Origin of the sequence: Streptomyces sp. NPDC051740 (assembly GCF_044453165.1) — a bacterium.
GTDB classification, from domain to species: Bacteria; Actinomycetota; Actinomycetes; order Streptomycetales; family Streptomycetaceae; genus Streptomyces; species Streptomyces atrovirens.
Window position 1 is genome coordinate 32,382 of sequence record NZ_JBITCL010000017.1, and the last position, 56,953, is coordinate 89,334.

A 56,953-nucleotide genomic window follows, 5' to 3' on the forward strand; every position below is an offset into this window, starting at 1 on the left:
GCCCCTGGATGGACTGCCCCACCCCGCGTGAAAAAGCGCCCCCGTGCGGAGGGAGCGCCCACGCGGCGGAGCCGCACATGTCACAGCCCCGCGCCCCTGGATGGACTGCCCCACCCCGCGTGAAAAAGCGCCCCCGTGCGGAGGGAGCGCCCACGCGGCGGAGCCGCACATGTCACAGCCCCGCGCCCTGAAGTGGGACCGGTCCCCCGGCGCTGAGAGGTGAGCGAGTTCCCCGGCGCCGAAGGGGCGCCCCCTGTGCGGAGGGGGCGCCCCTTTTGCTTACGTGCGTTTCAGCCCGCTGCCGCGATGCGGCCCGGGCGGGTGTTCTTCTTCAGTTCCATCTCGCGGCGCCTGCGGCGGGCCAGGACCACTCGGCGTTCGGCGGCGGTGAGGCCGCCCCAGACGCCGTAGGGCTCGGGCTGGAGCAGGGCGTGCTCGCGGCACTCGACCATCACCGGGCAGCGGGCGCAGACGCGCTTGGCCGCCTCCTCGCGGGAGAGCCGGGCGGCGGTGGGTTCCTTCGAGGGTGCGAAGAACAGCCCCGCCTCGTCGCGCCGGCACACCGCCTCGGTGTGCCAGGGGGCGTCCTGGTCCCTGTCCCGCGCTGCCGCTCGCTGGGCCGGGACAGCGGCTATCTGCAGGGACGAATGCGGCGGTTGCAGCACGGTCTACTCCTGACGACGGCTTCGCAAGCGAGACACGATGCAGCAAGGCTTACCCGATGTGCGCGCGCCTATGCACTGAGTTCCGAACCGCGCGACAGCCCGTCAGTGGCCCAGGTGCCTGCGCATGCTCCTGTCGACCTTGCGCTGCACCCGGTCGAGGATGTCCGCCACGAGCTTGCCGCGCTTGGGGCGCGCCTCGACGCTGCCCAGCACCGCCCAGCCGTCGATGTAGACCACCGGGGCCTCGTCGTCGGTCGCGTCGAGCGTGTCCACCTCGAAGGCGCCGAGCACGCCGCCGCCCATGCCGCGCAGCGACACGTTCTCCGGGACGTAGATCTCGACGCTGCCGAAGACGGAGAAGGCCTTGATCATGACCTGCTGGTGGTCGAACAGCGCCTCGCTGAGGTCGATCTCCACGCTCCCGAAGATCGCGTACGCGTGGATACGACGGCCGGTGCGCCAGCGGCCCTTGCGGGCGGCGGCGCTGAACACCGCGACCACGTTGTCATCGGGGTCCATCGGGATCGCGCCGGTGGTGGGGCGACTGGGGGCGGAGGCGTGCACCGCGTGCCGCTGGTGGGCTATCGGCAGGTCCTGGACGAACACCTCCAGCTCCCCGACCGTCTTGGCGGCCAGCACGCCCTCGACGCGCTCCGCGTGCTCGTCGGCGGTGAGGCGGCCCTCGGCGAGGGCCTCGCGCAGGAGGTCGACGGTACGGTCCCGGTCGGCGTCGGAGGCGCGCAGCTCGGCCGTCCGCGGTGCCGTGTCCGGCTGCTGGGCGTGCTTCTGAAGGTCCACGGCGCCAGCGTACCGAAACGCGATAGATCGCGACTACCCCCTGACGGGGACAACTGAGGACAACCTCACAGACTCGCCACGAAGGGCAGGTCCTACGCTGGTGAGCGCCCGCCGACGTCGGCGGGCGGCCGGCGGGCGAGCCGAAGGCGAGCCGCCCCGGAAGACTTCCTGTCGAGTGAGGAATGGGCGAGATGCCTGAGTTCGAGTACGCCGATCTGCTCCCCATGGGAGAGGACACCACCCCCTACCGGCTGGTGACCTCCGAAGGTGTCTCCACCTTCGAGGCCGACGGACGGACGTTCCTCAAGGTGGAGCCGGAGGCGCTGCGCAAGCTCGCCGAGGAGGCCGTCCACGACATCCAGCACTACCTGCGCCCCGCCCACCTGGCGCAGCTGCGCCGCATCATCGACGACCCCGAGGCGTCGGGCAACGACAAGTTCGTCGCGCTGGACCTGCTGAAGAACGCGAACATCGCGGCGGCGGGCGTGCTGCCGATGTGCCAGGACACCGGTACGGCGATCGTCATGGGCAAGCGCGGGCAGAACGTGCTGACGTCGGGGCGTGACGAGGAGGCCCTGAGCAAGGGCATCTACGACGCCTACAAGAACCTGAACCTGCGCTACTCGCAGATGGCCCCGCTCACCATGTGGGAGGAGAGGAACACCGGTTCCAACCTCCCGGCGCAGATCGAGCTGTACGCGACGGACGGCGGCGCGTACAAGTTCCTGTTCATGGCCAAGGGTGGCGGGTCGGCCAACAAGAGCTTCCTGTACCAGGAGACCAAGGCCGTCCTGAACGAGGCCTCCATGATGAAGTTCCTGGAGGAGAAGATCCGTTCGCTGGGTACGGCCGCCTGTCCGCCGTACCACCTGGCGATCGTCGTCGGCGGTACGTCGGCCGAGTACGCGCTGAAGACCGCGAAGTACGCCTCCGCGCACTACCTGGACGAGATCCCCTCCGAGGGGTCGGCGCTCGGGCACGGCTTCCGGGACAAGGAGCTGGAGGAGAAGGTCTTCGAGCTGACGCAGAGGATCGGGATCGGGGCGCAGTTCGGGGGCAAGTACTTCTGCCACGACGTGCGGGTGGTGCGGCTGCCGCGGCACGGGGCGTCGTGTCCGGTCGCGATCGCGGTGTCCTGCTCGGCGGACCGGCAGGCCGTCGCGAAGATCACCGCCGAGGGTGTGTTCCTGGAGCAGCTGGAGACGGATCCGGCGCGGTTCCTGCCGGAGACGACGGACGAGCAGCTGGAGCAGGACGGCGACGTCGTCAGGATCGACCTCAACCAGCCGATGGACGACATCCTCGCCGAGCTGACCAAGTACCCGGTCAAGACCCGGCTCTCCCTGACCGGTCCGCTGGTCGTGGCGCGCGACATCGCGCACGCCAAGATCAAGGAGCGGCTGGACGCGGGTGAGGAGATGCCGCAGTACCTGAAGGACCACCCGGTGTACTACGCGGGGCCCGCGAAGACGCCGGAGGGGTATGCGTCGGGGTCGTTCGGGCCCACGACGGCCGGGCGCATGGACTCGTACGTGGAGCAGTTCCAGGCGGCGGGCGGGTCGAAGGTGATGCTGGCGAAGGGGAACCGGTCGAAGCAGGTCACCGACGCGTGTGACGCGCACGGCGGGTTCTATCTCGGGTCCATCGGCGGGCCGGCGGCGCGGCTGGCGCAGGACTGCATCAAGAAGGTCGAGGTCGTCGAGTACGAGGAGCTCGGGATGGAGGCGGTGTGGAGGATCGAGGTGGAGGACTTCCCGGCGTTCATCGTCGTCGACGACAAGGGGAATGACTTCTTCCAGGATCCTTCGCCGCAGCAGCCGACGTTCACGTCGATTCCGGTGCGGGGGCCTGGGCCGGCGTAGCGCGTAACGCGTAACGCGTAACGCTTTCGCGGCGGGGGCGGCCGGGGCGGCTTTTTCGCCCCCGCCGCCCCTTCCCGTCCCGAACCGGGGGCTCCGCCCCCGGACCCCCGCTCCTCAAACGCCGGAGGGGCTGTCTCCAGCCCGTCCGGCGTTTGAGGACGAGGCCCGAAGGGCCGAAAGGGGGTCCGGGAGCGCAGCCCCCCAGGGGACGGGGACGGGGACGGGAAGGGGTGGCGGGGGCGAACACACCCTCTCCGCATAGCGGACCCCGTGTGCTGCTTTCGGACAATCGGCGTCCAGACCCGCCCCTTCCGTTGACTCGCTCAACCAACACTGTGAGTCTTCTCGGCGCTCCGACATGCACATGCCATGTCACTCTCCGGAGGAGACCAGGTGAAACGAAGACTCGCCATCGCGGGCATCACCCTCGCCGTCACGCTCGGCCTCGGCACACTCCCCGCCGCGGCCGCCCCCACCGCGGACACCCTCGCCGCACCCGACGTCGACGTGAACAAGGTCAAGGCGCATCTCGACGAGTTCAGCGCCATCGCGAGCCGGAACGGCGGCAACCGCCGCTCCACCGGCCAGGGTTACCGCGACTCCGTCGCCTATGTGAAGGGCAGGCTGCAGGCCGCCGGATACACCGTCACCGAGCAGCCGTGCACCTCCGGCTGCACCAGCGGGGCCGGGCCCAACCTGATCGCCGAGTGGCCACAGGGCGACGCCGGCAACGTGTACATGTTCGGCGCCCACCTCGACGGCGTCTCGGCCGGCCCCGGCATGAACGACAACGGCTCCGGCTCCGCGGCCCTCCTCGAGAACGCCCTGACGCTGGCCCAGCAGAACCCCACCATGCGCAACCGGGTCCGCTTCGCCTGGTGGACCGACGAGGAACAGGGCCTCAACGGGTCCGACTTCTACGTGCGTTCGCTGTCCTCGACCGAGCGCGCGAAGATCAAGGCGTACTACAACTTCGACATGGTCGCCTCCGTCAACGGCGGCTACTTCATCAACCACATCACCTCCTCGGCCGCCGCCCCGATGAAGGCGTACTGGGACTCGCTGGGCCTCCAGCCCGAGGAGAACACCGAGGGCGCGGGGCGCAGCGACGACTACTCCTTCGAGCAGTACTCCATCCCCACCTCCGGCTACGCGATGGGCGCCAGCGCGCGGAAGACCTCCGCGCAGGCCGCCAAGTGGGGCGGCACGGCGAGCAGGGCGTACGACCCCTGCTACCACTCCTCCTGCGACACCCTCACCAACATCAACACCACCGGCCTGGACCGCGCGTCCGACGGCATCGCGTACACGATCTGGCAGCGGGCGGTGGACACCGGCACCGGCGGCACATGCGACACCACCGGCGTCGTCGGCAACGGCGGGTTCGAGAGCGGCACCTCGCCGTGGACCGGGAGCACCGGGGCCATCGGCGCCCACTCGGGCCAGTCCGCCCACACCGGCACCCGGTTCGCCTGGCTGTCGGGGTACGGCTCCACCCGTACCGAGTCGATCAGCCAGTCGGTGACCGTGCCGGCCGGGTGCACCCGGGCCACGCTGAGCTACTGGCTGCACATCGACACCGACGAGTCCGGCTCGACGCCGTACGACCGGTTCACGGTGAAGGCCGGCGGCACCACGCTCGCCACGCTGTCCAACGCCGACGCCGGCAGCGGCTACGCGCAGCGCTCGGTCGACCTGTCGGCGTACGCGGGGCAGACGGTGACCCTGACGTTCACCGGAAGTGAGGACTCCTCGCTGCAGACGGGCTTCCTCGTGGACGACGTGACCCTGCTGAACGACTGAGACCACCCCCCACGGGTACCCCGCCCCGCCGCACTCCTCCTGCGGCGGGGCGGAGGCCGTCACGGGAATACGCTCGTCGGACACCGCTGCTGTGCATCTTCGGAGGTACGACGATGACGACCACGGACGACGACCGGCGCTACCGCATCGAGCACGACTCCATGGGGGAGGTGAAGGTACCGGCCGACGCGAAGTGGCGCGCCCAGACCCAGCGCGCCGTGGAGAACTTCCCGGTCTCCGGGCAGCGGCTGGAGCGCGCCCACATCGAGGCCCTCGCCCGGATCAAGGGCGCCGCGGCCAAGGTGAACGCCCGGCTCGGGGTGCTGGACGAGGACATCGCCGAGGCGATCCAGGAGGCGGCCGGCGAGGTCGCCGAGGGACGGTGGGACGAGCACTTCCCCGTCGACGTGTTCCAGACCGGGTCCGGGACCTCCTCCAACATGAACACCAACGAGGTCGTCGCCACGCTCGCCGGCGAGCGGCTGGGGCGGGACGTGCACCCCAACGACCACGTCAACGCCTCGCAGTCGTCCAACGACGTCTTCCCGTCGTCGATCCACATCGCCGCCACGGCCGCCGTCACCCGCGATCTGGTCCCGGCGCTCGACCACCTCGCCACCGCCCTGGAGCGCAAGGCCGAGGAGTTCGCCGACGTGGTGAAGTCCGGGCGGACCCATCTGATGGACGCCACGCCGGTGACGCTGGGCCAGGAGTTCGGCGGGTACGCGGCCCAGGTGCGGTACGGGATCGAGCGGCTGAACGCCTCCCTGCCGCGCCTGGCCGAACTGCCGCTGGGCGGGACCGCCGTCGGCACCGGCATCAACACCCCGCCCGGCTTCTCCGCCGCCGTCATCGAGGAGGTCGCCCGCGCGACCGGGCTGCCGCTGACCGAGGCGCGCGACCACTTCGAGGCGCAGGGCGCCCGCGACGGCATCGTGGAGACCAGCGGGCAGCTGCGGACCGTCGCCGTCGGACTGACGAAGATCGCGAACGATCTGCGGTGGATGGCGTCGGGCCCCCGTACCGGTCTCGCGGAGATCAGCCTGCCCGACCTCCAGCCCGGCTCCTCGATCATGCCCGGCAAGGTCAACCCGGTGATCCCGGAGGCCGTGCTCATGGTGTGCGCGCAGGTCACCGGCAACGACGCGACCGTCGCCGCCGCCGGCGCCTCGGGCAACTTCGAGCTCAACGTCATGCTGCCGGTCATCGCGAAGAACGTCCTGGAGTCGGTGCGGCTGCTCGCGAACGTCTCCCGGCTGCTCGCCGACCGCACGGTCGACGGCATCGTCGCGAACCGCGAACGGGCCCGCGAGTACGCCGAGTCCTCGCCGTCCGTGGTCACCCCGCTCAACAGGTACATCGGCTACGAGGAGGCCGCCAAGGTCGCCAAGAAGTCGCTGGCCGAGCGGAAGACCATCCGGGAGGTCGTGCTGGAGGGCGGTTACGTCGAGCGCGGCGACCTCACCGTCGAGCAGCTCGACGCGGCGCTGGACGTCCTGCGGATGACGAAGCCGTGAGAACGCCGCGCCGGGGAGCGCGAACCATGACGGGGGCCGCGGCGTCGTATGCCCATGGCACCTCATATCCGGCCATGGCGGAGGGCGGAGCGACGATGCGCGAGGAAGCGGGCGGGACGGCCGGACACTGGGCGCCCGGGACACAGGTCCTGTGGCGGTACCGGGAGAACGGCGGCGCGCGCATCCACATCGCGCGCCCCGTCACGGTCGTACACGACGACCCGGAGCTGCTCGCGGTGTGGATGGCGCCCGGTACCGAGTGCGTGAAGCCGGTGCTCGCCGACGGCACGCCCGTGCACCGGGAGCCCCTCGGCACCCGGTACACCAAGCCGCGCACGGTGGGGCGGGGCCGCTGGCTCGGCACCGGGGTGCTGAAGCTGGCCCGGCCCGGCGAGCCCTGGTCGGTGTGGCTGTTCTGGGAACCGGGCTGGCGGTTCAAGAACTGGTACGTGAACCTGGAGGAACCGCTGGCCCGCTGGGCGGGCGGGGTGGACTCCGAGGATCACTTCCTGGACATCTCCGTGCACCCGGACCGCACCTGGCGCTGGCTGGACGAGGACGAGTTCGCGCAGGCCCGGCGGGACGGTCTGGTGGACTCCGCGCTGGCCGGGAGGGTGCGGGAAGCCGGGCGGGCCGCCGTGGCGGCGATCGATGCCTGGGGACCGCCGTTCGCGGACGGGTGGGAGAACTGGCGCCCCGATCCGTCGTGGACGGTACCGTCACTGCCACAGGACTGGGACCGCACTCCCGCGCATCTGTCCTCGTGAGACCCTTGCTGCGCCCCCGGGCGGGAAACGTAGGATCGTCCTCCGCAAGGGCGCGGGGCAGCAAACACCGGAACGCGCACCAGGCTTGACCGATCGTCACCGAGGGGCGGCAGGACGTGAGCGAGGGGTACGGAAACACCGGTGCCGGCCGGGAACGGCCGGCCAACGGCACAGGCACAACCTCTGACCACGCGGGAATTCCGTTCCGGGGGCACGTATTCCGGGTATCGGAGTTTCGGCGGGACGAACCGCGCGCACGGCGTGCGCCGGACGGATGGACTCGACACGCGTGACGGAGCAGCCGACCTCCTTCGAACGCCCGCAGCCGGGCGCCGACCCCGCGGATCCCCGCGGGGCGCTCCTGCGTACCCCGCAACCGGCGCGTGTGCCGGACACGGGGGCCGCCTTACCCGTACAGAGCCGCTCCGGCGGTGAGCCTCCCGCGTCCGGGGCCGCGTCCCCGGACACGGTGACGCCGGACGGCACCGGCCAGGACCCGGCTGCCGGGTCCGGCTCCGAGCACTCCCAGCCGGGTGCCGGGCAGGGCGCCGAGCCGGACACGCACCGGCCGCGCCCCGCACCCGAGGGCATCCCGGTACAGCCGGCCGCGGACCACGGCCGGCCGGTCCGGGGTCCCGACGGCACGGAGCGCCGTACCGGGCAGCAGACGCAGCCCGGACGGCCCACGCCGATGCGCAGGGACGGGGACCGGCTGCGGTTCGTCGGTGCCGCGACCCGGCGGATCGCGCGCGGCATCGACCTGGACGAGATCGTGATGGGGCTGTGCCGGGCCACCGTGCCCACCTTCTCCGACGCGATCCTGGTCTATCTGCGCGATCCCCTGCCGGTCGGCGACGAGCGGCCCACCGGCCCGCTGGTGCTGCGGCTGCGCCGCACCGACCGGATCCCGGCCGAGCGGGACACCGAGGGCGGGTTCACCCCGATCGCCCCACCGGAGCCGTCCGAGCTGGACTCGGTCGGCGCGGAGCTGTGCACCGTACGGCCCGGCAGCGCGCTCGCCGAGGTGCTGCGCGGCGTACGGCCGGTCTTCACGGACGCGCTCGCGGCCCGCGCCGCGCTGCCCGAACTCCTCGGCGAGGAGGGCGCGTCGGCCGTACCGGACGGGCAGCGGGCGATCCTCGCGCCGCTGCGCGGCCGGCGGCGGGTGATCGGCGCGGCGCTGTTCCTGCGCCGCCCGGAGCGCATCCCGTTCGAGGCCGACGACCTGCTGGTCGCCGCGCAGCTCGCCACGCACAGCGCCCTCGGCATCGACAAGGCGGTGCTGTACGGGCGGGAGGCGTACATCGCCGACGAGCTGCAGCGCACGATGCTGCCGGAGAACCTGCCGCGCTGCACCGGCGTACGGCTCGCCTCGCGGTATCTGCCGGCCGCGGAGACGGCGCGGGTCGGCGGCGACTGGTACGACGCCATCCCGCTGCCCGGCAGCCGGGTCGCGCTGGTCGTCGGTGACGTCATGGGCCACTCCATGACCTCGGCGGCGATCATGGGCCAGCTCCGCACCACCGCGCAGACCCTCGCCGGGCTCGACCTGCCCCCGCAGGAGGTGCTGCACCACCTCGACGAGCAGGCGCAGCGGCTCGGCGTGGACCGCATGGCGACCTGCCTGTACGCGGTGTACGACCCGGTGGCGCACCGCATCACCATCGCCAACGCCGGCCATCCGCCGCCCGTCCTGCTGGAGCTGGGCGGACGCGCCGAGGTGCTGCGGGTGCCCGCGGGCGCCCCGATCGGTGTGGGCGGGGTGGACTTCGAGGCGGTCGAACTGGACGCGCCCGCCGGGGCGACCCTGCTGCTGTACACCGACGGTCTGGTGGAGTCCCGGCTGCGGGACGTGTGGACCGGTATCGAGCAGCTGCGGGAGAAGCTCGCCGCGACCGCGCAGCTCACCGGGCCCGATCATCCGCCGCCCCTTGAGGCGCTCTGCGACGAGGTGCTCGACATGCTCGGTCCGGGCGACCGGGACGACGACATCGCGCTGCTCGCCGCCCGTTTCGACGGGATCGCGCCGAGCGACGTGGCGTACTGGTTCCTGGAGCCGGAGGACGCGGCCCCCGGCCGGGCCCGCCGCCTCGCCCGGCGGGCGCTGTCCCGCTGGGGCATGGAGGAGCTGAGCGACTCGGTGGAGCTGCTGGTCAGCGAGGTGGTGACCAACGCCGTGCGCTATGCCACGCGGCCGGTCACCCTGCGGCTGCTGCGCACCGACGTGCTGCGCTGCGAGGTCGGTGACGACGTGCCCCAGCTGCCGCGGCTGCGGCAGGCACGGGCCACCGACGAGGGCGGGCGCGGGCTGTACCTGGTGAACCGGCTGGCCCGGCGCTGGGGCGCGACCCGGCTGAGCACGGGCAAGGTGGTGTGGTTCGAACTGAACCACGGCTGAGGCGTCGTACGACGTGACGAGGGGCGCCCGGTGTGGTCACCGGGCGCCCCTCGTGTCTTCCGTCTACTGCTCCTCGTCGTCCCCCGGGTCCTCCGGGCCCCCCGGGAGCTCGAACGTCGGCGATGTGGAGGTGGTCGGGTCCGTCGGCGGCTCCGACGTCGGCGGCTGGCTGCTCGGCGGCGCGGAGCTCGGCGGCGCGGAGGTCTCCGGCGGCGCCTCGGTGGTCGGTTCCTCGCTCGTCGGCTCGTCGCTCGGCGTCTCGGACGGCGACTGCGAGACCGACGGCGAACTGCTCGGCTTCTTCACCGCGTTGCCCTGCTTGGTGTCCAGGTCGAACTCGGTGACCTCGTCCATGACGCCGAAGGTGTACGCGGCCCAGATCTCCGCCGGGGGGCCACCGCCGTTGACGCGGTAGTCGACACCGGCCGCCTCGTACATCGGCACCTGCGCGCCGCTCTTCGCGTCCTCGCCGAACAGGCCGACGGAGGTGACCAGTTCGGGGGTGAAGCCGGTGAACCAGGCCGACTTGTTGTTGTCGGACGTACCCGTCTTGCCGGCGACCACCTGGCCGTCGCGCAGCGGGTTCTCCTTCACGGACACCCGGGCCGTACCGTCGTCGACCACTCCGGTGAGCACGGAGGTCACCGTGTCGGCGGCCTCGCGGCTGATGACCTGCTCACCGATCGGGTCGGGGAACTCGACCGCGCGGTCCTTGTGCTCGACCGACTTCACGATCACCGGGGTGACCTTCTTGCCGTGGTTGGCGAGGGTGGCGTAGACGCCGGCCATCTCCAGCGGGCTCGCGCCCATACTGCCCAGGGTCTGCGCGGGCACGGGGGGCATGCCCTCGGTCTCCATGCCGAGTTCACCCGCGGTCTCGACCACCTCGGTCATGCCGACGTCGATGCCCATCTGCGCGAAGACCGAGTTGACGGACTTGTTCATCGCCTCCTGGACGGTGATGTCGTCGTAGTTCTGGTCGTCCTCGTTGGGCGGCGCGAAGCCGACCTTCTTGCCACCGTCCATCACGGGGCGCTCGCTCGTGCCGTCGTAGATCGTGTTCGCCGTGATCGGCACGCCGTCCTGGGTCTCGGCGTCCTGGTCCACGGCCGCGGCGAGGATCACCGGCTTGAAGGTGGAGGCGGCCTGGTAGTCGTCGCGGGTGGCGTTGTTCCGGTAGTGCTTCACGTAGTCCACGCCGCCGTACATCGCCAGGACCGCGCCGGTCTTCGGGTCGACGGAGGCGGCGCCGGCCTGGACGTCGGCGTCGACGTCGCGCTTGTCGGGGTCGAGCTTGCTGGTGAGCTCGGTCTTGACCGCCTCCTCCAGCGCCTTCTGCTTCTTCTTGTCGATGTTCAGCGTGACGGTGTAGCCGCCGAGGTCCAGCATGGCGTCGGCCTGCTTCATGTCCTCGGCGGTGCCCTGGGCGACGAGCTGCTCCTTGACCGCGGTGTTGGCCGCCTCGACGAGGTATCCCGTCTGGCCCTCGAGACCGGGGGCGGCCTTGGGCTCCTCGGGGACCGGGAACTTCATGCCCTGGCGGTCGGCCTTGTCCAGCCAGTCCTGCCCGACCATGTTGTCCAGGACGTAGTTCCAGCGCTCCTGGACGAGCTTCTTGCCGGTGTCACTGGCGATCGCCCAGTCGTACTGGTTCGGCGCCTGGAGCAGCGCGGCGAGGTACGCGCCCTGCTCGACGGTGAGGTCCTCGGCGTCGACGCGGTAGTAGGCCTGCGCGGCGGCCTGGATCCCGTAGGCGCCGCGGCCGTAGTAGCTGGTGTTGATGTAGCCGGCGAGGATGTAGTCCTTGGACTTCTCCCGGTCCAGCTTCAGGGAGATGACCAGTTCCTTCAGCTTGCGGGTGACCGTCTGTTCCTGCGTCAGGTAGTAGTTCTTGACGTACTGCTGGGTGATCGTCGAACCGCCCTGCGCGCCCTTGCCGGAGACCGTGTTGAGCAGACCGCGCGCGGTGCCCTTGAGGTCGACGCCGGAGTCCTTGTAGAAGGACTTGTTCTCGGCGGCGACGAAGGTGCGCTGGACGTCCTTGGGCACCTTGGCGAGGTCGACGATCTCGCGGTTGTAGCCCCGGCGGGCCATGATCGAGCCGTCGCTGTACTCGTAGACGTTGCCCTGCAGCTCGGCGTCGGCGTTCCCCTCGGGGATGTCGATCACCATGTACAGCACGATGAAGGCGCCCATGCCGAGCAGGCAGAGGCCGAAGAACGTGCCGAGGATCTTCTTCCAGGTGAAGAGGCGGCGTATGCCGCCGCGTCCGGTCGCATCCGACGAACGGCGGCCCTTGGGTGCCGCACGGCGCCCACCGCGCTGTCGTGCGCGTCTTTCTTCCGCTCGTCCCATGCGTCCGTTCCGCTCCGCTTCGTTCGTGTGTGCTCTGCAGCCACACCAGTTCGCCGCTCGGGTCAGCTCAGAAAGCTAACACCGGGAGCTATGACAAAGAGCCGCCGATCCGGCCTTTACGGGCGTGACAATCAGCACCCGCTCCCATGGAACCGACGTACGAACGAGGTCCATGGTTGTCGGGATCAGGTAATCTGATATCACTTAGCTAGACAGGCGCTAGCCGCTCGGCGGCGCCCGGAGAAACGGGGGAACACCCATGTCCACACACGACACGCAGGTCACGGCCGATGTGCCCGAGATGCCGGCCCCGCGCGTGCGGGAGTTCGCGGCGCACAGCATCGGCGGCGGGCTGGCCCTGCTGCTCGGCCTCGTCGGCCTGCTGCTCGGCACCGGACTGATCATCACCGCCACGGCGGTCACCGGGACCGGCGCCAAGGCCGCACTGATCATCGGCGGCGTCCTGGTCGCCATAGCCGCGTTCCTCGCGATGTGCGGGCTGAACATGGTGGCGCCCGGCGAGGCGCGGGTGGTGCAGCTCTTCGGCCGCTACCGGGGCACGATCCGCCAGGACGGACTGCGCTGGGTGAACCCCCTCACCTCGCGCCGGAAGATATCGACGCGGGTACGCAACCACGAGACCGCCGTCCTGAAGGTGAACGACGCCTACGGCAACCCGATCGAACTGGCCGCGGTCGTGGTGTGGCGGGTCGAGGACACCGCCCAGGCCACCTTCGAGGTGGACGACTACGTCGAGTTCGTCTCCACCCAGACCGAGGCGGCCGTGCGGCACATCGCCATCGAGTACCCCTACGACGCCCACGACGAGGACGGCCTCTCGCTGCGCGGCAACGCCGAGGAGATCACCGAGAAGCTCGCCGTCGAACTGCACGCGCGCGTGGAGGCGGCCGGGGTGCAGATCATCGAGTCCCGGTTCACCCACCTCGCGTACGCTCCCGAGATCGCCTCGGCGATGCTCCAGCGGCAGCAGGCGGGCGCCGTCGTGGCGGCGCGGCAGCAGATCGTGGAGGGCGCCGTGGGTATGGTCGAGTCGGCGCTCGCCCGGATCGCCGAGCAGGACATCGTGGAGCTGGACCCCGAACGGAAGGCGGCGATGGTGTCCAACCTGATGGTGGTGCTGTGCGGTGACCGCTCCGCGCAGCCGGTCCTCAACACCGGGACGCTCTACCAGTGACGACTCCGTCCGGGGGCCCGGCCCCCCAGGGCCGGCCGCAGCGCAAGCAGGTGCTGCTGCGGCTGGACCCGTCGGTGTACGAGGCGCTGGCGCGTTGGGCGAACGACGAGCTGCGTTCGGCCAACGCGCAGATCGAGTTCCTGTTGCGGCGCGCTCTCGCGGAGGCGGGGCGGTTGCCCGGTGAGGCGGGGCCGCTGCCTCGTCGTGGTCGGCCGCCCGGGGGCTCCGCCCCCAGACCCCCGTCGGCCTGAACGGCCCCGTCCTCGACCGCCGGACGGGCCGACCGGTAGCAGAACCGTGACAATCGGCCCCCACCTGCGCCTCCGTACGCCCCGGCACCAGCTACACACTCCGCGTATACACACCACGTATACACCGTGTGTAGAGTGCTCCGCATGTCCATCGGTCACACCCTCCTGGGGCTCCTGGAGTCCGGTCCGCGTCACGGTTACGACCTGAAGCGGGCCTTCGACGAGAAGTTCGGTCACGACCGGCCGCTGCACTACGGCCAGGTCTACTCGACGATGTCCCGGCTGCTGAAGAACGGGCTCGTCGAAGTCGACGGCATCGAGGCCGGCGGCGGCCCCGAGCGGAAGCGGTACGCGATCACCGAGGCCGGCATCACCGATGTCGAGCGCTGGCTCGCCACGCCGGAGAAACCGGAGCCGTACCTCCAGTCGACGCTCTACACCAAGGTCGTCCTCGCCCTGCTCACCAGCCGGAACGCCGCCGACATCCTCGACACCCAGCGCTCGGAGCATCTGCGCGGCATGCGGATCCTCACCGACCGCAAGCGCAAGGGCGATCTCGCCGACCAGCTCATCTGCGACCACGCCCTGTTCCACCTCGAGGCCGATCTGCGCTGGCTGGAGCTGACCGCGGCGCGTCTCGACAAGCTCCGTGCGGCGGTGACCCGATGACCACGTCCGTTCCCCCCGGCTCCCTGCTCACCGCCCAGGACCTGCGCAAGGTCTACGGCCCCACCACCGCGCTCGACGGTGCCGCCTTCTCCATCCACCCCGGCGAGGTCGTCGCCGTGATGGGACCCTCCGGGTCGGGCAAGTCGACGCTGCTGCACTGCCTCGCCGGCATCGTCACCCCCGACTCCGGGTCGATCACGTACGACGGCCGTGAGCTGACCGCCATGAGCGACGCCGAGCGCAGTGCGCTCAGGCGCTCGGAGTTCGGCTTCGTCTTCCAGTTCGGGCAGCTCGTCCCGGAGCTCACCTGCGTGGAGAACGTCGCCCTGCCGCTGCGGCTGAACGGCACGCCCCGCAAGGAGGCCGAGCGGGCCGCGCTGACCTGGATGGAACGCCTCGAGGTGGACGACGTCCGCAAGAAGCGGCCCGGCGAGGTGTCCGGCGGTCAGGGGCAGCGGGTCGCCGTGGCACGGTCGCTGGTCACCGGCCCCCGGGTGCTGTTCGCCGACGAGCCGACCGGCGCGCTGGACTCCCTCAACGGCGAGCGGGTGATGGAGCTGCTCACCGACGCCGCCCGGTCCACCAACGCCGCCGTCGTCCTCGTCACGCACGAGGCGCGGGTGGCCGCGTACTCCGACCGCGAGGTCGTCGTCCGCGACGGGAAGTCCCGGGACATGGAGCGCGTCGTATGAGTGCCGCCAGACAGTGGGCCCGCGATCTGGCCATGGGAACCCGGTTCGCCTTCGCCGGCGGACGCGAGGGGTGGATCCGGGCGCTGCTCACCGCCGTCGGCGTCGGGCTGGGGGTGGCGCTGCTGCTGCTCACCACCGCCCTGCCCGGCGCGCTGGCGGAGCGGCACCGGCGGGAGGAGGCGCGGCTCAACTACACCTTCGGTGAGCAGATCGAGCGCGCCGAGGACACCCTGGTGACCGCGGACACCGACACGCGGTTCGGCGACCGCGACATCCGCGGCCGGCTGCTGGAGCCGGAGGGCGACAAGGCCCCGCTGCCACCAGGGCTGCGGAAGTTCCCGGCGCCGGGCGACATGGTGGTCTCCCCCGCGCTGAAGGAGTTCCTCGACTCGGACGACGGCGGGCTGCTGCGGGAGCGGCTGCCGTACGACATCGTGGGGACGATCGGCGAGCAGGGGCTGATCGGCTCCCAGGAGCTCGCCTACTACGCGGGCGCCGAGGGCCTCGCGGGGCGGGCCGGCGACGGGCTGGTGGGGCGTATCGACTCCTTCGGGGACCCCAACCCGGTGGAGGAGGAGATGGACCCGGTCCTCATGCTGCTGGTCCTGGTCGTCTTCGTGGTGCTGCTGATGCCGGTCGCCGTGTTCATCGCCGCGGCCGTACGGTTCGGCGGCGAGCGGCGCGACCGCAGGCTGGCCGCGCTGCGGCTGGTCGGCTCCGACGGCGGCATGACCCGGCGGATCGCCGCGGGCGAGGCGCTCGCCGGGGCGCTGCTCGGGCTGGTGTTCGGCGCCGGGTTCTTCCTGGCGGGGCGCGAGTTCGCGGCGTCCGTCGAGGTGTTCCGCATCAGTGTCTTCCCGAGCTATCTGAACCCCTCCCCGCTGCTGGCGCTGCTGGTCGCGGTGGCGGTTCCGGGGGCCGCGGTGCTGGTGACGCTGCTGGCGCTGCGCGGGGTGGTCATCGAACCGCTGGGCGTGGTGCGCACGGCGCGGCCCGCCCGCCGCCGGCTGTGGTGGCGGCTGCTGCTGCCGCTGGCCGGGATCGGCATGCTGCTGCCCATGCTCGGCCAGGGCCGGGAGAACGGGGAGTTCAACCAGTACCTGGTCACCGGCGGTGTCATCTGTCTGCTCGTCGGGGTCACCGCGCTGCTCCCGTGGATCGTGGAGACGGTCGTCGCCCGGCTCGGCTCGGGCAGCGTCTCCTGGCAACTGGCGGTGCGCCGACTCCAGTTGAGCAGCGGTGCGGCGGCCCGCATGGTCAACGGCATCGCGGTGGCCGTGGCCGGCGCGATCGCGCTGCAGATGCTGTTCGCCGGGGTGGAGGGCGACTACACCAAGGAGACCGGCTATGACATGTCACTGGCGCAGATGCAGGTACGGGTGCCGGAGGGCTCCGAACTCGCCGCGGCCACCAAGAAGTTCGAGGAGACCAAGGGCGTCCGCAAGGTCTACCCGCTGTCCGAGGGGTACTTCGGCGACCGGCCCTGGAACAAGGATCCGCAGCGCACCGCCCAGTTGACCATCGGTGACTGCGCGACCCTGCGCGAGGTGGCGAAGCTTCCCTCGTGCGCGGACGGCGACGTGTTCGCGGTCCGGGGCGGCGAGTACGACACCGACACCCCGTCGCTGAGCAGGCCGGGCCAGAAGCTGTACCTGGAGAAGTCCGTCGGCACCGGCGGCAGCGAGGACGCCGTCTGGACCCTCCCCGAGGGGCTGAAGCGGGCCGACTCCATCGAGGACCCGACCGGGACCAGGCGCGGCGGCTTCCTCATGACCCCGGCCGCGGTGCCCGCGGACATGGCGGACGCGGTCACCGGCCAGCTGTACCTGTCGGTCGACGACTCGGTGCCGTACGCCGACGAGTACATACGCAACACGGCGGCCGCGGTCGACCCGCTGGCCCATCCGATGGTGTGGAACTCCGTCGAGCGTTCCGACCGCTACGAGTCCATCCGTACGGGCCTGTTCGTCGGCGCCGCCGCCGTACTGGCGCTGATCGGGGCGAGTCTGCTGGTCTCCCAGCTGGAGCAGCTGCGGGAACGCCGCAAGCTGCTGTCGGCCCTGATCGCCTTCGGCACCCGGCGCCGCACGCTGAGCCTGTCGGTGCTGTGGCAGACGTCGATCCCGATCGGCCTGGGGCTGCTGCTGGCCTCGGTGGTGGGCATCGCCCTGGGCACGGTGCTGCTGAAGATGACCTCGACACCGGTCGGCGTGGACTGGCCGAGCGTGCTGCGGATGACCGGCATGGGCGCGGGCGTGGTCCTCGTGGTGACGCTGCTGAGCCTGCCCCCGCTGCTGCGCATGATGCGCCCGGACGGCCTGCGGACGGAGTGAGCGGTACGGACCGCGAGGGCGCTCAGCTCCCCACTATCCGTACCGGAAGGTCCCGCATCGCCGCTCGCAGGGACGCCGCCAGTTCCTTGTGCTCCGCCGCCCTCGCCGTGCCCGTGCGCATGGCGAGGGCGATGCGGCGGGAGGGGGCGGGGTCGGTGAAGCCTGCGGTGAGCAGCCGGTTGGAGCGGGCGGTCTCGACCTGGACGGCGGTGCGCGGCAGCAGGGTCACCCCGAGGCCGCCCGCGACCAGCTGGACGAGTGTGGCCAGTCCGGCCGCCGTCGTCGTGGCCGGGACGTCGGCCCGCCCGGCCTCCCGGCAGATGTCCAGGGCCTGGTCACGCAGGCAGTGGCCCTCGTCGAGCAGCAGCAGGTTCAGCTCGCGCAGCACCGAGCGGGGGATGCCCTCCCGGCCGCCGAGCCGGTGGCCGAGCGGGGTGACCAGCACGAAGTCCTCGTCGAAGAGGGGGATCTCGGTCACGCCGGGGACACCGAGGGGCACGGCGAGCAGCAGCAGGTCGAGCCGGCCGGCGGCCAGTCCGTCCAGCAGGTTCGCGGTCTGCTCCTCGTGCACCTGGAGGTCGAGGAGCGGATAGCGTCCGCGGACCAGCCGGAGGATCGTCGGCAGCAGATAGGGCGCGACGGTCGGGATGACGCCGAGCCGCAGCACCCCGGTGAACGGCGCCCGCAACGCGTCCGCCTCCTCCATCAGCGCGTCGACTTCCCCGAGTACGGCCTTGGCGCGGGCGGCGAGCCGCTCACCGGCCGGTGAGAGCAGCACCTTGCGCGTCGTACGCTCCACGAGGGTGACACCGAGCGTCTCCTCCAGCGTCGACACGGCGCCCGACAGCGCCGGCTGGCTCATCCCGATCGCCGCGGCGGCGTCCCGGAAGTGCAGATGCTCGGCCACCGCGGCGAACGCGCGGAGCTGAGCGAAACTGGGCTGCCTGCGCCTCTTGCCCACGGTCACTGATAGCTACCTCCGATCAACACGACCGAGTGTAGCTATTTCACTAATCAATGCACGTTGTGCCAACATCAACAGGGTCCAACCCATGGGAAATGCCCGCAATCCGGGTGTTTCCCCGCTGCAAGGAGAGCCTGTGCTCACTGTCGGTGACAAGTTCCCCGATTTCGAACTGACCGCCTGCGTCTCGCTGGAGAAGGGCAAGGAGTTCGAGACGATCGACCACAAGACCTACGAGGGCAAGTGGAAGATCGTGTTCGCCTGGCCCAAGGACTTCACCTTCGTGTGCCCGACCGAGATCGCCGCCTTCGGCAAGCTGAACGACGAGTTCGCCGACCGTGACGCCCAGGTCCTCGGCTTCTCCGGCGACTCCGAGTTCGTCCACCACGCCTGGCGCAAGGACCACGACGACCTGCGCGACCTGCCGTTCCCGATGATGGCGGACTCCAAGCACGAGCTGATGCGCGACCTCGGCATCGAGGGCGAGGACGGCTTCGCCAAGCGCGCCGTGTTCATCGTGGACCAGAACAACGAGATCCAGTTCTCCATGGTGACCGCCGGCTCCGTCGGCCGTAACCCCAAGGAGGTCCTGCGGGTCCTGGACGCCCTGCAGACCGACGAGCTCTGCCCGTGCAACTGGTCCAAGGGCGACGAGACCCTCGACCCGGTCGCGCTGCTGTCCGGGGAGTGAGCTGACATGTCCCTCGACTCCCTGAAGTCCCGCATACCGGACTACGCCAAGGACCTGAAGCTCAACCTGGGTTCGGTCATCGGCAACTCGGACCTGCCGGCCCAGCAGCTGTGGGGCACGGTGCTGTCGACGGCGATCGCCTCGCGCTCGGCCATCGTGCTGCGCGAGCTGGAGCCGGAGGCGAAGGCGAACCTGTCGCCGGAGGCGTACACGGCCGCGAAGGCCGCCGCCGCGGTGATGGCGATGAACAACGTCTTCTACCGCACCCGTCACCTGCTGTCGGACCACGAGTACGGCAACCTGCGCGCCGGTCTGCGGATGAACGTCATCGGCAACCCGGGTGTCGACAAGGTCGACTTCGAGTTCTGGTCCTTCGCGGTCTCCGCGATCAACGGCTGCGGCATGTGCCTCGACTCCCACGAGCAGGTGCTGCGCAAGGCCGGTGTGGAGCGTGAGGTCGTCCAGGAGGCGTTCAAGATCGCCGCGGTGATCCAGGCGGTCGCCGCGACGCTGGACGCGGAGGCGGCCCTCGCGGAGTGACTCCGCCCCGCCACACCCCTCGGGCCCGCCCACCCCACCCGGTGGCCGGGCCCGACCCGTACACCCCACGCACTCGGCGCCCCGCACCCGCCGGGTGCCACGGCGCACACCCCGCCCGCTCACCGCGGGCAGCCGCGCCGCACACCTCCGTTGCTGCGGGCAGCCGCACCGCACCCACCCGCCCTCCGCGGGCAGGCGTGCCGCAGGGCGGCACGGGTGGGCGCGACGGCACCCCGTCGGCACCGGGCTGCGCCACTCCCCCCGGCCCGCACCAACACCGCTCACCGGCGCTCGCCGGGTGCCTCCCCCACTCTCGGCTCCGCTCGAGCGGGGGACCCCCATCGCCCACCCGTGCCGCCCTGGGGGTACCTCCCAGGCCCTTGAGGCACTGGGGGAGGCACGACTGCCCGCAGCTACGGGGATACGGCGGTGCAACCGCCCGCAGCTACAGGGGGTGGGCGGTGCAACCGCCGCGGATGCACGGCGCCGCCCGCGCCTACTCCTCGCCGGCCTCCCCCGGCCGCTCCTCCGCGTCCGGTGTCGGAGGCCGGGCCTCCGACACCGCCGGCAGCGGGGCGTCCGGTTCGGACATCGCCGTGGCCCCCCGCGGCCGGGGAGCCTGGACCACGGCCGTCTCGTGCGTGTACGCACGCAGATAGCCGACGACGGTGTTGGTGACCGCGACCAGCGGCACAGCCACCACCGCTCCCCCGATACCGGCCACCATCCCGCCCGAGGCGACCGCCAGCACCACCGCGAGCGGATGGACCCGGACCGCGCGCCCCAGGATGAACGGCTGGAGGATGTGCCCCTCGATCTGCTGCACCGCCAGCACCACCACCAGCACCATGACGCCCGTGAACACGCCCTGCGTGACGAGCCCGACGACCACCGCCAGCGCCCCCGACACCACCGCACCCACGAGCGGGATGAACGAGAACAGGAAGATGAACACGGCGAGCGGCACCGCCATCGGCACATCGAGGAAGTAGATGCCGAGACCGATGAAGATCGCGTCGATCAGGGCCACTATCACCGTGCCGCGCACATACGCCGTCAGCGTCCGCCACGCCACAGGACCCGCCCCGGCGACACCCGGACGGGCCGCGGCCGGAACGAGCTTCAGCGACCACTGCCAGATCCGCTTGCCGTCGTAGAGCAGGAACAGCGTCGAGAAGACCGCCAGCAGGATGCCGGTGAGCGCCTCGACCACGACGGTCACGCCCTCCAGGCCCGCCGAGGTGATCTGCTCGGTGTTGGCGCCGACCGCCTCCCGGAGGTTCTTCGCGATCTCGTTGATCTGCTTGTCGGTGACGTGGAAGGGACTGTTCAGCAGCCAGTTGCGCAGCTCGTCGATGCCGTCCTGGATCTGGTCGGAGAGGTGGTCGATGTTCTCCATGACCTGCCAGGTCACGAACCAGCCTATGAGGCCGATCACGACGAACCCGAACAGCGCCGTCAGCGCGGTGGCCGGCCCGCGCGGCACGCCGAGCCGCTTCAGCCTCGCCACCGTCGGCTGCAGCAGCGCGGTGATCAGCAGCGAGGCCACGAACGCCAGCACCACGAGCTGTACGGCGCTGATGATCCGCATGAGCACCCAGACCGTGCCGGCCAGCACCAGCAGCCGCCAGCCGGCCTCGGCCGCGACCCGTACCCCCCAGGGCACGGCCTGCGCCGGGTCGGGGCGGGCCGGGACGGCGGCGGCCGTGAACTCGAGCGGCGGATCGGGGTCGGGGTGCGGGGTCTTCACCCGTACCGGATCGGAGCCGGGGTCGGCGTCCGTCGGACGGTCCCGCTCCACCTCGGCGCGGCGCTCCTCCAACCGCTTGCTGACCTCGGTCAGCCCGGCTCCGACCCGGCCGAGCCATCCTGGCACTCGCGACATGATCCGCCCTCTTCCCCCGTTTCTCCCCACCACTCCCCCCTGGAGTCGTCGGTCAGACCGTACATGGCGAAAGCCCCGCACCGTAGGACGGTGCGGGGCTGTGCCTTGGTTGAGCGGGGCCGGGGCGACGCGCTCCCGGTGCTTCTAGTAGTAGTGGTTGGCCTGCCAGAACGTCCAGGCCTCGCACGGGCTGCCGTAGCGGTCGTTCATGTAGCCCAGACCCCACTTGATCTGGGTGGCCGGGTTGGTCGCCCAGTCGGCTCCGGCGGAGGACATCTTGGAACCCGGGAGCGCCTGCATCAGACCGTAGGCGTCGGAAGTGGGGTTGTCGGCCATGTAGTTCCAGCTGGACTCGTGGTCCACGATGGTGCTGAAGCACTGGAACTGGTCCGCCGGGACGATCTGCCGGGCCATCGCCTGCACTTCGGCGATCGTGTAGGAGGACTGGACCGGGAAGCTGGACGCGTCACGGGTCGCGGAACGGCTGGCGGCGGCCTTGGCCTCCGCGCGGTCCTTGGCGGCCTGCTTCGCCTTGTCGTCCGCTTCCTTCTTCTTCGCGACCGCCGTCTGGGCGGCGGCCTTGCGGGCGGCCTCCTCGGCGTCCTTCTTGGCGCTCGCGTCCGCGGCGATGGCCATCGTTTCGGCCTGCTGCGTCAGGGACGCGGTCTGTACCTGGGCCTGCTGGCCCGCGGGGATGTCCGCGAGCAGCGTGGTGCCGCTTGCCGTCGCTTCGGCGTCGTTGTTCTGAGCAGTGCTGCCCGAGGCAACGCCGACGACACTTCCGACAGCGGTGACCGCCGTGGCCGAGGCCACTGCGAATCCCCGGACCGAGATCCGGCTCACACGGTTTCCTTCCAGCATCGCCCGCTTCGGTGACCCTCGCGGACGCAATCGTGCCCTTGGCGCTGGCCTCCCCAACTACGGGTCACGGGAGGCACGGGCCCGGTGGGCAACTCCTGCGAGAGGAGCGCCGCGTGGTGCTCGGGCGGCATACGACGACGCTATGGAGTTAAACCTGTGGTGCCGTACCGCTGGGGGTACAGGTGTGTCGTATGCGGGGCCTGACAGGAGTGAGACTCTGCCGTAACCCGACGCCGCAAGGCAATTCTCCGTTGCGTGTGAAAGCTCACATCCCGTTCGGCCCCAGGGAATCCCGGAAAGCCGCACACACGCCGACGCCGCCCGGCTAGGCTCTACGCCTTTCCGGACGGCGCCAACCGATCGGCAACCGGCCCTTGTGGGATGCCGCGGGTCAGATCTGCCCGTCTTCGAGCATTTCGGTCACGAGCGCGGCGATCCGGGACCTCTCGGACCGCGTCAGGGTGACGTGCGCGAACAGCGGATGCCCCTTCAGCTTCTCGACGACGGCGACCACACCGTCGTACCGACCGACCCTCAGATTGTCCCGCTGGGCGACATCATGGGTCAGGACGACCCGCGAATTGGCCCCGATACGGGACAGAACGGTCAGCAGGACGTTCCGCTCCAGCGACTGGGCCTCGTCCACGATCACGAACGCGTCGTGCAGCGAGCGGCCCCGGATGTGGGTGAGCGGCAGGACCTCCAGCATGCCGCGCGCGGTGACCTCCTCGATGACCTCCCGGCTGGTGACCGCCGACAGCGTGTCGAACACCGCCTGCGCCCAGGGGCTCATCTTCTCCGCCTCGGAACCCGGCAGATAGCCGAGCTCCTGCCCGCCCACCGCGTACAGCGGACGGAAGACCATCACCTTCTGGTGCTGACGGCGCTCCAGCACCGCCTCCAGGCCGGCGCACAGGGCCAGCGCCGACTTGCCGGTGCCGGCCCGGCCGCCCATGGAGACGATCCCGACGTCCGGGTCGAGCAGCAGGTCGAGCGCGATCCGCTGCTCGGCGCTGCGGCCCTTGATGCCGAACACCTCCCGGTCGCCGCGCACCAGCCGGACGTCGCCCTCGGGCGTGACCCGCCCCAGTGCCTTGCCGCGCTCCGACTGGATGGTCAGACCGGTGTGCACGGGCAGGTCGGAGACCTCGGGCACGTACACGTGCCCCTCTTCGAAGAGGACGTCCACCTGCTCGCCGGGCAGGGTCAGTTCGGACATTCCGGTCCAGCCGGAGGAGTCCGTGATGGCGAGCTCCGCGCGGTACTCCTCGGCGAGGAGGCCCACGGAGGACGCCTTGATCCTGAGCGGGAGGTCCTTCGACACCACGGTGACGTCGAACCCCTCGGCCTGCAGGTTGCGGGCGACCGCGAGGATGCGGGAGTCGTTGTCCCCCAGGCGGTAGCCGCTGGGCAGCACGCTGGGGTCCGAGTGGTTGAGCTCGACCCGCACGGTCCCGCCGAGGTCCCCGGTCGGGATGGGGGCGTCGAGACGGCCGTACCGCACCCGGTAGTCGTCCAGCAGGCGCAGCGCCTGCCGGGCGAAATAGCCGAGTTCGGGATGGTTCCGCTTGGCCTCCAACTCGGTCACCACGACGACGGGGAGCACGACCTCGTGCTCGTCGAAGCGGCTCAGGGCGCCTGGATCGGCCAGCAGGACGCTGGTGTCGAGAACATAGGTGCGCCGGTCGGGCTTGTGGCGCTTTGCGCTGGTCACCACGGAAGGACGTACCCCCTCGGATGAGGTCGGGGAGCGACGAGGCGGGACTGGACCGGTCGACGGCCCTCATGCACAGCGGGCCGGAAACCGGCCCTCCGCCGCTTCTTCCGTGCCGTGACCGCACGGTCGGGCTGGTGCAAAGGGCCTCCCGGGCGGACGGCTTCTGCGCCGCCCGCTGAGATCCGACACCCGTGGTTCGGGTGTCGACCTGTCTGGCTTATGCCCTCGAACGAGCGCCGCCATGCCACGGCATATGACGGCGCGCCGGTGAACTCCGTGTGACCTGCGGAGGATGTGCGGGGGGTTCAGCCGCCGTAGCGCCGGTGGCGGGCGGCGTAGTCGCGCATCGCGCGCAGGAAGTCGACCTTGCGGAAGGCCGGCCAGAACACGTCGCAGAAGTAGTACTCCGAATGAGCGGTCTGCCAGAGCATGAATCCGGACAGCCGCTGCTCACCGCTGGTGCGGATGACGAGGTCCGGGTCGGGCTGGGCGCGGGTGTAGAGGTGACGCCCGATCATGTCGATGTCGACGGCCTCGGCGAGCTCGTCCATCGACGTGCCCTGCTCCTGGGCGTCCAGCAGCATGGACCGCACCGCGTCGGCGATCTCCTGGCGGCCGCCGTACCCGATGGCGACGTTCACCACTATCCCGTCGACGTCCGCGGTGGCCTGCTCGGCCTCCTTCAGGGTGGTCTGCATCCCGGACGGCAGCAGGTCGCGCGTGCCGACGTGATGGACCCGCCAGCGTCCGTCGGCGGCGAGGGTGCGCACCACGTCCTCGATGATGCCGAGGAGCGGGACGAGCTCCTCCTTCGGCCGGTCGAAGTTGTCCGTCGACAGCAGCCAGAGGGTGACGACCTCGACGTCCGTCTCGCTGCACCAGCCGAGGAACTCCCCGATCTTGTCCGCGCCGGCCCGGTGACCGTGGACGGTGCTGGAACCCGCGGCCTTCGCCCAGCGGCGGTTGCCGTCCATGATGACGCCGATGTGCTTGGGCACCTGAGCGGTGTCCAGGTGACCTTCCACCCGGCGTGCGTACAGCCTGACCAGCAGGCCCCGCAGCTTGTCGCGCAGGTTCACGTGATCGTCAGCCCCTCCGTACGGATCGGACAGGCGCGGCGCTCCCCGCCGCGTGGCGCGGCAAGCGGCCCGGTCTCGGCCGCGGGCGCCCCCTGTCCGTATGGCGGTCCCCGAAGGCGAAGCGTACCCCTGCCGGGGCGGGGGTCCCCAAAGCCCGGGGTGATCGCGCTTTCCGGGGTGGTCGCGTTTGCCCGCCGTCCCGGACCACCGGCCGGACCGCCCTCCCGTCGGGCGCTCGCCCCGCTCTTCCCGAAGGCAAGAAAAAACGGGCCGGTCCGTGGGGGGGGAGACGGACCGGCCCGAGGGGGGGTTTCCACCATAACCCTTCGTAAGTGATGCTGCGTACATCGGCGCGCCACAACTACTCTCCGAAACCGCCCGACAACGCCCAGACGGCCCCGGAAGGCACCGTTCAGGACCTCAAGGTGGCTGAAAAGCGGCGAAATCGCGCGAAAATCGAGTGCTGAGGGGACTCTGTGCCGGATGTGACACCACCCGCCGAAAGGATGACCACACTTCCGGTCATCCCTCCGACGGGTGACCCGGGCACGGACACCGGATTGACCCGAGGAGGCCGGATCGGACACCGCGCAGCCCCCTCCGCCGCGCGGTACCGCCACCCCGCGCAGCTTTGCCGACGCGAATCATCTTGGTCCGAACCTATGTGATCCCCTGCTCCGCGGACCGGCCGCACCCCATGACGATGGGGAAACTCACGGACGCGAGGTGCGGCCGGCTCCGCCCTTGCGGGCGTGGAAGAGATGCCGGGTGCTGTGGGCCACGAAGGCCCCCTCGCTCCCGATCCGCTCGTGCAGGGCGCGCAGCCGCGGCAGATACGCCTCGACGGTGAACCCGGGAACCATCCAGATCACTTTCCGCAGGAAATGAACGACGGCGGCGATGTCGAGGAACTCCACGCGCAGCCGTTCGGCCCGCAGCTCGACGATCTCCAGCCCGGCGGCCTCGGCCGCACGCCGCTCACGGTCCGGATGCCGCGCGTCGCGCCGCTCGCCCGGCTGCGCCCCGAGGAAGTACTCGACGAGCTCGTGGACGCTGCCGGGCCCGACGTGCTGGGCGAAGTAGACGCCGCCGGGCTCGAGCACCCGCGTGATCTCCTCCCAGCGTGCCTCGACGGGATGCCGGCTGACGACGAGGTCGAAGGCCCCGTCCGCGAAGGGCAGCGGCGCGTCCTCGGGCGAGGCGACGACGGCGACACCGCGCGGCCGGAGCAGGGCGGTGGCCTTGGCCAGGTTGGGCGGCCAGCCCTCGGTGGCGACGGCGAGCCGGGGCCGCCGAGGGGCGTTGGCGAGGGCGAAGTCCAGGACCTCCCCTCCCCCGGTCTGGATGTCGAGCACGGCCGTGGCCCTGCCCAGCCACCCGGCCATCGTCCCGGCATACCCCCACGAGGGCCGGGCCTCGCTGGCCCGCCCCGCGAACCAGGTGAAGTCCCACCCCTCGGTGGGCACGGAGGCGCCTTCCGCGATCAGGTCGTCGAAGGTACGGCGGGCTGCCTTGTCCGTCATGCACCGATCATGCACGGAGGGACCATCACCTGTCCTCCGACTTCACGGCACCAACGGCCGCACCTCCTCCGCCACGAACCGCACGAAGCCCTCCGGGTCCGGCTCGTCACTGGTCGGCTGGAGAATGACCGAGTCGGCCCCGGCCTCCGCGAGCCGCTGTACGGCCTTGGCTACGGCCCCCGCATCCCCGGCGACCCCGACTTCCGCCTCCCCGTCCACCCCCTCGGCGACCAGATCGGCCCGCACCCGCTCACCGGCCCCGGCCCCCGTGGCGGCGAGCAGGTAGACGACAACCTTGTGGGGCTCGTGGACACGCCCCGCCGCGGCCCGCCCCTCGTCGATGAGCCGGCGCGCCTGCCGCACCCCCTCGGGTGAGGTGTCGGCGGTGAGGATGGTCCCGTCGGCGGCCTCCCCGGTGAGCCGCACGGTACGGGGCCCGGTGGCACCGGCGAGCACCTCCACCGGTCCCTGCGGCGGCCAGTCGAGGGCGACGTCGTCGAGCCTGACGTACCGCCCCTCGGTGGTGACCCTCTCCCCTCCCAACAGCGCCCGCAGCGCGACGAGATGCTCCCGCAGCAGGGTGAGCGGCGACTCGGCCCGCGCCCCGACCTGCCCCATCCAGTCCTGCACCCCGTGCCCGACGCCGAGGATCGCGCGCCCCGGGAACATCCGGTGCAGACCGGCGGCCTCCATGGCCGTCATCGCGACGTTCCGCAGCGGCACCGGCAGCAGCCCGACCCCCACCCGCACCCGCTCGGTCCACGCCAGCGCGGCAGCGGCGGTCGAAATCCCACCCTCCCGAAAACAGTCCTCCCACAACCAGAGCTCCTCGAGCCCGACCTCATCGGCGAGCTCGGCGACGGAACGGAGCCGTTCGGGGGCGAGCTGGGGACGGAAGACTGCGCCAAGTGTGATCATGGGTGGGTCCTACACCTGGGACGGGCTCTTGAAACTGACACTCCCGGCGATCAGCCGCAGAATCGCCCGGTACTCGTTCCGTCGCGCCGGGGCAGTCGTGGTGAGCGTCAGCACGGCCAGGCGTCTGCAGTCCGGGGGGGCAGATGAGCGTGCAGCTGAAGCAGCGGTGACTGCGGCAGCCCGCTGCCGGCACCCGGCACCCGGCACCCGGCACCCGGCACGGGATTGAACCCCAGATGCGGATAATCCGGGTCGGGGATACGCGGCGCCGACTTGAGTCCCTGGGGCAGACCGAGGTCGGCCCGGGACCGCGGATCAAGGGCGGCGCCGGACCGGCCGGTCTCCGGAGCCGGAGTCACTTCCCTCCGCCCCCGCCCTTACCTTCCCGGGCCTGCCTGAGCGCCTCCTCCAGGGCCTTGTCGACCTCGAGGTAGCTGTCCCGGCTCTTGCCGATGATCTCGGCCAGGTCCTCGGTCTGCTTGCCGATCTCCTCGGCCCCGTACTTCCAGTCCTCCTGGAAGTCCTCACAGGCGCTGTCGAGATCATCGGTACCCAGCCCGGTGACGGTCGCGTCTGCGAGAGCCTTGCGCACACCCCTCAGCGAACTCGACGACTTGTGCAACGACTTCATGAACCGCCCGAGCTCACCCCCGTCGACCGCCAATCGGTCCGCCATACGCCCGTCCCCTCCACCCGCGTCAACACCACCGATGGAATGAACGACACGATCCACAATCCGTGACGACCTGGAGCCGGCGGACGTGCTCTGTCGGGTACGGCGCGCGTCCGGAGTCGTACTGGCGTACCAGGAGAGGATCAGCTCATACGGTTGAGCTCAGGGCTGGCACTTGTCGCTCCCACTCTGGGACATCAGCTTCGTAATGACCCAGACGCCATTTTCGTTCTTGCGCAACTGAGTGGCGTAAAGGACGTAACTGTTCTTGGTAACGGGCGTCTTCTTGACCTTGTCGTCCTTCAGGTACTTCACGAACGCCTTGCCCTGGTCCTCGCAGTAGCTGAAGGACGCAGTGCCGTCTGTATCGACGTCGACCTCAGGAAGGTAGAAGCGGTAGGTCCCCGTAAGGCCTGCCTTGTGATCAACATAGTTCTGAATGAACTCTTCCGTCCTGGCCGCCGCTTCGCCCTCGTAGTAGTAGAGGTATGCCTTGTCCAGTGCGTCCTGGTTGACGATCGCCAGGTCAACGGCCTTGATGGACTGCTCCCCGTCCGCCAGGACCGCGTCCTTCTCCTCGTCCCCCGTCTTCGGCCAGTCGAAGGTGTAGGAGAGATCGGACGGCAACTCGATCCTCGGGCGGTCTGCCGAGGCGGAGACCGCGCCGCTCGGGGATGCCGGCTTCTCTGTGTCCGTGTGCGCGCCCGCGGCCTTCTCATTGTCCTTGGCGGTGCTGCCGTCATCACTTCCGCATGCGGACAGCATCAGGGCCGCGGTGACGGTCAGCGCGAGCGCTGCGAGTGGGCCGGGGCGGCGGTGCGCAGTCGGTTTCCGGTAGGGCGGGGCTTGGTTTGAGCGGACTACGGCCGGCACGCCTTGTCCCCCCGGTTCGACGAGATGTCGGTGGTCTGCCAGACGCCCTCGGCGTTCTTCGCGAGCTTGGTGTTGTAAAGGACGTAAGCGTTCGCCGTTGTCGGCGTTTTGTCGACCTTTCCGGTCTTCTTGTCCTTGATGAATGACTTGCTCTCGTCCGAGCAGTAGGTGACGTACGCCCCGTCGTCCCCGGACAGACGGATCTTGTAATCGAAGTACCGGGTCTCGCCGACCCACGTTTCCTTCTCGTTGATGTACCGGAGCGCATACGTGATCGAGGCACTCAGGGCCGACTCCGTGTTGTAGAAGCCGAGTGCCTTGGTGTCCGTGCTGCCCTCGAAGATCGCCTCGTCGACGGAGTTGACACTCAGCGTGCTGTCCGCGAGAGCCGCGTCCTTCGCCGCGTTGCCTGTCTTCTCGTACTCGAAGACATTCTTCGCGTCGGAAGGGAAGGTGATCTTCGGCCGTCCGTTGGTATCCGACGCACTGGGGCTCGGGGAGGGTGACTCCTCACCGCCCGTGTTCACGGCCTTGTCACTGTCACTGCCACTGTCCTTGGCAGTGTTGTCGCCGTCACCGCTTCCGCAGGCGGACAGTGTCAGGGCCGTGATGGTGGTCAGCACGAGGGTGGTGAGCAGGGTGGTGCGGCGGTGCACAGTCGGCTCCCGGTGAGGTGAGGCTTGGGGTCAGCGGTTGATGGCTTGGATTTCCTGGACCACGACGTCCTGCTCTCCACCGAACGTGCCGTCCGGCAAGTCCTGTTCGCCGGCGACGCCGGTACCCGTCCAGTGGATCTTCCAGGTGACCGTGGCTTCGAGCTGGTACGGGTCGCCGCCCGAGGAGCGCAGGTACTTCACCCCGCACGGAGGCGTCTCGTCCGCCTTGCCCTTGGCATACGGCTCGCCGATGCGTCCGTTCTGGATCTCGCAGACTCCGGAAGCGGGGTAGGTCTCGGCATCCGGCGTGCCCGGGTCTATCTGGACGGACACCGGTTCGGCCGTCGTAGTCGCCTGGATACCCAGCAGCGGGACGGAAGCCGTGACCGACACCGGTTTGAAATCCACCGCGTCCAGCCACGCCCAGGTGGGGAGGTTCACCTTGGTTGTCCCATTCGGAGCGATATCCACTTCCGTCGTGGGAACACGGATCTCCGCATAGGCGAGTTGCGCGAGGACCTCCGTGGTGATCGCCTGCGGGATATCGGCCGGCGGATCGTCGTTCTCGTCCACCCAGAAGGTGGGCTTGTCACAATCCAGCGCGCCTGGATCACCCTCCCGACCGGGCGTGACGTAGGAATCCCACCAGTAGCCTTCGCCGGCCTTGTCCTTGTTGAAGTCCTTGTAGGGGTGGCCCTCGACGTACCGGTCGCGCTGCTCGGCGTCCCACTCATAGCCCGTGGAACCGGCCTCCCAGATCGGCTCCAGGTACTTCTGTAGCTGTTCCGGCGTGTACTTGGGCGCGTAATAGCAGGCGGGCGGGGTCCAGTTGGTGGCGGAGGTTACGGGGCCGGCCTTCGGGCCCGAACCGTTATTGGAGCGGTTGAACACCACGGCTCCCGCCGTTGCCGAAATTTCCCCACCGCTCTGGCTGCCTTCCACCTGGGTCTCGGATCCAGTGCCCTTGCCTCCTGGCACAAAGTCGGCTCGCGCTACCGGGCTGGAGGCCAGCACAGCAATAGCAGCCATGCATGTCGCGCCCGCCCAGATCCTCGTTACGGCTGGCATTGAGCAGCCCCCCTAGTGGAGACGATCTGAGATGTCTGCCAAACGCCTTCGGAGTTCTTGTCGAGCCTGGTGTTGTACAGCACGTAGCTGTTCTTGGTGACCGGGGTCTTGTGCACCTCGTTGGTCTTCTTGTCCTTGCTGAACCCCTTGCTCTCATCCGCGCAGAAGATCAGAGTGGCGGAGGTCTCGCTCTTGAGCGTCACCTTGCGGTCGTAATAGCGGGCTTCACCCGTCAAGGTGGCTCCGGCCTTCTCGAACTGAGCAACCCAGTTCAGCGCGGCTTCCAAAGCCTTGCCCGTGTTGTAGTAGGCGATCGCCTCGCCCTTGGGGTCTGTTTCCGTGATGGCGGCATCGACAGCGCGCATCCGTTCAGCGCTGTCGGACAGGACCGCGTCCTTGACAGGATCCCCCGTCTCAGCACCCTCAAAGGTCAGCTTGAGGTCGGACGGCAGCTCGATCTTCGGGCGGTCTGCCGAGGCAGGGGCCGATTCGCTCGGGGAGGGCGACTTCTCGCCCCCCGTGTCCGCGCCCGCGATCTTGTCGTTGTCCTTTGTCGGGGTGTCGTCGTCGCTTCCGCATGCGGACAGCGTCAGGGCCGCGGTGGCGGTCAGCGCGAGCGCTGCGAGCAGGGTGGGGCGGCGGGTCACAGTCGGCTCCCAGTAGGGCGAGGCTTGGCTTCAGCGAAGTCAAAGCTATCCGGTGCGTAAGTCGAGGCACCAGAGTGAACGGGGTCAACTTGCGGGGTACGCCGGTTCCGTGAGCGGGTGGTCGGTGATCAGGGCCGTGAGGATCAAGGGGGCGTCGCCGTCCGACTGGTTGAGGGAGAGGGCGGCCCAACGGGTGGGTGGCAGCGGGCCCCAGAGCGTCAGGTCGCCGTAGCAGTCCTTGGCGGAGAGGGTGTGGAAGGGTTCGGGGAACCGTTCGTCGGAGCCGCGTCGGAGCAGGGGGGCTCGCATGTTCAGCGTGCGGTGGGGGCCCCAGTGGGCGTCCAGGTGCGAAGTCAGTGCGGCCAGGTGCGACTCCGCCCTCGCCTCCGCCTCGTTCCATTCGCGGCCGTACACACCCGTGAGGGGGGCACTCCGCCAGAGAGGGAAGAGCAGGAAGCCTTCGCCGCGCGTCGATGTCCATTCGCCGGTCGGTGGTTCGCCCTCGTCGGTGGTGGGGCCGTAGGCCGGGAGGGGGGACGACAGGGCGGTCTCGATGGCTGACACGGCGGAGGGCAGGTCGAAGGGGGCGTCCGCGTGGGGCGTCATAGTGCCGGCCTGGTCATGGGGTGGGGCAGCGGGTCCAGCGCGCCCGAGTCCCTGAGGGCCTGGTACGCCTTGACCACGGTCGCCGTGTCTCCGGGGGTGCGATGGTCAGGAGTGCGCCCCCGGTGGGGAGTGTCCTGCTGTCGGGGAGTGAGGCGGCGGGGGCGCGGGCCGCGCGGCCGGCGGACAGGTAGCCCACCCAGCCGACCGACGGCGTCCCGATCCTGAAGCCCGCTTCCTTCTTCAGCGCGGACGTCACCGCCCGGTCGCTCACGTCCCCGTAGTCCGGAACCCATGACTCCGCCACCGCCGCGAGGAGTTCGGCGTCCGGCAGGTCCGACGCCTCGTCGGGGGACACGATCGTGGCCACCAGTGACTGGAGCAGGTACTCCGGGGTCCCGCCCGCGAGTGCGGCGATCTCCACCTTCCAGCCGGGGGCGGTGTTCTCGGCGAGCAGCCGGAGCGAGGTGCCGTTCGCCGCCGACCAGTCGTCGGCCGCCTGGGCCGTGCGCAGGGCGGTGAGCAGGGACGGCTCGTCCGGCTGGAGTACCCCGGCCGGCCCGGAGGCGGGGGCGGTGCGCCATGTTCCCGTCACCTGTGGCAGCAGCCGGGCGAACCGGTCCAGCATCGTGCTCCACCGTGCGGCGAGTTCCTCCGCCGACTCCTGCCGGGGCCCCAGAAGCCCCGCACCACGCGTCGCATGTCCCGTTCCCTCTCTTCCCGTGTCCGGCTTCACACCCTAGGTCGTACGCGGTCCGCCGCCCCGTCAGTCGAAGGCCTCGGGGCGGCGGTCGCCCGCGATCGGTTCGGGCGCCGTGTGGACGACCTCGATGTCCAGGCCCGCGTCCTCGAAGGCGTCGCGGGCCGCGTCGGCGACCTCCTCGTTGGAGAAGTGCCACTCGATGTCCTTGCCCCGTGCCGCCGCGACCTGCCTGCGGGCCTCGGTCAGCAGGCGTTCCCGGCCTGACGGGGTGAGTTCCGTGCGGTCGGCGCCCAGGAGGCTGTCGTAGCCGTTCTTGGCCTCCAGGTAGGTCTGGCGGGAGGAGTCCCAGCCGTCGAACTCGACGTCCGGTACGTCCGGTTCGGTGTGCGGGACGACGTACTCGTGACCGCGCTGCGTGCCGGTGATCTGTTCCTGGTAGCGCAGCCAGGACTCGTTGCGCCAGTTGAGCCGGGGGTTGCGGTCGCGGCCGGCCCAGAAGCCGTCGCCGTACGTGCGGCTGTCGAGGTCGTCGGCCCAGTCCGACGGGTTGTGGCCGCGCGGGTCGCTGGTGGCGTTGCGCTCGGGGTCCGGCCACTGCTTCCTGTTCTCCAGAACCTGCCGGGCGCGTTCCGGTTCCTCGGCGCGTTTGCGTTCCAGATAGGCCTGGCGCTCCGCCGCGCGGGCCTCCTCGGCCTGTTCGCGGGCCTCCTCGTCGCAGCCGCCCTCCGCCAGGACGACGTACGGCGGGGCATGTCCCGCCGCCTTCCCCCGTACCCGGGCGCGCCCCGCACCACCCCCGACCCCGCACCACCCCCGGCCCCGCTCCTCCCCCGTTCGAGGCCATACCGCCCCTCCTCAAGTCCCCCGGTTCGCAAACCTGTTTGGTTCACGGCAGGCCCCGAGGGTAGGGAGGGGCAGGTGGTCGGGGCATGGGCCCGTGGGCCCAAGGCGGCACCCGACCGAGGGCTCGTGACAGGCCCGGGGCGGCCCCCGTCCTCCGTACACCTGGGTCTTTCCGAATCGCGTGAGCATTCCAGCCGTTGTTGTCCTGATGACGCTCGTACGAGCGGTGGAGTGACACTCGCCCGTCCACTGCTCACGCGTTTCCGGGGAGGGGGTGGCCGGCGGGGCTCGCCCTGCGCCCCACGCTTCCGGCCGTCCGCGCCGCCGGGGCTGTCAGACCCTGCCACTAGGGTCCCTGACACAGTCGCCGCCACATGGACGGCCGACCTTGCTGACTGACCACCAGGAGCGTTGCACATCATGGGATTTGACGTCACCTACGCCGACTTCTCCGTCGATCCGACTCGGCTGGCCAACGCCGATGTCAGGTATCAGCGGGCCCGGTTCGCCGGGTCGCACGTGGCGTTGAGTGCGGGCGGGAGTGTGACGCTGGACTTCGAGGTGGAGGACCCGGAGGACGTCCCCCAGGTGACGCTCACCGTCACGGCCCTCGTCTCCAAGCTCGGCTCCGACCTCGGGTACGCGCCGATGGACGTACTGGTCCAGGGTGAGGTGGTGGCCGAGGACCTCACCGTGCCCGGTGGCGGCGATCTCCCGCAGGACAACGTCTTCGCCGTGCCGGGGCGTCTGCTGAAGCCCGGCACGAACACCCTGGAGATACGCTCCTCGGCCAAGGCCGGCAGCATGCTCTGGCTCTACCGGATCACCCTGGACCCCGTCTGGGAGCGTGGCCGCTCCGAGCGTGCGCGGGTCGCCGAGGCCGCCCGGGACTCGGTCTTCGCCTACCGCACGGAGCTCCGCCCCGCCCACTCCTCCTCCGCCTCCTGGCAGGCGGCCCCGCGGCTGCTCTTCCACATCGACCGGGACGAGCACTCCCTGCCCGCCCAGCTCGGCTGGCGCTGCGAGGACGGCGCCGAGGCCGCCATCGGTTTCCAGTCCGGCATGTCCGACTTCCACGGCGTGTACCGCGCCGCGGACGGTACGGCGTACGAGTACCGGGGGCGGCTCACCGACCGTCGGCCGTTCTCGGACGAGACCCAGAACCTCTCGGCGTCCCCCCTGCACCGCTTCCACACGGAGGAGGGGTGGGGCGGGCACTGGCACACCTCCCACGAACTGCGGCTGCTGGTCGACGACGGCGGGGCGCCCGTCGAGCGTTTCACCTGGCGCGACCAGCGGGGCAACTCCGGTGTGGCCGTGCTGCACACCGCCGCCGCCGAGATCGAGGTGACCGATGTCGAGGCGAGCGACGAGTTCGACGAAGGGGGCGAGGGGGCCGACAACCTCCTCGAGGAGCGGCGGAGCAAGTGGCTGACGTTCGAGGAGACCGCCCACCTCGACTTCACCCTCGCCCGCCCCACCGCCGTCGCCTCGTACTCCCTGGTGTCGGCGAACGACTTCGCCGAGCGCGACCCCCGCGACTGGACCCTCCTCGGCTCCCACGACGGCCGGACGTGGACGCCGCTGGACACGCGCAGCGGTGAGAAGTTCACCGAGCGGTTCCAGACCCGCGAGTTCCACCTCCGCTCCGACGCCCAGGCCTACCGCCACTACCGCCTCGACATCACCCGCAACTCCGGCGGGACCGAGGTCCAGCTCGCCCGGGTCCGGTTCGCGGAAGCGCCCGCCGGGCAGGCCTTCACCGGCTACTACCAGCGCTGGAACGAGGGTCCCATCGGCTATCGCGGCACACCGGTCGCCGCCACGTCCGCCGTCCTTCCCGCCGCTCCCCGCGTCGCCTCGGAGCTCCAGGCCGCCGTCGCGAGCCTGTCCGAGACCGCCCAGACCCTCGCCGCCCTGGCCGCACAACTCCGCAAGCACTGATTTCGAGGGGCCTGCGGAGATACGTTCGGGGCGGACGGTTCGTCGGTCGGTGGTCGAGGGGGTCGGTCGGGATGGCGCGCTGGCGGGACGGGCGGGGGGAGTTGGCCGTCGTACGGGGGGACGGCGAGGGGATGCCGGTGCGCGTCCCCCTGGAGATCGCCACCTCCTACCGGGCCCGTACCAAAGGGCTGCTCGGACGTGACTTCCTCGACGGGGCCCTGCTGCTCTCCCCCGCCAACAGCGTGCACACCTTCCGTATGCGCATGCCCATCGACGTCGCCCACCTCGACCGGCGGCTCCGCGTCATCGCCGTACGCACCATGCCGCCGGGGCGGCTCGGTCTGCCCCGGCTCCGGGCACGGCATGTGCTCGAAGCCGAGGCCGGGGCGATGGAGGGGTGGGGGCTGCGGGTCGGGGCCCGGGTGGAGGTGAACCTTTAGGGCGCCGCCGCCGGACAGAAGGCCCCCTCACCGACAGCGGAGAGGCCCTGCGCACCCTCATCCTGGAGATCAAAGCGGGCAAGGCCGACCACCTGCTCCAGGAGTTGCGGGACGATCGGTGCGGAGACAGGCGTCGAAAGGGGAAGTGGAATCGTGTGGCCACGGGTGAACGGCATGCGGGCGCTGGAACTCGGCACCGTCGGTGAGATGCGGGAGCGGCTCAACGCTCTCGTCCTGGCCGGGAGGAAAACCGCCACCACCGGGCTGCTGGCCGAGTACGTCGAGGAGACGGAGGGCCTGGAGTTCGAGGGTGAGCGCCTGGCGTTGCTCGGGAACGACGGAGGCCACGTCGCCACGATCGAGATCACCGGCGTCGAGCTGACTTCCTTCGGCGGTGTCACGTGGGAACACGCCGCCGCCGAAGGAGAGGGCGACCGCTCGCTGGATGAGTGGCGGACCGGACACAGGCGCTTCTGGGAAGGCATCGGCACCCCGGTGGCCGAGGACACGCCGCTGGTGTGCCTGCGGTTCCGGCTCAGCTCCCCGTGCGCGGGAAGGTGATCTCGACCCTGCGGTTCTTCTTGCGGCCGGCCTCCGTGGAGTTGTCGGCGATCGGGTACTGCTCGCCGTAACCGCGCACCTCGTAGGTGACGTTCGCGTCACTCAGCTCCTGGCCCAGGACGGCCTGTACGGCGTTGGCGCGCCGACGGGACAGGACGTCGCCGTGCGCGGACGAGCCCAGGTTGTCGGTGAAGCCGAAGACGCGGACCTTCGTCGCGTTCTGCGTCTTGATCTCGCCCGCGATCGTGGCGATGCGGACCTTCGCCTCCGCACCGAGTTTCGCGCTGTCCTTGCCGAACAGCACCTCGGCCTGGAGCGCGAACGTCACGTCGGAGTTGGTGTCCTCCCGGCGTTCGTCGCCGCTCTTGTCCTCGACGATCTGCTTGATGTCCAGGACCTTGGGCTCGGTGAGGGTGGCGCCCTCCGGGAGCTTGAGGTCGGGGTCGTTGGGGTCGACTTCGACGGGTGCGGACGCGGACGCCTCGGTTCCCGGTGGAACGCCGGGGCCGTCGTCCGCGTGGGCCGGCGCCGCGCCGTACAGGTGGGTGGTGACCAGGACCGTGGCGGCCGAGAGGACCAGGGCGAGGCGGGGCGGCGCCAGGCGGGTCGGGGTACGTGTCATGGCCGCCCTCACCCGGAGATCTTGATCGTGCCGCTGGAGAACGTCGGCAGCTGGAGGCTCACGTCGATCGTGTCGGCCGGTGGGGCAGGGAACTGCATGAACACAGGGAGGGCCTGACCTGCGTTGAGGGTGGTGAGGCCCGTCGTCGTCAGTGGGCGGCCGTCCGTGTCCCGCAACACGTAATAGCGCTTCTTCCCCTTGGAATCCACGAGCGTCGCCCCGCCCAGCGACTGACCGTGCTTGACGACCTCGGTCTCGTCCCCGCTCGTCTGGGCCGGGATGGCCACTGATTCCGCGCCGTCGTTCTTGAGGTTCCCGCTCACGGTGACGAAGCCGCCGGTGTCCCGTACGGCAGAGGTGATCTGGAGGAGCAGTCCGTCTGTGCCTTTGAGCTCGGCCAGTGGAGTCTCCGCCTGCCCCTCCTGAGCACTCGGCTTCGATCCACCGTCCCTGGAAGCGGATGACGAAGGCTCCGGCTTGTCGTCGTCGCCACCACCGCCGCAGCCCGCCATGCCGAGAGCCAGGCCGGCCACAGCGGTCAACGCGACCATCCCCCTGCGGGCCTTGGCAGTGATCCGAATGCTCATCTCTCTGCTTCCTTCATCACTCGTCGTCGCTTGTCAGTCGGCCAGGTGGACTTCGAACAGGTCCTCGGGCCTGGGGAGGAGTTCGATGGGCCCCTTCGGGTCCAGCTCCCATTCCTCGCCCTCGCAGGTGAGCGGCGGCAGTACGTCTTCTTCGACGCCCTCGGCCGGGAGCTGGAAAGTACAGCGGGGTTCGATCACAGCGGTGGCGGTCGCGTTGGAGCGGCGGTTTTCCGTGCCGGGGACCACTGAGTCTCCAACGGTCCTGTTGGTCTCGACCTCCACCTTGTAGCCGAGGAGGCCCTCCAGGCCGCATCCGATCACGCTGGCGTCGTTCCGCGCGGCAAGCTCGTACGCCCGCCCGCAGGTGGAACCGATGCCGTCGACATTGCCGTCGAAGACGGCCTGCCACTTCGCCGGGTCGAGTAGATCTTGAACCCACCGGTCCGCGAGGGCGTCCCGAGTGTCCTGTGCCGCCGCGAGTGCCGCCGCATCGGCAGCCGTCTGCGCGTCGTTCCGATTCGCCGCGGCCTGGCCGACCGCGAAGTACGCCAACGCGAGAAAGAGCAGGCCCCCCACCACCGTGATGTAGATGGGGAAGGCCTGCCCTGCGTCGCCCGAGCGGCGGAATGATGTCAAGGAGCGACCTTGGCGATCTGCGCGTTGATCTTGGTGAGGATCGTCTGGCCGATGCTCGTGCCGGTGATCGCGAGCACGATCAGCACGACCACCGCGATGATGCCCAGGTACTCGACCGCGGTCTGCCCCTTGTCGGCGTGGCGTCGCTGCATGGCCTCGACCGTCGTGTTCTTCCAGCCGTTGACGCGGACCTTGGTCGCGACGGCGGTCTTCATCATCAGGTCGCTCATGGTGTTCCCCTCCGGCTGACGCAACAGCGGCCCGCTTCACAGAGCCGCTTTCGGCATCCGCAACGTACGGGCGGGAGCGTTGCCCGTCGGAGGGCCCCAGGGCCCAATTCCGGGCCCAGTCGCGGGCCCAGTTCCTCGTCGTCCTTGCCGTCACCTGAGGTCACCCCGCCCCTCGGCCCGAACCCGGTGTCGTGCCGAGCCACTTCGCCGCGGCCTCGGAACGGCTCGTGCTGTGGAGCTTCGCGAAGATGCGGTTGATGTGGTTCTTGACCGTCTTCTCGCTGATGAAGCACGTGGCGGCGATCTGCTGGTTGTTCATGCCGGATGCGATGAGGTCCATGATCTCCGCCTCCCTCGTGCTCAGTTGGTACCTCGGCCTGTCGGGAGCGGCCGGGCGGCCGCCTGTCCACCCAGACGACGATCGTGCCATATCCGGTTGCAGTTGCGAAAGGTTTTCCGCAGAAGTAGGTGAGGGTGGGATGTGGGGCAGACCGGGTCCGTTTGTGGTGCCGTTAGTTGCGCGTGCGGTTCCCAGCCCTTCCGGTAGCGACCTGGGCGGTCGCGGGTCCTGACGTAGTTGCGAGAGCAACGCTCCTGCCGCTGTGGGGGTGAAGTGGGGCCTGCCCTCCCCGATGTCGCGGACCGCCGACACCAGCTGGTCCGCCGTGAACTCGCCGTGGACCAGGTAGCCGCCCGCTCCCCTGCGCAGCGCCTCCTGGACGATCTCCGACTCCCTGCTGTACGTCAGCATCACCACAGGCGCGATCCGTACCAGGTACGGGAGTGCCGAGATGCCGTCCACGCCGGGCATCCGGACGTCCAGGAGGACCACGTCGGGGCGGTGGGTGCGGGCCGCCTCGTAGGCCTCCCGGCCGTCGGCCGCCTCCGCCACCACCGTGATGTCCTCGCGTCCGGTGAGGAGGGCGGTCAGGCCGGCGCGGACCACCGGGTTGTCGTCCGCCACGACCACCCGGAGGGTGGCCGGGGGCGGGACGTTCGCGAAGGGGTTCGGTGGTGTCGTCATGGGGTGGCCTCCGTGGGGGTCGTCACGGCCGCCAGTGGCAGTTCCAGGCGGACTTCGGTGCCTTGTGTGTGCGCGCCCCGGCCTATGCGGATGCGGGCACCGACCGAGGCCGCCCGTTCGACCATGCCGACGAGGCCGAAGTGGCCGGCGCGGCGGAGTTGTTCGAGGTCGGTGCCGGGTGGGAGGCCGGTTCCGTCGTCGTACACGCTGATGCGGAGCAGGTCGCCGTGGACGCCGGCGTGGACGTCGACCTTGGTCGGTCGCGCGTGGCGGTGGGCGTTCTCCATGGCCTCCGACGCGATGGTGAGGAGTTGGCGGGCCACGGCGGGCGGGACGGGCGGGACCGCGTGTTCGCCGGTGGGACGGTAGGTCGCGGGGACGCCGGTGCGGGTGGTGAAGTCGCGGGTGCGGGCGGCCAGTTCCACCAGTACGTCCGTGCCCTGGCCGGGGTCCGACTCCCTGCGCAGGTCCGCCAGGAGTTCGCGGGATTCGGCGGCGGCCCTGCGGGCCGAGCGGGCCACCAGTTCCGCCTGTCGTCTCACCAGGGCCGGGTCCATGTGCGGGGCGCTCGCCGTGCCGGTCAGGCCGTCCGCCGCCAGGGCCACTCCGTGGAGGGTCTTGGCCACCGAGTCGTGCATCTCGCGGGCGAGGCGGGCCCGTTCGGCGCTGACTGCCTCCGTGACGGCCAGGCGGGCCTGGACCGTGGTCAGGGCCCGGGTTGCCGTGCCCAGGCGGAGCATGAGGTTGCGGAGGCTGGAGCCGACCGCGCCGGCGATCACGCAGAGGCCGGGGAGGAGGAGTGCTTCCGCCGGGTCCGTTCGGGGGTTGTCCAGGGCCGCGTGGACCAGGAGGAGGATCAGGCCCTGGAGGGAGGCGAAGACCGCCGCGCCGCGCCAGCCGTAGATCAGGCCCGCGAGGAGGGGGGAGCAGACGCTGACGTAGGCGAGGGTGGTGTCGGGGCCCGCCGAGATCAGGAGCAGGGCGCCGAGGAGGGTGTCCGCCGCCAGGAGGGTGGGGTGGCGGAGGAGGAGGGGGCCGAAGCGTTCCCAGTCCCTGAAGAGGACGTAGGAGGCCATGAAAGTGACCACTACCGCTATGCCGACGAGGCGGGTGCTCCAGCCGGGGGCGGCGTTGAGGAGGGCGGAGGGGGTCGCCAGCGCGATCATCGCCAGGCGGAAGCCGAATGCCTGCCGGCACAGGGCCTGGAGGGCGTTGATCTGGATCTGGACGTCCGGGCCCGGTGCGGGTTGTGGGGGGTGCGTCCGGCCTTCGGCCGGACACGGGTTCCCACCCGCACCGCCCGTGCGGGTTTCGTCGTCGGGTGCGGGTGGCCCCTGTGGGGGCTGAGCGCCATCGGCGGCATTCCCGCCGTGGGGCGGGATGTCCGAACCCCCCACGTCAGGACCCGCCGGCTCCCAGCCCGGTGGCAGGGCCGGGGTCGCCGATGTGACCGGGATGTCCGGGGCGCCCGTTCTCGCGTGGGGTGGGAGGACCGTACCTGCCGGCGGGGTGGTGATTTCCGCCAGTTTGGCCGCGCGGCGGAACAGCCCCACGCGTTCCCTGGTCGTCGTCATCGCACCCTGCCCCCTGCCCTACTCGCCCGTGACCGCGCCGAAGTCGATGCCGGAGCCGAGGATCAGGCCGGCGCCGAGGAGGATCATCGTGGCCGGGACCATGAACGTGGTGATCATCATGGTGGCCTTCGGGACCGCGCGGGCCGCCTTGCGACGGGCGTTCTGCGCGTCCGTACGGCGCATGTCCTTCGCCAGGGACACCAGCGTGTCCACGATCGGCGCGCCCAGTTCCTCACCCTGCTGGAGCGCCGTGACGAACATCGCCACCTGTTCCGAGTCGTTGCGGCGGCGCAGCTCCGTGAAGGCCTGGCGGCGGCTCATGCCCAGGTCCATCTGGCGGAGTGTGATCCGCAGTTCGTCCGCCCACGGGCCCTCGTACTTCTGCGACACCCGGTCCAGGGCCTGCCGGAAGCCCAGACCCGCGCTCACCACCACCGCCAGCACGTCCAGGAAGTCCGGCAGCGTCCGCTCGATGACGTCCCTGCGGACGCGGATCGCCGACCAGATGCCGACCTCCGTCCAGAACGCGCCGAAGGCCAGGAGCAGCAGGGCCATGAAGAGCTGGCCGCGCATCAGGAACACCAGGAAGCCCAGCCCGCCGAGCGCCCCGTACACCGCGCGGCGGGCGGCGTAGCGGTCGATGGTCAGACCGCCGGGGTTGCCCGCCAGGTCGATCTTGCGGCGGTACCTGGCGACCTGCTTGGGGCCCATGACGCGCAGCACGGCGGGGGCGTAACGCATGCCCATGCGGTCGACGAGGGAGTCGACCGCGCCCGTGCGGGTGGAGCCGACCTCCAGGGCGAGGGCCAGGTCGCTGGGGAGTTTCGCCTCCGCCCGGTACATGCGGATGCCGGCGAAGACGCCGTAGACGGCGAGGCCCATCAGGAGGGCCAGGAGAAGTGCCATGTCGGTCGGCCTCCTCGCCGCTCAGACGTCGATGCGGGACAGGCGGCGGATGAGGACGAAGCCGATGGCGTACAGGCCGAACGCGACGACCACCGCGGCCTGTCCGGCCGGGGAGCCGGTCATGCGGTCCAGGGCTCCGTCCTTCACACCGTTCATCAGGAACAGCGAGCCGACGCCGAGCACGGGGACGGCGTACGACGTCATGCTCACCTGGGAGAGCTGCGTACGGACCTCCCGGCGGGTCTCCTTCCTCTCCTCCAGCGTCTCGGTCAGGTTGCGCAGGGCGCTCACCACCTGGCCGCCCGCCCTGTTGGACAGCACGAGGGTGGTGACCAGGACGACCAGCTCACGGGACGGGAGGCGGTCGGCGAGTTCACCGAGGGCGTCGTCCATCGACGCGCCCACCGCCAACTGGTTGGCCACCTTGGACAGTTCCTCGCCCGCCGGGGCCTCCAGCTCCTCCGCCGCCATGCCGATGGCCGTACGGAGGGCGAGACCGGCCTGGGTGGCGTTGGCGAGGATGCGGGCCAGTTCCGGGAGCTGGTTGATGAACTTCTCGATGCGTTTCTGCCGCTGCCAGCTGAGGAACTGCGACGCCGCCCAGACGCCGAGCAGGCCCGCGATCGGGCCGAAGAAGGGGGCGAGGGTCGCCTGGCCGATGAGCCACAGGCCGGTGACCGTGGCGAGCATGTAGACGAAGAACTCGCCGGGGGTGATGTCCAGGCCGGTGGCCGCCAGGCGCAGTTCGAGCTTCTTGCCGAGTCCGGTGCGGCGCAGACGGCGGTCCAGGGTGGGGAAGTGGCGCCGGCGGCCGGCGACGGGGATCTGGCCGGTGGCCGACAGCCGGTCCACCAGCGCCTGCCGCTGTGCCCTGCCGGTGGCGTACGACTGCACGCCGACGACCGCGAGGACGCAGGTCAGCAGCGTGATGCCGGTGGTCAGCGTGATCAGGTTCCGCAGATCCATGGGGACGGTTCCTACCTGGCTTCTCGGGTGGCGAGCTGGTCGTAGGACTGGGCGATGCCGAACGCCTGGGGGACGGGCTGGCTCGCCATGTAGAGGCGGTCGGCGGTGCGGCGCGGGAGGGGGTGGTGCTCGTAGGCGCCGTGGACGCGGCCGTCGGCGGTCATGGGCTGTGCGTGGAAGCGGGCGACCGTGGTCAGCCGGTACGGCTCCGACGCGTGGCTCTCCAGCAGGGCGACCTCGGTGATGCGGCGGGCGCCGTCGGCGAAGCGGGTGAGCTGGACGATGACGTCGACGGCGCTGTTGATCTGGTCGTGGAGCGCCACGAACGGGATCTCGACGTCCGACATGGAGGCGAGGGTCTGGAGCCGCATCAGGGCGTCCTCGGCGCTGTTGGCGTGGACGGTCGCGAGGGAGCCGTCGTGGCCCGTCGACATCGCCTGGAGCATGTCCAGGGACTCGCCGCCGCGGACCTCACCGACGACGATGCGGTCGGGGCGCATACGGAGGGAGTTGCGGACCAGGTCGCGGATGGTGACCTGGCCCTTGCCCTCGACGTTCGGCGGGCGGGACTCCAGGCGGATGACGTGCGGCTGCTGGAGCTGGAGTTCGGCGGAGTCCTCGATGGTGATGATGCGTTCGCGCTCGGGGATCAGGCCGGAGAGGGCGTTCAGGAGGGTCGTCTTCCCGGTGCCCGTCGCGCCGGACACGATGACGTTGAAGCGGGCCTGCACCAGGCCGGCCAGCAGGTACAGCATGTGGTCGTCCAGCGAACCGAGGCCGATCAGTTCCTGGAGGGTGAAGGAGCGGGGGAAGCGGCGGATGGTGAGGGTGGCGCCGGTCAGGGAGAGCGGCGGGATGATGACGTTGACGCGCTCGCCGGAGGGGAGGCGGGCGTCGACCATGGGGTTCGACTCGTCGACGCGGCGGTTGACGGTGGAGACGATGCGTTCGATCGTCTGCATGAGCTGGTCGTTGGAGGCGAAGCGGAGCGGGAGCTGTTCGACCCGCCCGCCGCGCTCCACGAAGATGGCGTCGGGGCCGTTCACCATGATCTCGGTGATGGACGCGTCCTCCAGCAGGGGTTCCAGGATGCCGAGGCCCAGTGCCTCGTCGACGACCCGGCGGATCAGCTGGGAGCGTTCGACGGTCGACAGGACCGGGCCCTCGCGGCTGATGATGTGGCCGAGGACGCGTTCCAGCCTGGCCCGGCGCTCGGCCGCCGCCAGCGAACTCATCTCCGCGAGGTCGATCTCCTCCAGGAGCTTGGCGCGGTAGGAGGCGACCAGGTGGCCGTCCTCGCCCCGTCCGCCCGTCTCCTCGGGGGAGTTGATGCGTGCCCGCAGGCTCATGGGTCGCTCGCTCCTCAGTGGTCTCGCGGCATCGTGGCGGACTTGCGGGCGGGGCCGAAGTCCCAGCCCGGCACGATCGAGGGGATGTCGACCGTGGCGGTGACGGTGATCTCGTCGCCTCCCGGATAGCCCTCGCAGGAGGTGCCGTCGGCGAGCCAGTCGCTGATGGCGGCCCTGCAGGTGTAGCCGTACGCCTCGCCCAGCGACGCGCTGCGCGCCGCCGCGCGGGCCGCCGTGCCGGCCTGCTGGGCGGTGTAGGCGACCAGGCCGAGCTGCACGGCGGCCATGGCGACGATGAGCAGGATCGGGAGGAAGCCGAGGTATTCGATGGCGACCTGGCCGCGGTCGCGGAGCCGGTGTGCGTGCGGCCCGTGCGGCTTGTGCGGCCCGTGCGGCCCGTGCGGCCCGTGCGGCCCGTGCGGCCCGTGCGGCCCGTGCGGCCCGTGCGGCCCGTGCGGCCTGTGCGGCTCGTACGGCATGTCAGTCCGTCTCCTCCTCGACCGCGCCCGCGTGTCCCTCCACGTCGAGGGGGAGGGAGATGGTGCCGGGGAAGAGGAGGGGGACGTTCAGCTTCACGTCGGCGGTGACGAAGCCGCCCGAGGTCGTGCAGTTCACGGTCGCTCCCCCCGCCCACGCTTCCGACAGCTTGTCCCTCCCGGCCTCCTGGCAGGCGCCCTGGCGTGCGCCCGGTGCCGCCGCCGTGGCCGCCCGTACGGCCTCGTCCGCAGCATTCCCCGCGAGCGTGAACGCGTACCCCACCAGTACGAGCTGCCACAGCACCACCAGCGTCACGAGGATGGTGGGGGTCATGCCGAGGAACTCGATGGTCACCTGGCCCCGGTCACGCGCGGGTGATGCCGCTTTCATGGTCATCCCCCTCCGTCCCTGCGCCGCCGGAAGCTCACCGACCCCCGGTCGCCGCGCGGTCTGCCGCCCTTGTGGGCGCCCTCGGCGGCCTTGACCAGGCCGAGTTCGCCGGCCAGGCCCCACAGGGCCTGCTTCACCGTGCTCTTGTTCTCCAGTTCGTGGACGCGGCCGGCGTCCACGACGGCCTGGAGTTCCTTGAAGTGGGCGGGGATCACGGTGGCCGCGACCGCGGTGGCGGTGATCTTCCGGATGAGCGGGGGCTGGATCTCCGTGGACCGGGTGTGCCGGTTGACGACCACGGTGGTCTCCTCGGCCTTGCGGATCTGCAGCCGGTCCCACATCCGCACCGCCCGCTTGGCGCCCCGTACGGCGATCACGTCGGGGGTGGTGACCAGCAGGGCCGTGTCGGCCATCTCCACGGCCGCCGCGCCGGCGCCGCCGAGCTGGGCGCCGCAGTCGATGACGACGACCTCGTAGCGGGAGCGCAGGGCGCTGACGATCTGGCGGGTGGCGCGGTCGGTGACGTCCTCGCCGCGTTCGCCCTCGCCGGGGGCGAGCAGCAGGGCGAGGCCGGTGTCGTGGCGGAAGACGGCGTCGGCGAGGACGCGCGGGGAGATGTCGCCCACGGCGGCGAGGTCGACGACGGAGCGGCGGAACTGGACGTCCAGGTAGGCGGCGACGTCACCGGTCTGGAGGTCCATGTCGACGAGGGCGGTGGTTCGGCCGGAGGCCTGGGCGGCGAGGGCGAGCTGGATGGCCGTCAGGGTCGCGCCGACGCCGCCCTTGGCGCCGCTGACGGTGACGACGGTGCCGCCGGCGCCGGTGAACACGTCACCGCCGGAGCCGAGGTGGCGCCGTACGCCGACGGACCACTGGGCGACGGCCTGGACGCGGCTGGCGAGTTCCTCGTAGCCGAGCGGGAGGGCGACCAGGCCGCGGGCGCCGTAGTCCATGGCGGCCTGGAAGAGGCCGGGGCTCGCGTCGGAGGTGACGAGGATGACGCCGACGGCGGGGAAGCGCAGGGCGACTTCGCGGATCAGCTCCAGGGCGGGGACGGGGCCGATCCGCTCGTGCACGACCACGACCTCGGGCAGTTCGTCGACGGACTCGGCTGCCAGGCGGGCGAGGGTGTCGACGAGCTGGGTGGAGTCGGCCACCGGGGCCACCGGCTCGGCGTCCGGGAGCTGGCTGAGCAGTGTGGTGAGGGACCGGACCGCGTCCGCGTCGCCGACTGCCGGCAGGATCCTCGTGGGCATGCGGGCCTCTCACTTGTCCTTCGCGAGTTCGTACGTCCGCTGCGAGTCCGGGACGGTGCTGTCGGTTCCGGGTGCGACCAGCGCGAGGCGGACCCGCTGGGCGAACGACTCGGCGTAGGTGATGCGCTGGGTGTCGACGGCGGACAGCGCGAAGGTGATCGGGACGGCGTCGGTGGGCTCCCGGCCGCGGTCGTTCTCGTCGGGCTGGAGGGCGGTGAGCTTGCCGACGTCGAGGACCTTGGCGTTGGTCACGATGATTCTGGACTGGTCGGGGTCGCCCTCGCGCTCGCCCTCGAAGGTGGCGTAGACGTTGACCGAGGAGCCCGGTGTGATCTTGCCGGCGACGCCGGTGGCCGCGTCGATCATGATGGCGACCTCCTGCTGTCCCGGCTGCAGGGCGGGCTGGTTCACGATCATGTCGCTCTGCAGCAGGGAGCCCTCCTGCAGATCGGTCACGGCGATCTTGCCCCGGATCTCGTCCAGGTCGGTGACGGCGTTCTTCGACAGCCACCGCTCGGGCATCTCGATCTTCTCGAACTGGCCCGTGCTGAGGGGGGTGTAGGGCGCCACGTCCGTCTTCAGCCGGTACGCGGTGACCTCGGGGCCGACCTTGGACTCCACGTCGCTGATGACGGAGAGCACGCCGGCGAACGCGCCGAGGGCGCACAGGACCGACAGGAGCAGGAGTATCACGCCGCGGCGCTGACGGGAGTTCATGAACCGTGCAACCTCATCGGGGATATCGGTCGAGCGGACTCGGGCGGGATCGTGCGGTGGGGGTGAGGGGTCAGGTACCCCGGGTGAGGGCCGGCGTGCCCTCGGGGGCGGGTGGTACGGCGGAGCAGAACACGCACCGGTCGCCGATGACGTCGATGCCGCACCAGTGGCAGACACCGCGCCGTACGGAGGTGACCAGCTGGTACAGGACGGACAGGTCGGGCAGGTAGGTGCAGAACTCGACGATCCTGCCGGTCCCCCACCAGCCGGGGGACTCGGCGGGGAGCGGTGTCTCGCGCAGGCCCTGGACCTTCCAGGAGGGGGCCAGGGTGGTGGTGACCCAGTCGGACTGGAGCTGGCCCTTGGCGACGAGCATCCAGGTACCGAACTCGGGTCCGTCCAGGGAGGCTTCGGGGCCGAGGCGGACCAGTTGCGGCTGTGGGTGGGCGAGCACGGCGAACTGGCTGCCGGGCATCCAGGACTTGGCGTGCTGCTTCAGGCCGACGGGGACCCGGTCGAGGCGGGCGACGGAGCCGAGCAGGGCCCCGGAGTGGATGTAGTGGATCAGCAGCCGGCCGGCGGAGGCGAGGACGCCGGGGCTGAGGTCGCAGGAGGCGAGCTGCCGCAGTTGGCGGGCCAGGACGGCCAGTCCGAGCGGTGGCAGATCGGGGCGGAAGAGGGCTATCCGGTCGCTCTCCAGCAGGGAGCGCAGGGTGTGCAGGCGTCGCCGGACGGCGGTGGGGGCGGCCTGGGAGCAGACCACGATGACGTGCCCGTGGTGCTCGATGACCGACTGCAGCTCGGTCAGGACCTGTTCGAGCGGGCGGGTGTCGATGTCCCGCAGCACCACGGCGGGCAGGGTTCGTTCGTCCTGGGCCGGCAGCGCCATGTCGGCGCCGGTCACGGCAATGGCAGTTGGCACGCGCGGCTCCCCGTTCTCCCCAGGCCCCTCGGCCCATCGGGCGTCACTCCGATGCACCCTGGTGACTTCACTGCGTGACTACGTCAGCACTGTATCCGCGGGCCTGTGGCCGGAGAACAGCGTTTGAGCAGCCGAACAGCAACTGCCGGTGCACAAGGTGCGCCAAAACGGGACACGTTGAGCATCTTGCCGGTCCCGGTCGGGCCCCACAGGTGTGGATCCCGTGCACCGCCTTGACGCCGGACACCGCCCCGGGGTCGGTTCACTGGTCGATTTCGGTCTGGACCCATTGACAACGGGATTGGTCTGGACCACCTTGTGCTGCACACGGTGGCCACCGTCGCTCGTACTTCCCCCTCTCCCCCACCCTTCTCCCCCACCGGAGGCCCCAGTGAACCGCGCACCAGGAACGCCCGTTCGCAGCAGACGTCTCTGGGCCGGAGCCTTCGTCTCCGCCCTCGCCCTCGCCCTTCCCCTCGCCGGTGCGGGCCAGGCGTCCGCGGCGGACGTCAACAACGCCAGGAACGCCGGCTTCGAGGCGGGCCTGAGCAACTGGACCTGTTCGGCGAACAGCGGCGCGACCGTCTCCTCCCCGGTGCACGGCGGTACGGCCGCGCTCAGGGCCACGCCCGCCGGGCAGGACAACGCCCGCTGCTCCCAGACGGTCGCGGTGAAGCCCGACTCCACGTACCGGCTGAGCGGCTGGGTGCAGGGCGGGTACGCCTACCTGGGCGTGACCGGCACCGGAACGACGGACGTGTCCACCTGGACCCCGGACTCCGGCAGCTGGAAACAGCTGTCGGCCGGCTTCTCCACCGGTTCCTCCACCACCTCGGTGACGGTCTACACCCACGGCTGGTACGGCCAGGCCGCCTACTACGTGGACGACCTGTCGGTGTTCGGCCCCGACGGGGGCGGCGGCGGTGAACCGGAGCCGACGGTACCGGGCACACCGGGCGGTCTGTCCGTCTCCGGTACGACGTCGTCGTCGGTGTCGCTGGCCTGGAACACGGTGTCGGGGGCGACCGGGTACACCCTCTACCGCGACGGCACGAAGGTGACGGCCGTGTCGGGCACGTCGGCGACGGTGACCGGCCTCGCGGCCGACACCTCGTACTCCTTCCAGGTCGCCGCGGCCAACGCGGCGGGCGAGTCGCCGAAGTCGACGGCGGTGACGGCCCGCACGAAGCAGAAGGACGACGGTGGCGGGGGCGGTGACCTGCCCGAGCACGCCGTCACCGGCTACTGGCAGAACTTCGACAACGGCGCGGCGGTGCAGCGCATCTCGGACGTCCAGAGCGCCTACGACATCATCGCGGTCGCCTTCGCGGACGCCACCGGCACCCCGGGCGCCGTCACCTTCAACCTGGACTCGGCGGGCCTGAACGGCTACACCGTCGACCAGTTCAAGGCGGACGTCCGGGCCAAGCAGGCGGCCGGGAAGAAGGTCGTCATCTCGGTCGGCGGTGAGAAGGGCACCGTCTCGGTGAACGACTCCGCCTCCGCGACGAACTTCGCGAACTCGGTGTACGCCGTCATGCAGGAGTACGGCTTCGACGGCGTCGACATCGACCTGGAGAACGGCCTCAACCCGACCTACATGACGCAGGCCCTGCGCGCCCTGTCGGCGAAGGCGGGCCCGTCGATGATCCTGACGATGGCGCCGCAGACCATCGACATGCAGTCGACGTCCGGCTCGTACTTCCGTACCGCGCTGAACGTGAAGGACATCCTCACGGTCGTCAACATGCAGTACTACAACAGCGGTTCCATGCTGGGCTGTGACGGCAAGGTCTACAGCCAGGGTTCGGTGGACTTCCTGACCGCGCTCGCCTGCATCCAGCTGGAGGGCGGTCTCGACCCGTCCCAGGTCGGCCTGGGCCTGCCCGCCTCGACGCGGGGCGCGGGCAGCGGCTACGTCTCCCCGTCGGTCGTGAACAACGCCCTGGACTGCCTCACCAAGGGCACCGGCTGCGGCTCCTTCAAGCCGTCGAGGACCTACCCGAGCCTGCGGGGCGCGATGACCTGGTCCACGAACTGGGACGCCACGGCAGGAAACGCCTGGTCCAACGCGGTGGGCCCGCACGTCCACGCACTGCCGTGACCGGCGCGGCCCGAACGGCACCGCCCCCGGCCCACGGTGACGTGGGGCGGGGGCGGTGCCGTTCGGGTACCGGCGCCCCGGACGGGGACCGCAGGTCACGAGCGGGATACAGAAGCAACCGATGTGTCTTCGGACGCCCCCTGGCGTGACCGCTGTGCGAGGATCGGGCCGTGGATGAGCTGAGACCCGACGATCCGTCACGTATCGGCCCCTACCGGCTTCTCGCCCGCCTCGGCGCGGGCGGCATGGGTGAGGTCTATCTGGCCCGCTCGACCGGTGGCCGCACCGTCGCCGTGAAACTGGTCCGTTCCGAGCTGGCGTCGGAGCCCGAGTTCCGCAGGCGGTTCGCGCAGGAGATCGCGTCCGCGCGGCGCGTGGGCGGCGAGTGGACCGCGCCCGTGCTGGACGCGGACACCGACGCGGCCGCGCCGTGGGTCGCCACCGGGTACGTGCCGGGGCCCTCGCTGCACGAGGTGATCGCCGGGCGCCCGGAGCCGCTGCCCGAGCGGTCGGTGCGGATCCTCGCCAACCGGCTCGCCCGGGCGCTCACGGCCGTCCACGAGGCGGGCCTCGTCCACCGCGACCTCAAGCCGGCGAACATCCTGGTGACGATCGACGGGCCGCGCGTCATCGACTTCGGCATCGCCCGCGCGCTCGACGCGGTGACCGCCGACGGCAAGCTGACCCGCACCGGGGCGGTGATCGGCTCGCCCGGCTACATGTCCCCCGAGCAGGTTCGCGGCGAGCCGCTCACCGCCGCCAGCGACGTCTTCTCGCTCGGCTCGGTGCTGGCCTTCGCGGCGACCCGGCGTCAGCCGTTCAGCTCGTCGGACAGCGGGATGCACGCGGTGATGTACCGGATCGCGCAGGAGTCGCCGGACCTGTCCGGCCTGCCCGAGGGTCTGTCGGACCTCGTACGCGACTGCCTGGCCAAGGACCCCGCCGCCCGGCCGACGCCCGCCGATCTGGTGGAGCGCACGGCCGCCGACGCGGCGAGCGCGGACACCGAGCCGTGGCTGCCGGCCGGGCTGATCGCGGAACTGGGCCGCAGGGCGGCCCGGTTGCTGGACTCGGAGGCACCGGGCACCCGGGCCGTCCCCGCGCCTCCGGCCGCACCGCCGACCGTGCCGCCGATGCCCGTCACCGGGCCGCCCGCGGCCACCCCTCCGCCGCCGCCCGGGGCGCCGCCGGTCCCGTCGGCGGTTCCGTCCCCGACGCCGCCCTCCGCTCCGCCCTCGACGCCGCCCGCGACCCCGCCGCTGCCGGCGAGCGCGCCGGCCACCCCGCAGCCCACCGCGGACCCGGTCCAGCCCACCGCGGCCCCGGACCCGGCCGTCGTGGACCCGAGGCCGGCCGTCGTGGACCCGAGGCCGGCCGCCATGAGCCCGGCACCGCCCGCCGCGGACCCCGGCCCGCCCACCGTGAACCCGAGCCCGCCCGCCGTGAACCCCGGCCCGCCCGCCGTGAACCCCGGCCCGCCCGCCGTAGACCCCGGCCCGCCCACCGCGGACCCGAGCCCGCCCGCCGTGAGCCCGGCACCGTCTGCCGCGGACCCGGCGTCGGCTCCCACTCCGGCTCGGACACCCGCGCCGACGCCGGTCGCGCCGCCGCTCGGTGTGTTCGGGGACCCCATTCCGGCGCCGGCCCCCGCGCCCGCCCCGGCGGCCCGCAGGCGGACCCGGCTGGTCGTCGGCTCCGTCGCCCTGGTCGTCGCCCTGCTCGCCGGCGGCATCACGTACGCCGCCATGAACATGGGCGGCGACAAGGACGACGGCAGGAACACCGGCGCCGGGAGGACGAGCGGCTCCGGGCAGCCCGCCGACGACAGCACCGAAGAGCCCGCGGGCGACCCCACGCAGGACGAGGAGGACACCTCCTCCCCGGGCCCGGCGCCCTCGGCCTCCATCGAGGGCGCGATCGCCGACGATTACCTGGGCACCTGGCAGGGCCAGGGCAAGGACTCCGAGGGGAACGTGCGATCGCTCCGGCGCATCACGATCACCCAGGGCATAGAGGGCGAGGACGTCGCGACGACGTTCAACTCCTTCGAGGACGTGCTGTGCACCGGCGCCGGGAAGCTCGTCTCGTTCGGCAGCCTGATGGTGCTGGAGTCCCGCTCGGTCACCAGCATCCCCGAGTCCGGCTGCACCGACGGCGGCGAGCAGACCCTGCGTCTGGGCGACGACGGCTCGATCACCTGGACCAGCGGCGACGGCGGCGAGACCGCGATCCTCACGAGGACCGAACCGTCCGACACCCCCATCCCGGACTCCTTCCTCGGCACCTGGAAGCGTGAGGGCTCCGACTCCGGCGAGAGCATGTCCCTCGTGCTGGAACAAGGGGCCTACGGTGAGGTGGTGGCCAGGTGGACCGGTGACGGGGCGGCGTACCACTGCGAGTGGGAGAGCGTCGTGGTGGACGCCACCAGCACGGGGGTGCGGCTCGGCCCGGCGGTCGTCACGGTCGCGGAACCGGAGGACCAGTGCGAGAACGGCAACACGGACACGTTGCGGCTCAAGAGCGCCGACCAGCTGGCCGTGACCGTGCTCGGTGACGACCAGCCCCCGACGACCTACCGCCGCGCGGACTAGAAGAACTCCGACCACGGCTGGTCCCAGACCTGCTTCACGCACAGGACCAGGAACAGCAGGCCCGCGATCGCGAGCATGCCGTTGCTCAGCGGGCCGTTGCGCCACTCGCGGGGCGTGCGGGACGAGTTGAGGAGCCAGAGCAGGGTGAGGGCGAGGAAGGGCATGAAGGCGGCGCCCAGGACGCCGTAGATGATGATCAGGCGGAAGGGCTCGTCCTGGAAGAGCAGGATCATGGGCGGGAAGGTGAGCCAGAGCAGGTAGGCGCGGAAGGTCCAGGAGCGTTCGCGGCGCCCGGAGGCCAGCTCGTCGCCCCGCGCCTCCCGCTCGCCCCGCTGCCGGGCCAGGAAGTCGGCGAACATCAGGCTCACGCCGTGCCAGACACCGATCAGGGAGGTGAAGGAGGTGGCGAAGAAGCCGATCAGGAAGAGCTTGCCGGTGGCCGTGCCGTACTCCTCCTCCAGGATGTCGCCGAGCTGCATCAGGCCCTTGTCGCCGCTCGCGATCGCGATGTTCGCCGAGTGCAGCAGCTCGGCGCCGACGAGGAGCATCGCGATGACGAAGATGCCGGTGGTGGCGTAGGCGACCCGGTTGTCCAGGCGCATGACCTTCATCCAGCCGGTGTTCGTCCAGCCCTTGGCGTTGACCCAGTAGCCGTACGCGGCCAGCGTGATGGTGCCGCCCACGCCGCCGATCAGGCCGAGGGTGTTGAGGACCGAGTCCTTCTCGTCCGGGAGGACCGGGAGGAGGCCGGCGAAGGCGTCACCGAGGTGGGGGGTGACGCGGATCGCCAGGTAGACGGTGACGACGAACATGACGCCCACCAGGACCGTCATGACCTTCTCGAACACGTCGTACTTGTTGAACCAGACGAAGACCAGGCCGACGAGGCCGCAGGCGATGCCCCACCATTCGAGGTCCATCACGTCCGGGAAGAGGGCCTGGAGCGGCAGGGCGCTGGACGACATCGCCGCCGCGCCGTAGACGAAGCCCCAGATCACGGCGTAGACCGCGAAGAACCAGGTCGTCCAGCGGCCGAGGCTCGCCCAGCCGTCGAAGAGGGTGCGGCCGGTGGACAGGTGCCAGCGTCCGCACGCCTCCGCGAGGGAGATCTTCACCAGGCAGCCGAGGATCGCCGCCCACAGCAGGGTGTAGCCGAAGTTGCTGCCCGCGATGAGGGTGGCGACGAGGTCGCCGGCGCCGACACCGGTCGCGGCGACGACGATGCCGGGACCGATGTAGCGCCAACTGGACTTACGGGGAGCCGAACCGGCCCCGGACCCGAGTGGTGCGCCGACGTCTCTGGTGTTGCCCGTGGTGTCCGCCATGGGGGTCAAGAAAGCCCATGGCGGCCGGTGGGACAAGAGGGCGTGCGCGGATCTTCACCCGATGCGCTTAGTCGGCGTCGGTTCCGTCGCCGTCACCGGCCTTCTCGTCGTCCTTCGTGTCGTCCGTCCGGTCTTTCTTCCCGTCGTCCGCCCGGTCGTCCGCCCGGTCGTCCTTCCCGTCGTCCGCCCGGTCGTCCGCCCGGTCGTCCTTCCCGTCGTCCGCCCGGTCGTCCGCCCGGTCGTCCGTCCGGTCGTCCTTCTCGGACTGCTCCTCGCCGTCCTCGAAGTACGTGTCCAGGACCGCGTCCAGCGCGGTGTCCCATTCCGCGAAGCTGCTGCGGGACGGGGCCTCGACCTCGATCGGGTACCAGCGGCGGTCAGGGGTGTGGACGGTGAGCGTCCAGCGCTTGCCGAAGCGGGCGGTCTCCGTCTCCACCGCGCCGATCTCGTCCCAGCGGAACTCGCACTCCTGGTCGTCCAGGCGCAGTCGTACGCCGCTGTGGTCGGCGACGACCCGGGCGCGACGGTCGGACGCCTCGAAGACGGGGCCGTCGGGGACCGCCGGCTCCTCGGCGGCGGACTCCTCCTCCACCTCCGGTTCCGGCTCCGGAGTCGTGTCCTCCGGGACCGTGTCCTCCGGTTCCTCCGGCTTCGCCTTCGCGTCCTCCTCCCGGCCGGACGCGGGCGAGGTGAGCCCGGGGATGAATGCCGGGTCGAATCCGGCGCCTTCCAGGGGCTGGCTGCTCGAACCTATGCGCTGCTCCACACCGCAGGAGTATGGTCGACAAACCTGTGCCGGACACAGCCAGCCCCCAACTTCGTTATCAGACGCCTACATGGGCACCATGGCTCACACGACGAGACTGAGCGCGGCGGCGACCACGAAACCGGCCACGGACAGCACGCTCTCCAGCACCGTCCACGTCTTGAGCGTGTCCCGTTCGCTGATGCCGAAGTACTTGGCGACCATCCAGAAGCCGCCGTCGTTGACGTGCGAGGCGAAGATCGAGCCCGCCGAGATGGCCATGATGACCAGCGCGACGAACGCCTGCGAGTGGTCCCCCTCGGCCAGCAGCGGGGCCACGATGCCCGCCGTCGTCACGATCGCCACCGTCGCCGAGCCCTGCGCGACCCGCAGCACCACGGAGATCAGGTAGGACAGGACGATCACCGGCAGGCCGACGTCGTTGAAGGTGTCCGAGAGGGCCTGGGCGACCCCGCTGGCCTTGAGGACGGCGCCGAAGACACCGCCCGCGCCGACCACCAGCAGGATGTTGCCGACCGGCTTGAGGGAGGACGTGGAGACGGTCTCCAGGGACTTGCGGGACCAGCCGCGCCGGATGCCCAGCAGGTAGTACGCGAGGAAGAGGGCGAGGGTGAGGGCCACGAACGGGTGGCCGAAGAACTCGATCACCGAGCGGAGGGTGGACTCGTCCAGCGCGATCGAGGAGAAGGTCGCCGCGAGGATCAGGATCAGCGGCGTACCGATGATGCCGAGGACCGTGCCGAGCGGCACCGGCGCCTCCCGCGGTTCGACCCCGGAGGCGCGCTGCTCGGCGGCGACGGCGTCCTTGGCCTCCTGGGCGGCCTCGACCATGTCCTGCGGTACGGCGACGAAGATGCGCTTGCCGATCCAGGCGGAGTAGGCCCAGGCTGCGGCGACGGCCGGCAGACCGCAGACGATGCCCATGAGGATGACCCAGCCGAGGTCGACGTGGAGCAGTCCGGCGGCGGCCACCGGGCCCGGGTGCGGGGGCAGGAAGGCGTGGGTGACCGAGAGGCCGGCGAGGAGGGGGAGGCAGTAGAGCAGGATGGACTTGCCGGAGCGCTTGGCGGCGGCGTACACGATCGGCGCGAGGACGAAGATGCCGACGTCGAAGAAGACCGGGATGCCGAAGATCAGACCGGTGAGGCCCATCGCGAGCGGGGCGCGCTTCTCGCCGAACAGGCCGAGCAGCCGGCCCGCCAGGACCTCCGCGCCGCCGCTGACTTCGAGGATCGCGCCGAGCATGGTGCCCAGACCGATGATGATCGCGACGTGGCCGAGGATGCCGCCCATCCCGGACTCGAGGGTGGACACCGCGTCCGAACGCTGGACCGTGCCGAAGAGTTCGGTGACCGACAGACCCGCCATCAGGCCGACGGCTATGGAGACGGCGAGCAGCGCGACGAACGGCTGCAGCCGGACCTTGATGATCAGGAAGAGGAGCAGCGCGATACCGATGGCGGCGACGGTCAGCAGACCCGCCGTGCCGTCGAGGAGGAGGAGCAGTCCTCCGGTGTGCGGTGGTGTCTCCGCCGGTGCGGAGGCGGCGAGCGGGAGGAGCGGATGGGACATTCGGGGGTCCTCTGGCTAAGTGCACGGTGCTTTCGGGCAGGGGGGATCGCGGCACGGCGTCCCAGGGGGTGCGGGACGCCGTGCCGTGACGTCGTACGGCAGTGGGGGGGGGAGGGGAGGGCGCGGGTCAGCCGAGGACGGCGAGCGCGTCGATCTCGATGAGGAGGCCGGCCGGGAGACCGACGTAGACGGTCGTGCGGGCGGCGGGCGGCTGGGTGAGGCCCTGCTCCTCGAAGTAGGTGTTGTAGAGGTCGTTCATCTCCGCGAAGTGGTCCACGTCGGTGAGGTAGACGCGGATCATCATCACGTCGTCCCAGCTCGCGCCGCCCTCTTCGAGGATCGCCTTGACGTTGGCGAGGGTCTGGAGGGTCTGCTCGCGCAGGGTGGGACCGGCGGGCGTGGGCGGCTTGCCCTCCTCGGCGGGCAGGAACCCGACCTGGCCGGC

53 protein-coding genes (1 of these 53 running past the window's edge) are annotated in these 56,953 nt (G+C 70.7%); 17 read left to right on the top strand and 36 right to left on the bottom strand.

Annotated features, from left to right (window positions below):
- Positions 1–290: 290 nt before the first annotated feature.
- Positions 291–665, bottom strand: a complete 375-nt coding sequence (locus ACIA6T_RS25660) for a WhiB family transcriptional regulator (protein ID WP_085575372.1) — start codon at positions 663–665, stop codon at positions 291–293.
- Between the two features lie 102 nt (positions 666–767).
- Entirely contained in the window at positions 768–1,463 is a 696-nt protein-coding gene (locus ACIA6T_RS25665) for a DUF1707 domain-containing protein (RefSeq protein ID WP_399448820.1), read from the bottom strand.
- Positions 1,464–1,645: 182 nt separating this feature from the next.
- Between ACIA6T_RS25665 and ACIA6T_RS25670 the strand changes: the two genes are divergently transcribed.
- From ACIA6T_RS25670 to ACIA6T_RS25690, 5 genes are all read left to right on the top strand, one after another.
- Positions 1,646–3,325 carry a fumarate hydratase gene (locus tag ACIA6T_RS25670; RefSeq protein WP_399448821.1) on the top strand — a complete coding sequence of 560 codons (1,680 nt, stop codon included), beginning with the start codon at positions 1,646–1,648 and terminating at the stop codon, positions 3,323–3,325.
- 369 nt (positions 3,326–3,694) lie between these two features.
- The gene (locus ACIA6T_RS25675; RefSeq protein WP_399448822.1) at positions 3,695–5,128 is read left to right on the top strand and encodes a M20/M25/M40 family metallo-hydrolase; all 1,434 of its coding nucleotides are present in this window, start codon (positions 3,695–3,697) and stop codon (positions 5,126–5,128) included.
- Positions 5,129–5,241: 113 nt separating this feature from the next.
- Positions 5,242–6,645 (top strand): class II fumarate hydratase, encoded by a 1,404-nt coding sequence (locus ACIA6T_RS25680; protein ID WP_399448823.1) that lies wholly within the window; start codon positions 5,242–5,244, stop codon positions 6,643–6,645.
- Positions 6,646–6,719: 74 nt separating this feature from the next.
- Entirely contained in the window at positions 6,720–7,412 is a 693-nt protein-coding gene (locus tag ACIA6T_RS25685) for a DUF402 domain-containing protein (RefSeq protein WP_399448824.1), read from the top strand.
- Positions 7,413–7,686: 274 nt separating this feature from the next.
- Positions 7,687–9,810 carry a SpoIIE family protein phosphatase gene (locus ACIA6T_RS25690; protein WP_399448825.1) on the top strand — a complete coding sequence of 708 codons (2,124 nt, stop codon included), beginning with the start codon at positions 7,687–7,689 and terminating at the stop codon, positions 9,808–9,810.
- A 63-nt stretch (positions 9,811–9,873) separates the two neighbouring features.
- Here ACIA6T_RS25690 and ACIA6T_RS25695 read toward each other — a convergent pair whose 3' ends face one another.
- Positions 9,874–12,165, bottom strand: a complete 2,292-nt coding sequence (locus ACIA6T_RS25695) for a transglycosylase domain-containing protein (protein WP_399448826.1) — start codon at positions 12,163–12,165, stop codon at positions 9,874–9,876.
- A 259-nt stretch (positions 12,166–12,424) separates the two neighbouring features.
- On the opposite strand from ACIA6T_RS25695, the gene ACIA6T_RS25700 reads away from it, so the two are divergent.
- The 5 genes from ACIA6T_RS25700 to ACIA6T_RS25720 all read left to right on the top strand — a co-directional run bounded on the left by ACIA6T_RS25700 (position 12,425) and on the right by ACIA6T_RS25720 (position 17,305).
- Positions 12,425–13,360 (top strand): SPFH domain-containing protein, encoded by a 936-nt coding sequence (locus tag ACIA6T_RS25700; protein ID WP_399448827.1) that lies wholly within the window; start codon positions 12,425–12,427, stop codon positions 13,358–13,360.
- Positions 13,357–13,611, top strand: coding sequence for a hypothetical protein (locus ACIA6T_RS25705; protein WP_073932240.1), 255 nt, complete (start codon positions 13,357–13,359; stop codon positions 13,609–13,611). The genes ACIA6T_RS25700 and ACIA6T_RS25705 overlap by 4 nt, the downstream gene beginning before the upstream one ends.
- Before the next feature lie 144 nt (positions 13,612–13,755).
- The gene (locus ACIA6T_RS25710; RefSeq protein WP_399448828.1) at positions 13,756–14,280 is read left to right on the top strand and encodes a PadR family transcriptional regulator; all 525 of its coding nucleotides are present in this window, start codon (positions 13,756–13,758) and stop codon (positions 14,278–14,280) included.
- Positions 14,277–14,972 (top strand): ABC transporter ATP-binding protein, encoded by a 696-nt coding sequence (locus tag ACIA6T_RS25715; protein ID WP_399448829.1) that lies wholly within the window; start codon positions 14,277–14,279, stop codon positions 14,970–14,972. Before ACIA6T_RS25710 ends, ACIA6T_RS25715 begins: the two co-directional genes overlap by 4 nt.
- A complete protein-coding gene (locus ACIA6T_RS25720) occupies positions 14,969–17,305 on the top strand; it encodes an ABC transporter permease (RefSeq protein WP_399448830.1) in 2,337 nt (778 codons plus the stop codon). Before ACIA6T_RS25715 ends, ACIA6T_RS25720 begins: the two co-directional genes overlap by 4 nt.
- A gap of 22 nt (positions 17,306–17,327) precedes the next feature.
- Here the strand turns inward: ACIA6T_RS25720 and ACIA6T_RS25725 are convergent, their stop codons facing one another.
- Positions 17,328–18,272 carry a LysR substrate-binding domain-containing protein gene (locus tag ACIA6T_RS25725; RefSeq protein WP_399448832.1) on the bottom strand — a complete coding sequence of 315 codons (945 nt, stop codon included), beginning with the start codon at positions 18,270–18,272 and terminating at the stop codon, positions 17,328–17,330.
- A 133-nt stretch (positions 18,273–18,405) separates the two neighbouring features.
- On the opposite strand from ACIA6T_RS25725, the gene ACIA6T_RS25730 reads away from it, so the two are divergent.
- Positions 18,406–18,960, top strand: coding sequence for a peroxiredoxin (locus tag ACIA6T_RS25730; protein ID WP_073932236.1), 555 nt, complete (start codon positions 18,406–18,408; stop codon positions 18,958–18,960).
- 6 nt (positions 18,961–18,966) lie between these two features.
- On the top strand, positions 18,967–19,500 hold the full coding sequence (locus tag ACIA6T_RS25735; RefSeq protein ID WP_085574276.1) for an alkyl hydroperoxide reductase: 534 nt from the start codon (positions 18,967–18,969) through the stop codon (positions 19,498–19,500).
- 496 nt (positions 19,501–19,996) lie between these two features.
- Here ACIA6T_RS25735 and ACIA6T_RS25740 read toward each other — a convergent pair whose 3' ends face one another.
- The 14 genes from ACIA6T_RS25740 to ACIA6T_RS25805 all read right to left on the bottom strand — a co-directional run bounded on the left by ACIA6T_RS25740 (position 19,997) and on the right by ACIA6T_RS25805 (position 33,438).
- Complete coding sequence (locus ACIA6T_RS25740) at positions 19,997–21,385, bottom strand: AI-2E family transporter (RefSeq protein ID WP_399448833.1); 1,389 nt, start codon at positions 21,383–21,385, stop codon at positions 19,997–19,999.
- Positions 21,386–21,529: 144 nt separating this feature from the next.
- Positions 21,530–22,228 (bottom strand): transglycosylase SLT domain-containing protein, encoded by a 699-nt coding sequence (locus ACIA6T_RS25745; protein ID WP_399448835.1) that lies wholly within the window; start codon positions 22,226–22,228, stop codon positions 21,530–21,532.
- 409 nt (positions 22,229–22,637) lie between these two features.
- Entirely contained in the window at positions 22,638–23,963 is a 1,326-nt protein-coding gene (locus ACIA6T_RS25750; protein WP_399448836.1) for a PhoH family protein, read from the bottom strand.
- A 305-nt stretch (positions 23,964–24,268) separates the two neighbouring features.
- Entirely contained in the window at positions 24,269–25,042 is a 774-nt protein-coding gene (locus tag ACIA6T_RS25755) for an isoprenyl transferase (protein WP_399448838.1), read from the bottom strand.
- A 713-nt stretch (positions 25,043–25,755) separates the two neighbouring features.
- On the bottom strand, positions 25,756–26,565 hold the full coding sequence (locus ACIA6T_RS25760; RefSeq protein ID WP_399448839.1) for a class I SAM-dependent methyltransferase: 810 nt from the start codon (positions 26,563–26,565) through the stop codon (positions 25,756–25,758).
- A 42-nt stretch (positions 26,566–26,607) separates the two neighbouring features.
- Positions 26,608–27,483, bottom strand: coding sequence for an LLM class flavin-dependent oxidoreductase (locus ACIA6T_RS25765; protein ID WP_399448840.1), 876 nt, complete (start codon positions 27,481–27,483; stop codon positions 26,608–26,610).
- Between the two features lie 355 nt (positions 27,484–27,838).
- Positions 27,839–28,159 (bottom strand): hypothetical protein, encoded by a 321-nt coding sequence (locus ACIA6T_RS25770; protein WP_399448841.1) that lies wholly within the window; start codon positions 28,157–28,159, stop codon positions 27,839–27,841.
- Between the two features lie 159 nt (positions 28,160–28,318).
- A complete protein-coding gene (locus tag ACIA6T_RS25775; RefSeq protein ID WP_399448936.1) occupies positions 28,319–28,921 on the bottom strand; it encodes a hypothetical protein in 603 nt (200 codons plus the stop codon).
- A 95-nt stretch (positions 28,922–29,016) separates the two neighbouring features.
- Positions 29,017–29,685, bottom strand: coding sequence for a hypothetical protein (locus tag ACIA6T_RS25780; protein ID WP_399448842.1), 669 nt, complete (start codon positions 29,683–29,685; stop codon positions 29,017–29,019).
- A gap of 30 nt (positions 29,686–29,715) precedes the next feature.
- Entirely contained in the window at positions 29,716–30,753 is a 1,038-nt protein-coding gene (locus ACIA6T_RS25785; RefSeq protein ID WP_399448843.1) for a hypothetical protein, read from the bottom strand.
- The gene (locus ACIA6T_RS25790) at positions 30,741–31,400 is read right to left on the bottom strand and encodes a hypothetical protein (RefSeq protein ID WP_399448844.1); all 660 of its coding nucleotides are present in this window, start codon (positions 31,398–31,400) and stop codon (positions 30,741–30,743) included. The genes ACIA6T_RS25785 and ACIA6T_RS25790 overlap by 13 nt, the downstream gene beginning before the upstream one ends.
- A gap of 84 nt (positions 31,401–31,484) precedes the next feature.
- Positions 31,485–32,006 carry a hypothetical protein gene (locus tag ACIA6T_RS25795; protein ID WP_399448845.1) on the bottom strand — a complete coding sequence of 174 codons (522 nt, stop codon included), beginning with the start codon at positions 32,004–32,006 and terminating at the stop codon, positions 31,485–31,487.
- A 13-nt stretch (positions 32,007–32,019) separates the two neighbouring features.
- Positions 32,020–32,631 carry a hypothetical protein gene (locus ACIA6T_RS25800; RefSeq protein ID WP_399448846.1) on the bottom strand — a complete coding sequence of 204 codons (612 nt, stop codon included), beginning with the start codon at positions 32,629–32,631 and terminating at the stop codon, positions 32,020–32,022.
- Positions 32,632–32,769: 138 nt separating this feature from the next.
- A complete protein-coding gene (locus ACIA6T_RS25805; RefSeq protein WP_399448937.1) occupies positions 32,770–33,438 on the bottom strand; it encodes a Tox-REase-5 domain-containing protein in 669 nt (222 codons plus the stop codon).
- A 531-nt stretch (positions 33,439–33,969) separates the two neighbouring features.
- Here ACIA6T_RS25805 and ACIA6T_RS25810 point away from each other — a divergent pair.
- The 3 genes from ACIA6T_RS25810 to ACIA6T_RS25820 all read left to right on the top strand — a co-directional run bounded on the left by ACIA6T_RS25810 (position 33,970) and on the right by ACIA6T_RS25820 (position 36,494).
- A complete protein-coding gene (locus ACIA6T_RS25810) occupies positions 33,970–35,493 on the top strand; it encodes an alpha-1,2-mannosidase (protein WP_399448847.1) in 1,524 nt (507 codons plus the stop codon).
- Positions 35,494–35,564: 71 nt separating this feature from the next.
- Positions 35,565–35,933, top strand: coding sequence for a DUF192 domain-containing protein (locus ACIA6T_RS25815; protein ID WP_399448848.1), 369 nt, complete (start codon positions 35,565–35,567; stop codon positions 35,931–35,933).
- A gap of 153 nt (positions 35,934–36,086) precedes the next feature.
- Complete coding sequence (locus ACIA6T_RS25820; RefSeq protein WP_399448849.1) at positions 36,087–36,494, top strand: ASCH domain-containing protein; 408 nt, start codon at positions 36,087–36,089, stop codon at positions 36,492–36,494.
- On the opposite strand, the gene ACIA6T_RS25825 is transcribed toward ACIA6T_RS25820, so the two are convergent.
- The 14 genes from ACIA6T_RS25825 to ACIA6T_RS25890 all read right to left on the bottom strand — a co-directional run bounded on the left by ACIA6T_RS25825 (position 36,469) and on the right by ACIA6T_RS25890 (position 48,132).
- Positions 36,469–37,116, bottom strand: coding sequence for an OmpA family protein (locus tag ACIA6T_RS25825; RefSeq protein WP_399448850.1), 648 nt, complete (start codon positions 37,114–37,116; stop codon positions 36,469–36,471). The genes ACIA6T_RS25820 and ACIA6T_RS25825 overlap by 26 nt on opposite strands.
- A gap of 8 nt (positions 37,117–37,124) precedes the next feature.
- Positions 37,125–37,703: a hypothetical protein gene (locus ACIA6T_RS25830; RefSeq protein WP_399448851.1), complete on the bottom strand. Its 579-nt coding sequence runs from the start codon at positions 37,701–37,703 to the stop codon at positions 37,125–37,127.
- Between the two features lie 33 nt (positions 37,704–37,736).
- Positions 37,737–38,339 carry a pilus assembly protein TadG-related protein gene (locus ACIA6T_RS25835; RefSeq protein WP_399448852.1) on the bottom strand — a complete coding sequence of 201 codons (603 nt, stop codon included), beginning with the start codon at positions 38,337–38,339 and terminating at the stop codon, positions 37,737–37,739.
- On the bottom strand, positions 38,336–38,569 hold the full coding sequence (locus ACIA6T_RS25840) for a hypothetical protein (protein ID WP_399448853.1): 234 nt from the start codon (positions 38,567–38,569) through the stop codon (positions 38,336–38,338). Before ACIA6T_RS25840 ends, ACIA6T_RS25835 begins: the two co-directional genes overlap by 4 nt.
- 160 nt (positions 38,570–38,729) lie before the next feature.
- A complete protein-coding gene (locus ACIA6T_RS25845; RefSeq protein WP_399448854.1) occupies positions 38,730–39,593 on the bottom strand; it encodes a response regulator in 864 nt (287 codons plus the stop codon).
- Entirely contained in the window at positions 39,590–41,167 is a 1,578-nt protein-coding gene (locus ACIA6T_RS25850) for a sensor histidine kinase (RefSeq protein WP_399448855.1), read from the bottom strand. Before ACIA6T_RS25850 ends, ACIA6T_RS25845 begins: the two co-directional genes overlap by 4 nt.
- Positions 41,168–41,185: 18 nt before the next feature.
- Positions 41,186–42,073 carry a DUF5936 domain-containing protein gene (locus ACIA6T_RS25855; RefSeq protein ID WP_399448856.1) on the bottom strand — a complete coding sequence of 296 codons (888 nt, stop codon included), beginning with the start codon at positions 42,071–42,073 and terminating at the stop codon, positions 41,186–41,188.
- A 21-nt stretch (positions 42,074–42,094) separates the two neighbouring features.
- The gene (locus tag ACIA6T_RS25860; protein WP_399448857.1) at positions 42,095–43,039 is read right to left on the bottom strand and encodes a type II secretion system F family protein; all 945 of its coding nucleotides are present in this window, start codon (positions 43,037–43,039) and stop codon (positions 42,095–42,097) included.
- Between the two features lie 11 nt (positions 43,040–43,050).
- Complete coding sequence (locus ACIA6T_RS25865) at positions 43,051–44,388, bottom strand: CpaF family protein (RefSeq protein ID WP_399448858.1); 1,338 nt, start codon at positions 44,386–44,388, stop codon at positions 43,051–43,053.
- A gap of 14 nt (positions 44,389–44,402) precedes the next feature.
- A complete protein-coding gene (locus ACIA6T_RS25870; protein ID WP_399448938.1) occupies positions 44,403–44,717 on the bottom strand; it encodes a TadE/TadG family type IV pilus assembly protein in 315 nt (104 codons plus the stop codon).
- 151 nt (positions 44,718–44,868) lie between these two features.
- The gene (locus ACIA6T_RS25875; protein ID WP_399448859.1) at positions 44,869–45,261 is read right to left on the bottom strand and encodes a pilus assembly protein; all 393 of its coding nucleotides are present in this window, start codon (positions 45,259–45,261) and stop codon (positions 44,869–44,871) included.
- Positions 45,258–46,511: a CpaE family protein gene (locus ACIA6T_RS25880; protein WP_399448860.1), complete on the bottom strand. Its 1,254-nt coding sequence runs from the start codon at positions 46,509–46,511 to the stop codon at positions 45,258–45,260. Before ACIA6T_RS25880 ends, ACIA6T_RS25875 begins: the two co-directional genes overlap by 4 nt.
- A 9-nt stretch (positions 46,512–46,520) precedes the next feature.
- Positions 46,521–47,228: a Flp pilus assembly protein CpaB gene (gene cpaB / locus ACIA6T_RS25885; RefSeq protein WP_399448861.1), complete on the bottom strand. Its 708-nt coding sequence runs from the start codon at positions 47,226–47,228 to the stop codon at positions 46,521–46,523.
- A gap of 70 nt (positions 47,229–47,298) precedes the next feature.
- The gene (locus ACIA6T_RS25890) at positions 47,299–48,132 is read right to left on the bottom strand and encodes a hypothetical protein (RefSeq protein WP_399448939.1); all 834 of its coding nucleotides are present in this window, start codon (positions 48,130–48,132) and stop codon (positions 47,299–47,301) included.
- Positions 48,133–48,541: 409 nt separating this feature from the next.
- Here ACIA6T_RS25890 and ACIA6T_RS25895 point away from each other — a divergent pair, with 409 nt between their 5' ends.
- A complete protein-coding gene (locus tag ACIA6T_RS25895) occupies positions 48,542–50,254 on the top strand; it encodes a chitinase (protein ID WP_399448862.1) in 1,713 nt (570 codons plus the stop codon).
- Positions 50,255–50,424: 170 nt separating this feature from the next.
- On the top strand, positions 50,425–52,845 hold the full coding sequence (locus ACIA6T_RS25900; protein ID WP_399448863.1) for a serine/threonine-protein kinase: 2,421 nt from the start codon (positions 50,425–50,427) through the stop codon (positions 52,843–52,845).
- On the opposite strand, the gene ACIA6T_RS25905 is transcribed toward ACIA6T_RS25900, so the two are convergent.
- From ACIA6T_RS25905 to ACIA6T_RS25920, 4 genes are all read right to left on the bottom strand, one after another.
- Positions 52,842–54,170, bottom strand: a complete 1,329-nt coding sequence (locus tag ACIA6T_RS25905) for an Nramp family divalent metal transporter (RefSeq protein ID WP_399448864.1) — start codon at positions 54,168–54,170, stop codon at positions 52,842–52,844. The two genes, ACIA6T_RS25900 and ACIA6T_RS25905, sit on opposite strands and share 4 nt — an antisense overlap.
- A gap of 67 nt (positions 54,171–54,237) precedes the next feature.
- Positions 54,238–54,936, bottom strand: coding sequence for a hypothetical protein (locus ACIA6T_RS25910; RefSeq protein ID WP_399448865.1), 699 nt, complete (start codon positions 54,934–54,936; stop codon positions 54,238–54,240).
- An 84-nt stretch (positions 54,937–55,020) separates the two neighbouring features.
- Positions 55,021–56,508: a GntP family permease gene (locus tag ACIA6T_RS25915; protein ID WP_399448867.1), complete on the bottom strand. Its 1,488-nt coding sequence runs from the start codon at positions 56,506–56,508 to the stop codon at positions 55,021–55,023.
- Positions 56,509–56,635: 127 nt separating this feature from the next.
- Positions 56,636–56,953: the 3' portion of a RidA family protein gene (locus ACIA6T_RS25920; RefSeq protein ID WP_073932203.1), read on the bottom strand. The gene runs 93 nt beyond the window's last position; only the last 318 of its 411 coding nucleotides appear in the window; its start codon lies off the right edge, out of view — the gene reads right to left on this strand; it ends in the stop codon at positions 56,636–56,638.

What these genes read in the sequence shown, in the direction of transcription:
- ACIA6T_RS25785 (WP_399448843.1), bottom strand. Translation starts at nt 30,753, where the DNA reads ATGCCAGCCGTAACGAGGATCTGGGCGGGCGCGACATGCATGGCTGCT.
- ACIA6T_RS25710 (WP_399448828.1), top strand. Translation starts at nt 13,756, where the DNA reads ATGTCCATCGGTCACACCCTCCTGGGGCTCCTGGAGTCCGGTCCGCGT.
- ACIA6T_RS25855 (WP_399448856.1), bottom strand. Translation starts at nt 42,073, where the DNA reads ATGGCACTTCTCCTGGCCCTCCTGATGGGCCTCGCCGTCTACGGCGTC.
- ACIA6T_RS25680 (WP_399448823.1), top strand. Translation starts at nt 5,242, where the DNA reads ATGACGACCACGGACGACGACCGGCGCTACCGCATCGAGCACGACTCC.
- ACIA6T_RS25860 (WP_399448857.1), bottom strand. Translation starts at nt 43,039, where the DNA reads ATGGATCTGCGGAACCTGATCACGCTGACCACCGGCATCACGCTGCTG.
- ACIA6T_RS25770 (WP_399448841.1), bottom strand. Translation starts at nt 28,159, where the DNA reads ATGGCGGACCGATTGGCGGTCGACGGGGGTGAGCTCGGGCGGTTCATG.
- ACIA6T_RS25810 (WP_399448847.1), top strand. Translation starts at nt 33,970, where the DNA reads ATGGGATTTGACGTCACCTACGCCGACTTCTCCGTCGATCCGACTCGG.
- ACIA6T_RS25775 (WP_399448936.1), bottom strand. Translation starts at nt 28,921, where the DNA reads ATGCTGTCCGCATGCGGAAGTGATGACGGCAGCACCGCCAAGGACAAT.
- cpaB (WP_399448861.1), bottom strand. Translation starts at nt 47,228, where the DNA reads ATGAACTCCCGTCAGCGCCGCGGCGTGATACTCCTGCTCCTGTCGGTC.
- ACIA6T_RS25715 (WP_399448829.1), top strand. Translation starts at nt 14,277, where the DNA reads ATGACCACGTCCGTTCCCCCCGGCTCCCTGCTCACCGCCCAGGACCTG.
- ACIA6T_RS25690 (WP_399448825.1), top strand. Translation starts at nt 7,687, where the DNA reads ATGGACTCGACACGCGTGACGGAGCAGCCGACCTCCTTCGAACGCCCG.
- ACIA6T_RS25815 (WP_399448848.1), top strand. Translation starts at nt 35,565, where the DNA reads ATGGCGCGCTGGCGGGACGGGCGGGGGGAGTTGGCCGTCGTACGGGGG.
- ACIA6T_RS25880 (WP_399448860.1), bottom strand. Translation starts at nt 46,511, where the DNA reads ATGCCCACGAGGATCCTGCCGGCAGTCGGCGACGCGGACGCGGTCCGG.
- ACIA6T_RS25740 (WP_399448833.1), bottom strand. Translation starts at nt 21,385, where the DNA reads ATGTCGCGAGTGCCAGGATGGCTCGGCCGGGTCGGAGCCGGGCTGACC.
- ACIA6T_RS25670 (WP_399448821.1), top strand. Translation starts at nt 1,646, where the DNA reads ATGGGCGAGATGCCTGAGTTCGAGTACGCCGATCTGCTCCCCATGGGA.
- ACIA6T_RS25850 (WP_399448855.1), bottom strand. Translation starts at nt 41,167, where the DNA reads ATGACGACGACCAGGGAACGCGTGGGGCTGTTCCGCCGCGCGGCCAAA.
- ACIA6T_RS25840 (WP_399448853.1), bottom strand. Translation starts at nt 38,569, where the DNA reads ATGAGCGACCTGATGATGAAGACCGCCGTCGCGACCAAGGTCCGCGTC.
- ACIA6T_RS25765 (WP_399448840.1), bottom strand. Translation starts at nt 27,483, where the DNA reads ATGATCACACTTGGCGCAGTCTTCCGTCCCCAGCTCGCCCCCGAACGG.
- ACIA6T_RS25685 (WP_399448824.1), top strand. Translation starts at nt 6,720, where the DNA reads ATGGCGGAGGGCGGAGCGACGATGCGCGAGGAAGCGGGCGGGACGGCC.
- ACIA6T_RS25825 (WP_399448850.1), bottom strand. Translation starts at nt 37,116, where the DNA reads ATGACACGTACCCCGACCCGCCTGGCGCCGCCCCGCCTCGCCCTGGTC.
- ACIA6T_RS25795 (WP_399448845.1), bottom strand. Translation starts at nt 32,006, where the DNA reads ATGACGCCCCACGCGGACGCCCCCTTCGACCTGCCCTCCGCCGTGTCA.
- ACIA6T_RS25800 (WP_399448846.1), bottom strand. Translation starts at nt 32,631, where the DNA reads ATGCTGGACCGGTTCGCCCGGCTGCTGCCACAGGTGACGGGAACATGG.
- ACIA6T_RS25830 (WP_399448851.1), bottom strand. Translation starts at nt 37,703, where the DNA reads ATGAGCATTCGGATCACTGCCAAGGCCCGCAGGGGGATGGTCGCGTTG.
- ACIA6T_RS25735 (WP_085574276.1), top strand. Translation starts at nt 18,967, where the DNA reads ATGTCCCTCGACTCCCTGAAGTCCCGCATACCGGACTACGCCAAGGAC.
- ACIA6T_RS25905 (WP_399448864.1), bottom strand. Translation starts at nt 54,170, where the DNA reads ATGGCGGACACCACGGGCAACACCAGAGACGTCGGCGCACCACTCGGG.
- ACIA6T_RS25865 (WP_399448858.1), bottom strand. Translation starts at nt 44,388, where the DNA reads ATGAGCCTGCGGGCACGCATCAACTCCCCCGAGGAGACGGGCGGACGG.
- ACIA6T_RS25845 (WP_399448854.1), bottom strand. Translation starts at nt 39,593, where the DNA reads ATGACGACACCACCGAACCCCTTCGCGAACGTCCCGCCCCCGGCCACC.
- ACIA6T_RS25915 (WP_399448867.1), bottom strand. Translation starts at nt 56,508, where the DNA reads ATGTCCCATCCGCTCCTCCCGCTCGCCGCCTCCGCACCGGCGGAGACA.
- ACIA6T_RS25760 (WP_399448839.1), bottom strand. Translation starts at nt 26,565, where the DNA reads ATGACGGACAAGGCAGCCCGCCGTACCTTCGACGACCTGATCGCGGAA.
- ACIA6T_RS25875 (WP_399448859.1), bottom strand. Translation starts at nt 45,261, where the DNA reads ATGACCATGAAAGCGGCATCACCCGCGCGTGACCGGGGCCAGGTGACC.
- ACIA6T_RS25675 (WP_399448822.1), top strand. Translation starts at nt 3,695, where the DNA reads ATGTCACTCTCCGGAGGAGACCAGGTGAAACGAAGACTCGCCATCGCG.
- ACIA6T_RS25700 (WP_399448827.1), top strand. Translation starts at nt 12,425, where the DNA reads ATGTCCACACACGACACGCAGGTCACGGCCGATGTGCCCGAGATGCCG.
- ACIA6T_RS25720 (WP_399448830.1), top strand. Translation starts at nt 14,969, where the DNA reads ATGAGTGCCGCCAGACAGTGGGCCCGCGATCTGGCCATGGGAACCCGG.
- ACIA6T_RS25695 (WP_399448826.1), bottom strand. Translation starts at nt 12,165, where the DNA reads ATGGGACGAGCGGAAGAAAGACGCGCACGACAGCGCGGTGGGCGCCGT.